Source organism: Nostoc sp., assembly GCF_036917615.1.
Classification (GTDB): domain Bacteria; phylum Cyanobacteriota; class Cyanobacteriia; order Cyanobacteriales; family Nostocaceae; genus Nostoc.
This window is the reverse complement of record NZ_JBALCZ010000084.1, coordinates 115,344-173,014: the sequence shown is the minus strand read 5'-3', so window position 1 is coordinate 173,014 and position 57,671 is coordinate 115,344. Positions and strand designations below refer to the sequence as shown.

The 57,671-nt window shown below is 42.2% G+C and carries 57 protein-coding genes and 3 pseudogenes (1 of these 60 only partly in view); 22 read left to right on the top strand and 38 right to left on the bottom strand.

Features of this window, described 5'->3' with window-relative positions; translation table 11 throughout:
- A protein-coding gene (locus V7K85_RS30975) for an rRNA large subunit pseudouridine synthase E (RefSeq protein ID WP_334819681.1) crosses the window boundary here: on the top strand, positions 1–147 show its 3' portion. The gene continues 474 nt to the left of window position 1, outside the view; the window shows 147 of its 621 coding nt (coding positions 475–621); its start codon lies off the left edge, out of view; its stop codon occupies positions 145–147.
- A gap of 212 nt (positions 148–359) precedes the next feature.
- On the opposite strand, the gene V7K85_RS30970 is transcribed toward V7K85_RS30975, so the two are convergent.
- The 5 genes from V7K85_RS30970 to V7K85_RS30950 form a co-directional block, all read right to left on the bottom strand.
- On the bottom strand, positions 360–1,523 hold the full coding sequence (locus tag V7K85_RS30970) for a hypothetical protein (RefSeq protein ID WP_334819679.1): 1,164 nt from the start codon (positions 1,521–1,523) through the stop codon (positions 360–362).
- Between the two features lie 307 nt (positions 1,524–1,830).
- On the bottom strand, positions 1,831–2,874 hold the full coding sequence (locus V7K85_RS30965; RefSeq protein WP_334819677.1) for a calcium-binding protein: 1,044 nt from the start codon (positions 2,872–2,874) through the stop codon (positions 1,831–1,833).
- A 597-nt stretch (positions 2,875–3,471) separates the two neighbouring features.
- Positions 3,472–4,836 (bottom strand): diaminopimelate decarboxylase family protein, encoded by a 1,365-nt coding sequence (locus V7K85_RS30960; RefSeq protein WP_334819675.1) that lies wholly within the window; start codon positions 4,834–4,836, stop codon positions 3,472–3,474.
- On the bottom strand, positions 4,824–6,809 hold the full coding sequence (locus V7K85_RS30955; protein WP_334819673.1) for an asparagine synthetase B family protein: 1,986 nt from the start codon (positions 6,807–6,809) through the stop codon (positions 4,824–4,826). Before V7K85_RS30955 ends, V7K85_RS30960 begins: the two co-directional genes overlap by 13 nt.
- Positions 6,810–6,814: 5 nt before the next feature.
- Positions 6,815–7,459, bottom strand: coding sequence for a DUF3859 domain-containing protein (locus tag V7K85_RS30950; RefSeq protein WP_334819671.1), 645 nt, complete (start codon positions 7,457–7,459; stop codon positions 6,815–6,817).
- Between the two features lie 254 nt (positions 7,460–7,713).
- On the opposite strand from V7K85_RS30950, the gene V7K85_RS30945 reads away from it, so the two are divergent.
- Both V7K85_RS30945 and V7K85_RS30940 read left to right on the top strand, forming a co-directional pair.
- On the top strand, positions 7,714–8,745 hold the full coding sequence (locus tag V7K85_RS30945) for a VOC family protein (protein WP_334819669.1): 1,032 nt from the start codon (positions 7,714–7,716) through the stop codon (positions 8,743–8,745).
- Positions 8,746–9,475: 730 nt separating this feature from the next.
- Positions 9,476–10,798 carry a calcium-binding protein gene (locus V7K85_RS30940; RefSeq protein ID WP_334819666.1) on the top strand — a complete coding sequence of 441 codons (1,323 nt, stop codon included), beginning with the start codon at positions 9,476–9,478 and terminating at the stop codon, positions 10,796–10,798.
- Between the two features lie 845 nt (positions 10,799–11,643).
- On the opposite strand, the gene V7K85_RS30935 is transcribed toward V7K85_RS30940, so the two are convergent.
- From V7K85_RS30935 to V7K85_RS30845, 19 genes are all read right to left on the bottom strand, one after another.
- Entirely contained in the window at positions 11,644–11,802 is a 159-nt protein-coding gene (locus V7K85_RS30935; RefSeq protein WP_334819664.1) for a hypothetical protein, read from the bottom strand.
- Positions 11,803–12,052: 250 nt separating this feature from the next.
- Entirely contained in the window at positions 12,053–12,307 is a 255-nt protein-coding gene (locus V7K85_RS30930) for a DUF7219 family protein (protein WP_334819663.1), read from the bottom strand.
- A gap of 251 nt (positions 12,308–12,558) precedes the next feature.
- Positions 12,559–14,379, bottom strand: coding sequence for an asparagine synthetase B family protein (locus tag V7K85_RS30925; RefSeq protein ID WP_334819661.1), 1,821 nt, complete (start codon positions 14,377–14,379; stop codon positions 12,559–12,561).
- 272 nt (positions 14,380–14,651) lie between these two features.
- Positions 14,652–15,719, bottom strand: coding sequence for an NADPH dehydrogenase NamA (gene namA, locus V7K85_RS30920; protein ID WP_334819659.1), 1,068 nt, complete (start codon positions 15,717–15,719; stop codon positions 14,652–14,654).
- Positions 15,720–15,789: 70 nt separating this feature from the next.
- A complete protein-coding gene (locus V7K85_RS30915; RefSeq protein ID WP_334819657.1) occupies positions 15,790–17,028 on the bottom strand; it encodes an MFS transporter in 1,239 nt (412 codons plus the stop codon).
- Positions 17,029–17,280: 252 nt separating this feature from the next.
- Positions 17,281–17,487: a hypothetical protein gene (locus V7K85_RS30910; RefSeq protein WP_334691968.1), complete on the bottom strand. Its 207-nt coding sequence runs from the start codon at positions 17,485–17,487 to the stop codon at positions 17,281–17,283.
- Between the two features lie 98 nt (positions 17,488–17,585).
- Entirely contained in the window at positions 17,586–18,119 is a 534-nt protein-coding gene (locus tag V7K85_RS30905; protein ID WP_334819655.1) for a MetQ/NlpA family ABC transporter substrate-binding protein, read from the bottom strand.
- Positions 18,116–18,469, bottom strand: coding sequence for a hypothetical protein (locus tag V7K85_RS30900; RefSeq protein ID WP_334819651.1), 354 nt, complete (start codon positions 18,467–18,469; stop codon positions 18,116–18,118). Before V7K85_RS30900 ends, V7K85_RS30905 begins: the two co-directional genes overlap by 4 nt.
- A complete protein-coding gene (locus tag V7K85_RS30895; RefSeq protein ID WP_334819650.1) occupies positions 18,469–18,678 on the bottom strand; it encodes a hypothetical protein in 210 nt (69 codons plus the stop codon). The genes V7K85_RS30900 and V7K85_RS30895 overlap by 1 nt, the downstream gene beginning before the upstream one ends.
- A 51-nt stretch (positions 18,679–18,729) precedes the next feature.
- A complete protein-coding gene (locus tag V7K85_RS30890) occupies positions 18,730–18,897 on the bottom strand; it encodes a hypothetical protein (protein ID WP_334819648.1) in 168 nt (55 codons plus the stop codon).
- Between the two features lie 163 nt (positions 18,898–19,060).
- Positions 19,061–19,258 carry an NIL domain-containing protein gene (locus V7K85_RS30885; protein WP_334819646.1) on the bottom strand — a complete coding sequence of 66 codons (198 nt, stop codon included), beginning with the start codon at positions 19,256–19,258 and terminating at the stop codon, positions 19,061–19,063.
- 589 nt (positions 19,259–19,847) lie between these two features.
- Positions 19,848–20,651 carry a hypothetical protein gene (locus V7K85_RS30880; RefSeq protein WP_334819644.1) on the bottom strand — a complete coding sequence of 268 codons (804 nt, stop codon included), beginning with the start codon at positions 20,649–20,651 and terminating at the stop codon, positions 19,848–19,850.
- Positions 20,652–20,747: 96 nt separating this feature from the next.
- A complete protein-coding gene (locus V7K85_RS30875) occupies positions 20,748–21,563 on the bottom strand; it encodes a hypothetical protein (RefSeq protein ID WP_334819642.1) in 816 nt (271 codons plus the stop codon).
- Positions 21,564–21,726: 163 nt separating this feature from the next.
- Complete coding sequence (locus V7K85_RS30870; RefSeq protein ID WP_334819640.1) at positions 21,727–22,092, bottom strand: 4Fe-4S binding protein; 366 nt, start codon at positions 22,090–22,092, stop codon at positions 21,727–21,729.
- Complete coding sequence (locus V7K85_RS30865; protein WP_334819638.1) at positions 22,089–23,726, bottom strand: FAD-binding protein; 1,638 nt, start codon at positions 23,724–23,726, stop codon at positions 22,089–22,091. The genes V7K85_RS30870 and V7K85_RS30865 overlap by 4 nt, the downstream gene beginning before the upstream one ends.
- On the bottom strand, positions 23,707–23,859 hold the full coding sequence (locus V7K85_RS30860) for a hypothetical protein (RefSeq protein WP_334819636.1): 153 nt from the start codon (positions 23,857–23,859) through the stop codon (positions 23,707–23,709). Before V7K85_RS30860 ends, V7K85_RS30865 begins: the two co-directional genes overlap by 20 nt.
- 80 nt (positions 23,860–23,939) lie before the next feature.
- Complete coding sequence (locus tag V7K85_RS30855) at positions 23,940–24,995, bottom strand: LLM class flavin-dependent oxidoreductase (protein ID WP_334819634.1); 1,056 nt, start codon at positions 24,993–24,995, stop codon at positions 23,940–23,942.
- Positions 24,996–25,329: 334 nt separating this feature from the next.
- Positions 25,330–26,047 (bottom strand): IS1 family transposase gene (locus V7K85_RS30850; protein WP_334819632.1). Its coding sequence is split into 2 segments (ribosomal slippage): positions 25,330–25,720 and positions 25,719–26,047, totalling 720 coding nucleotides; the frame shifts between segments, so codons are not numbered across the junction.
- A 37-nt stretch (positions 26,048–26,084) separates the two neighbouring features.
- Complete coding sequence (locus tag V7K85_RS30845; RefSeq protein WP_334819630.1) at positions 26,085–26,669, bottom strand: DUF2808 domain-containing protein; 585 nt, start codon at positions 26,667–26,669, stop codon at positions 26,085–26,087.
- 1,015 nt (positions 26,670–27,684) lie between these two features.
- Here V7K85_RS30845 and V7K85_RS30840 point away from each other — a divergent pair.
- Entirely contained in the window at positions 27,685–27,975 is a 291-nt protein-coding gene (locus tag V7K85_RS30840) for a hypothetical protein (protein WP_334819628.1), read from the top strand.
- A gap of 66 nt (positions 27,976–28,041) precedes the next feature.
- On the opposite strand, the gene V7K85_RS30835 is transcribed toward V7K85_RS30840, so the two are convergent.
- From V7K85_RS30835 to V7K85_RS30825, 3 genes are all read right to left on the bottom strand, one after another.
- Positions 28,042–28,506: a CYTH domain-containing protein gene (locus tag V7K85_RS30835; protein ID WP_334819626.1), complete on the bottom strand. Its 465-nt coding sequence runs from the start codon at positions 28,504–28,506 to the stop codon at positions 28,042–28,044.
- Between the two features lie 43 nt (positions 28,507–28,549).
- On the bottom strand, positions 28,550–28,723 hold the full coding sequence (locus V7K85_RS30830; protein ID WP_334819625.1) for a UTRA domain-containing protein: 174 nt from the start codon (positions 28,721–28,723) through the stop codon (positions 28,550–28,552).
- Between the two features lie 639 nt (positions 28,724–29,362).
- Complete coding sequence (locus V7K85_RS30825; protein WP_334819624.1) at positions 29,363–30,076, bottom strand: DUF6875 domain-containing protein; 714 nt, start codon at positions 30,074–30,076, stop codon at positions 29,363–29,365.
- 509 nt (positions 30,077–30,585) lie between these two features.
- Here V7K85_RS30825 and V7K85_RS30820 point away from each other — a divergent pair.
- The gene (locus V7K85_RS30820) at positions 30,586–30,945 is read left to right on the top strand and encodes a hypothetical protein (protein ID WP_334819623.1); all 360 of its coding nucleotides are present in this window, start codon (positions 30,586–30,588) and stop codon (positions 30,943–30,945) included.
- Between the two features lie 116 nt (positions 30,946–31,061).
- Here V7K85_RS30820 and V7K85_RS30815 read toward each other — a convergent pair whose 3' ends face one another.
- Positions 31,062–32,708 carry an alpha/beta hydrolase gene (locus V7K85_RS30815; RefSeq protein WP_334819622.1) on the bottom strand — a complete coding sequence of 549 codons (1,647 nt, stop codon included), beginning with the start codon at positions 32,706–32,708 and terminating at the stop codon, positions 31,062–31,064.
- Between the two features lie 544 nt (positions 32,709–33,252).
- Here V7K85_RS30815 and V7K85_RS30810 point away from each other — a divergent pair.
- The gene (locus tag V7K85_RS30810) at positions 33,253–33,705 is read left to right on the top strand and encodes a hypothetical protein (protein WP_334819621.1); all 453 of its coding nucleotides are present in this window, start codon (positions 33,253–33,255) and stop codon (positions 33,703–33,705) included.
- A 430-nt stretch (positions 33,706–34,135) separates the two neighbouring features.
- Here the strand turns inward: V7K85_RS30810 and V7K85_RS30805 are convergent, their stop codons facing one another.
- Together V7K85_RS30805 and V7K85_RS30800 are read right to left on the bottom strand one after the other, a co-directional pair.
- Positions 34,136–35,191 carry a M28 family peptidase gene (locus V7K85_RS30805; RefSeq protein WP_334819620.1) on the bottom strand — a complete coding sequence of 352 codons (1,056 nt, stop codon included), beginning with the start codon at positions 35,189–35,191 and terminating at the stop codon, positions 34,136–34,138.
- Positions 35,192–35,379: 188 nt separating this feature from the next.
- On the bottom strand, positions 35,380–35,532 hold the full coding sequence (locus tag V7K85_RS30800; RefSeq protein WP_334819755.1) for a type II toxin-antitoxin system death-on-curing family toxin: 153 nt from the start codon (positions 35,530–35,532) through the stop codon (positions 35,380–35,382).
- A 97-nt stretch (positions 35,533–35,629) separates the two neighbouring features.
- On the opposite strand from V7K85_RS30800, the pseudogene V7K85_RS30795 reads away from it, so the two are divergent.
- Positions 35,630–35,740: pseudogene (locus V7K85_RS30795) on the top strand (IS982 family transposase); the annotation flags it as partial.
- Between the two features lie 28 nt (positions 35,741–35,768).
- Here the strand turns inward: V7K85_RS30795 and V7K85_RS30790 are convergent.
- Entirely contained in the window at positions 35,769–36,281 is a 513-nt protein-coding gene (locus V7K85_RS30790; RefSeq protein WP_334819618.1) for a hypothetical protein, read from the bottom strand.
- A 434-nt stretch (positions 36,282–36,715) separates the two neighbouring features.
- Between V7K85_RS30790 and V7K85_RS30785 the strand changes: the two genes are divergently transcribed.
- Positions 36,716–37,987, top strand: a complete 1,272-nt coding sequence (locus tag V7K85_RS30785; RefSeq protein ID WP_334819616.1) for an urease accessory protein UreH domain-containing protein — start codon at positions 36,716–36,718, stop codon at positions 37,985–37,987.
- Positions 37,962–38,657, top strand: coding sequence for a hypothetical protein (locus V7K85_RS30780; protein WP_334819614.1), 696 nt, complete (start codon positions 37,962–37,964; stop codon positions 38,655–38,657). Before V7K85_RS30785 ends, V7K85_RS30780 begins: the two co-directional genes overlap by 26 nt.
- A gap of 135 nt (positions 38,658–38,792) precedes the next feature.
- Here the strand turns inward: V7K85_RS30780 and galE are convergent, their stop codons facing one another.
- Positions 38,793–39,791: a UDP-glucose 4-epimerase GalE gene (galE, locus tag V7K85_RS30775; RefSeq protein WP_334819612.1), complete on the bottom strand. Its 999-nt coding sequence runs from the start codon at positions 39,789–39,791 to the stop codon at positions 38,793–38,795.
- Positions 39,792–39,944: 153 nt separating this feature from the next.
- A complete protein-coding gene (locus V7K85_RS30770; RefSeq protein ID WP_334819610.1) occupies positions 39,945–40,187 on the bottom strand; it encodes a hypothetical protein in 243 nt (80 codons plus the stop codon).
- 27 nt (positions 40,188–40,214) lie between these two features.
- On the opposite strand from V7K85_RS30770, the gene V7K85_RS30765 reads away from it, so the two are divergent.
- The 13 genes from V7K85_RS30765 (at position 40,215) to V7K85_RS30705 (ending at position 51,791) form a co-directional block, all read left to right on the top strand.
- Positions 40,215–40,868, top strand: a complete 654-nt coding sequence (locus tag V7K85_RS30765; protein ID WP_334819608.1) for a hypothetical protein — start codon at positions 40,215–40,217, stop codon at positions 40,866–40,868.
- Between the two features lie 286 nt (positions 40,869–41,154).
- Positions 41,155–42,906: an ABC transporter ATP-binding protein gene (locus tag V7K85_RS30760; RefSeq protein WP_334819607.1), complete on the top strand. Its 1,752-nt coding sequence runs from the start codon at positions 41,155–41,157 to the stop codon at positions 42,904–42,906.
- A gap of 87 nt (positions 42,907–42,993) precedes the next feature.
- Positions 42,994–44,298 (top strand): sensor histidine kinase, encoded by a 1,305-nt coding sequence (locus tag V7K85_RS30755; RefSeq protein ID WP_334819606.1) that lies wholly within the window; start codon positions 42,994–42,996, stop codon positions 44,296–44,298.
- Between the two features lie 500 nt (positions 44,299–44,798).
- Complete coding sequence (locus tag V7K85_RS30750) at positions 44,799–44,975, top strand: hypothetical protein (protein ID WP_334819604.1); 177 nt, start codon at positions 44,799–44,801, stop codon at positions 44,973–44,975.
- Between the two features lie 24 nt (positions 44,976–44,999).
- Positions 45,000–46,013, top strand: a complete 1,014-nt coding sequence (locus V7K85_RS30745) for an Npun_R2821/Npun_R2822 family protein (RefSeq protein WP_334819602.1) — start codon at positions 45,000–45,002, stop codon at positions 46,011–46,013.
- Between the two features lie 487 nt (positions 46,014–46,500).
- On the top strand, positions 46,501–47,166 hold the full coding sequence (locus tag V7K85_RS30740; protein WP_334819600.1) for a HupE/UreJ family protein: 666 nt from the start codon (positions 46,501–46,503) through the stop codon (positions 47,164–47,166).
- 493 nt (positions 47,167–47,659) lie between these two features.
- The gene (locus V7K85_RS30735) at positions 47,660–47,809 is read left to right on the top strand and encodes a hypothetical protein (protein ID WP_334819598.1); all 150 of its coding nucleotides are present in this window, start codon (positions 47,660–47,662) and stop codon (positions 47,807–47,809) included.
- Positions 47,810–48,153: 344 nt separating this feature from the next.
- On the top strand, positions 48,154–48,336 hold the full coding sequence (locus V7K85_RS30730; RefSeq protein WP_334819596.1) for a hypothetical protein: 183 nt from the start codon (positions 48,154–48,156) through the stop codon (positions 48,334–48,336).
- Between the two features lie 223 nt (positions 48,337–48,559).
- Positions 48,560–48,985, top strand: a complete 426-nt coding sequence (locus tag V7K85_RS30725; RefSeq protein WP_334819594.1) for a reverse transcriptase N-terminal domain-containing protein — start codon at positions 48,560–48,562, stop codon at positions 48,983–48,985.
- Between the two features lie 250 nt (positions 48,986–49,235).
- Positions 49,236–49,472: an HNH endonuclease gene (locus V7K85_RS30720; protein WP_334819592.1), complete on the top strand. Its 237-nt coding sequence runs from the start codon at positions 49,236–49,238 to the stop codon at positions 49,470–49,472.
- Between the two features lie 308 nt (positions 49,473–49,780).
- Positions 49,781–50,344 carry a leucine zipper domain-containing protein gene (locus tag V7K85_RS30715; RefSeq protein ID WP_334819590.1) on the top strand — a complete coding sequence of 188 codons (564 nt, stop codon included), beginning with the start codon at positions 49,781–49,783 and terminating at the stop codon, positions 50,342–50,344.
- Between the two features lie 75 nt (positions 50,345–50,419).
- Positions 50,420–50,806, top strand: coding sequence for a DUF2358 domain-containing protein (locus V7K85_RS30710; RefSeq protein WP_334819588.1), 387 nt, complete (start codon positions 50,420–50,422; stop codon positions 50,804–50,806).
- 442 nt (positions 50,807–51,248) lie between these two features.
- Positions 51,249–51,791, top strand: a complete 543-nt coding sequence (locus V7K85_RS30705) for a hypothetical protein (RefSeq protein ID WP_334819586.1) — start codon at positions 51,249–51,251, stop codon at positions 51,789–51,791.
- Positions 51,792–51,858: 67 nt separating this feature from the next.
- Here the strand turns inward: V7K85_RS30705 and V7K85_RS30700 are convergent, their stop codons facing one another.
- The 5 genes and pseudogenes from V7K85_RS30700 to V7K85_RS30680 form a co-directional block, all read right to left on the bottom strand.
- A complete protein-coding gene (locus tag V7K85_RS30700) occupies positions 51,859–52,092 on the bottom strand; it encodes a hypothetical protein (protein ID WP_334819583.1) in 234 nt (77 codons plus the stop codon).
- 23 nt (positions 52,093–52,115) lie between these two features.
- Positions 52,116–53,387: a ribulose bisphosphate carboxylase small subunit gene (locus V7K85_RS30695; protein WP_334819753.1), complete on the bottom strand. Its 1,272-nt coding sequence runs from the start codon at positions 53,385–53,387 to the stop codon at positions 52,116–52,118.
- A gap of 779 nt (positions 53,388–54,166) precedes the next feature.
- On the bottom strand, positions 54,167–56,179 hold the full coding sequence (locus V7K85_RS30690) for a diflavin oxidoreductase (protein ID WP_334819581.1): 2,013 nt from the start codon (positions 56,177–56,179) through the stop codon (positions 54,167–54,169).
- A 9-nt stretch (positions 56,180–56,188) separates the two neighbouring features.
- A pseudogene (locus V7K85_RS30685) lies at positions 56,189–56,287 on the bottom strand (nitric oxide synthase oxygenase); the annotation flags it as partial.
- 79 nt (positions 56,288–56,366) lie between these two features.
- Positions 56,367–57,554, bottom strand: a pseudogene (locus tag V7K85_RS30680) (nitric oxide synthase oxygenase); the annotation flags it as partial.
- Positions 57,555–57,671: the final 117 nt, after the last annotated feature.

Here is a 57,671-nt window from a genome sequence, read left to right as displayed (position 1 = left end):
TTGCGACTGGTTAGGGTCAGCATAGCCCACCTAGTATTAGATGACCTACAATTGGGTCAATGGCGCGACCTCACCATATCTGAACTCCAATTTCTGGATAATTTCAGTAAATCGAAAACTTTTCCTCCAAAGGCGAATGCTTTCTAACAGGAATTTGACTTTCTGTTGTGTAGTGCCAGACTTCCAGTTTGAGGGGCATTTTGCACATTGGGTATGCAATGTCTAAGGGCGGGCTACGCCTACGCATTCTGGCTATATCAACCAAAACTTTGAACAATATACATATCATTACCCGTATCGCCTACTAAAAGCAAGCTACTGTCATCACTTTCTAAATTTTGACTACCAGCAATATCCTTTTACAGAACTTTAATTATTCTTTGGGGAGTGAAAGATTCCAATTCTACAAACTTTCCAGATTCTAACCATGCTAATTCTTCAGCAGATAAACTTTGACGAAGTTCTTTAGGCAATTGTTTAGCTGCTTGCGCGGACTCTGGAGAGGATTGAATGAACATTCCACGTTTAGTAGCGATAATTTGACGTGGCGTTAATCCGATATCAATAATCACAGCATTGCTGTTAAGAAACCAATTAGCGTTGGTTCTCAAATTATCAACTAAACCAATTCCTCGTGGATTGCAATCATGCACTGCATAAACTTTCAAATCAGGATTGCGGCGCAGCATTTGCATTGTCGTGTCAAAAATGCTTTGGGGATATCCAGTAATGCTGAGAATTGCACAGTTATTTTCAAAGTGAAAATTATTAGCAATTAATAGTTGAGCAAGGGCAGCACTATCACAAACGACTAATCTATCAAAACTGTAAGCAGTCACATCAGGATTAACCGTGGCTGGTGTATTTTCCTGGTTTGGAGAAGGAAGAATTTTAAGAATTGAACCATTTATTTGCTGCCATCGGTCTAGCCAATCTTTAACCTGAGATTGTGAAAATAACAATTCCTGTGTTACTAAGCTGATTCTACCTAACTGTCTAGTTCCTAAGTATATGTCTAGCATTCCTATAATGACGACGATGAAAAATATAGGAAATGAATTCACAGTGAGACTGAGTAAAATTCCTCCAACAAGAATGATTCCTTCTAAAAATTGTAAAGCCTTAGCATTTTTTTGGCGAACTTTGTTGTTGATCTTCTTAGATATGCTCTGAGTTAAAAATACTAAAGAAAGAAAAAAACTCATCGACAATGGCAATAAAAAAAAGCTTCTAATTGCTGAAATTAAATTAAATATTGTAAATGGAATCAACAAGATAATTACTGAAAATGACTTATTTCTGAGGCGATTATCTAACAAGTACAAAAGTTGCTTGGGTGTAAAAAATAAGGTGTTATTTGCAGAAATGTCAGCGATCGCCTTTGCAAAAAAAGGGTCAGTAATCTTAACGTTACTCATACTAGTCGGTTCAAAGGCAAAGGGATGATTGCATTTTATACACCGACCTTGATTAGCTGTCCGGTCTTTTAGTTTATTGTCAGTTCCGCAGTTAATACACTTCATAATGGTTATTTGATGTTAGTGATTAATTGTTAGTTATCACTGTATGCTTACCAATTTACAAGGATTGACACAGAGCAAACTTAGATGATGCTTACCTCTTTTTGCTATCAGGCAAAAAACTGAGTCAATAAAACTCTATGTGGTTTTTGTGGAAGGAATTTTTACTGTCCTGTCAGCCTGGGCGGGGGTTAAAGATTTTGCCTAACAATCAAGCACACGCTTGTATTGGAGTGTTTCGACAAAAGTTAGACCTACCTTGATTTTTGACAAAGGTATTAAGATGTTTTACATCTTAATACCTAAAAAACTAGGCAATCAGACTGAAATTGCTACTATTCAGAGTAATATCAGGATTCCCTAAACTAGCAAACTCAAACACTGTTCCTGTACCCAGAACATTGCTATCCTGGTTATAGAATAGGCTGCCACTACTTTGACTAAAGACAATATGTGCTTTATTAGCGTTGACGAATTTATCATCAGTGACAACTGCAAAGTCAGTTAAAGCCTGTCCCGCAGTATTAGTAACAGCATTGAAGGTGCTTTTACTCACCACAATCTGGTCTTGTCCCGCTTCAAACTCGGTGATGTAATCAACACCTAAGTTTGTGCTAAAAACTCCACTACTTTGGAACAGATATTTATCCTTCCCGGCTCCACCTGTGAGAATATCATCGCCCAGTCCTCCCCAAAGTAAGTCATCACCAGTTCCACCAGTGAGAATATCATTACCATTACCTCCCTGGAGGGTATCATTTCCTCCTAACCCTTGCAGTTGGTCATTTCCGTCACCACCAATCAGAGTGTTATTCAATGTATTACCAGTGAGACGCTGATTGTTTGTGCTGGTAATGTTAGCTAACTGTAGGGAATAGTTGGAGTTGACGTTGCTGGAGTCTTGTGAAATTCCAACATAGTAATTCCCTGCTGCTCCCAAGGTTGTAGTAATTTGACCGTTACCACCATTACTAGCATAAGTAGAGTAAAGTTTTTCTCCACTTTCAATCAATCCATCATTGTTGCTATCGTAATAGATAGCTGCATCAACATAGTTTTGAGTCACTCCACTCAAAAGCAAACTAATATTACTTGTACTGGTCAGGGAAAATTTATAGTAATCAACTGTGTCTACATTCCCGACAAATTCTTTGAAACTCTTAGTACCAGTCAGATTACCAATATTATAAGCAGTGCTGAGTGTGCTACCAGGATCTGAGGCAATGGAAGGAGGTGCAGATGTGGCTGATAACTGTAGTGAATAGTTGGAGTTGACGTTGCTGGAGTCTTGTGAAATTCCAACATAGTAATTCCCTGCTGCTCCCAAGGTTGCAGTAAATGGCTGCATCAACATAGTTTTGAGTCACTCCACTCAAAAGCAAATTAATATTACTTGTACTGGTCAGGGAAAATTTATAGTAATCAACTGGGTCTACATTCCCGATAGCATCATTGTAGTTAAAAGATGTGAGAACACCAATATTTTGAGCAGTACTTAATGTACTTCCGGGCATATTTTTCCTTTTGTGAAATTTGGACAAGTATTCTTAGAGATTGAATATCAGAATTCGGTTTGATTTTTGAAAAAGACTACGACAAAATACGGGGAGCAACTTCATTCGTCGAACCCATCAAAACTAGAGAGCGATCAGCTGATATTTAACTGATACTGCTACTACACTGCTAATATAGTAATCTTACTGATCAACTATATTAGTATACAGAGAATCGAGCTACAAAAGTTAATTGAAGTAATTATTTAGTACCTCATAATTTTAGGTAATTGACTAAAATTACTAGCTTATCACCATGATCGCACAGTTGCAGCGATGGTACGGTTATATTGTCTACTTTGTCTACAGTCCAGTGATATTAAATTTTGCTTTGCTAATGCCAATTAGCAGAAGCGAGTTGACCAAAAAAAGGGGCTTTTATTTCTGAAGACTACTCCTCAAAAACTATAAAAATCATGTCTGTTAATGTCCAAAGACGCACTTGAAACCTTTGTATTATTATCAAGCACCTGATTTATTAGCAGAACATTATAGTCTTCCCGTTGGCGAATCAGGCGATGTGTGAGATTTTCTAGCAAGACTTCCGCAGGTTTGGGGCGGTGTAAAAAGTGAGACGACATAGCATAACCATAAGCACCCACATCTAAAATCGCAACGATATCACCAATTTCTAGGGCTGGAAGTTGGCAATTTTTCCCCAGATAATCTCGTGAATAGGTAGTATTACCACAAATATCAGTTGTGAATCGGGAGTGATGAATTGAGGATTTGTCTGCTTTCCAAGTGACAATTTCTCGGTAGCCGCCGTGTACTGAGGGTACTGAAAGATTAGCAACGGTGGTATCAACTCCGACAATCTGTTTTTCTGCTTGCCATTTCACAGAAACAACTTCAGCAAGCAACGTGGCACATCCGGCGATCGCAGCTCGTCCTGGTTCAATCACTAAATCAATTTCCCGTCCTAAACGAGTAATTCTCTGGGTTAACTCAGCCCCAAACATTTCCCAATCAAAGGCTGCTTTGTTGTGATGATAAGGGTAGCCAAAGCCACCACCAAAATCTAAATATTCCCAATCTGGTAACTGTTGTGCTGTGGCGATTAGCGTATCAATCACCTGGGTGAAAGCGGCTGTGGCATTATTTCCCGTCCCTCGATAGAAGTGTAAACCACTTAGCTTTAGTCCAACCTCACCAGTTAAAGCGATCGCATTACAAAATTCCTCTGGACGCACACCAATTCGGCTATCTCCCGTAATTTCCGGCAAATTGAGGCGTAAACCCAGCCGAATAGATTTCTCTGTGCATTTGGCTGTCTGTGCGTGATCCAAAAAAACTTCGCAGCACAACTGCAATTGAGCCAAACTATCGAGATTAAGAGTTGTAACTCCCCAATTCAAGACTTGTAGCATCTCAGCCCGATTCAAATTACTGCCGCTATAAACAATCTGACTGGGGTTAAAACCAGCTTGCAATCCCAGGTAAATATCTCCTGGGGTATTGGCGTGAAGTCCCCACCCAAATGAGCGAAAAATTTTTAACAGCGCAATATTGCCATTGGTAACACTGGCAAAACAAAATTGCGTGCGCGGATAGCTGACTGCTTTGGTAATTCGCTCAATAGTTTCGCGTAAGCGATTGCCCTGATAAACATAAAGCGGAGAACCGTAGATAGTTAGTAACTCCTGGGCAAGTTCCCTGGAGAATAGAGTAGATGAGAGAGATGGGGGGATTAATTGCTCACTCCCAACTCTTAACTCCTCACTCCTAACTCCTAACTCCTCACTTTTATCTAACCTTGCCATCGTTTATAACTCCTCCATAGCCAACGAAGTAACCAAAACGGATGATCCCAGGACTGTTTGCTTAGTTCTTCATTTAAAACATGCGATCGCCAAAGTTGCCACATAATAAGTAACCAGAGTGTTTCACCAATTCGACGGCCTTGAATAGCTGCTCCTAGTTTGCCTTCAACAATTTGTGCCCCGATGTGAGGATAAAAGTGATTGTTGGCGCGGAGTATATCTGGATTCAGCCAGATGCCCAGCTGATGCCAAAAATCATTTAAACACCAAGAAGTTAAAGGAACTCCCATACCACGCTTTTGTCGCCAGACAATTTCCGCCGGGAGCCAATTTTCTACAGCCCGCTTGAGGATATATTTTTCACAGGCTCCTTGCAAACAGAGTTCTCCAGATAGGCGGAATGTCCACTCAGCTAAAGGTAAGTCACAAAAAGGCGATCGCACCCATAATCCATGAGCAAATCCCAATGCAGTCGCACGGGGATGGATATTCTGTGCCCCTTTGAGCATCAAACTGGCACGGCGGAGGCGATGCAGCAAAGATGGACACTCGTCTTTATCAAGAGCCGTTAACAGCCAATCTTCAGGATGCAAATTTTGGATCTCTGCATATACCTCTGGCTGATAAACTTGAGATTCATATCCCCCAAGACGGTGAAAGGTGCGGAGATATTGCTGGATAAAAGTTTCCTGTCCGGCAGGATTTTCTGCCTGATAAACACCTGCGGCAATTAAAGGTTTGTTCGTCCAACCGGCAAACAATTGATCTCCCCCTTCGCCATTAAAAATTACTTGAGTTTCCTGACTCGCCCTCTGAGATAAGAGATACAACGGAACACACACCCCATCTCCAAAGGGCAAATCTAATCCTCGTACAGTAGGAATTAGGGCATTCTTGATCGAATTTGGGGTTACTGCAACTTTAATCAGCGGAATTTTCAGAAACTGGGCAACTTGTTCAGCATAGGGATATTCTGGAATGCCTGCGTTACCAAAATCTAAAGTGTAGGCGCGGACTTTTACCCCTGCTTGCACGAGCAGCGCCGCCACCACTGAAGAATCAAGTCCGCCAGAGAGAAACACCCCAACAGGCTCATCCTTTAAATCGGCAATCTGTCGTCCAATCGAGTCTTTAAGGAGAGTTTGCAATTCGCTAATTGCTGTAGTTTCATCTGTTAATTGTTCTGAAGCTTCTCGCCACGAGTGGATGTTCTTAGATTCAGGCGTTTGCAGCTTACCTAATTGGTAATTACTCTGCCAAACTAGTTCAGTTCCCGCCGCAACTGCAAACACTTCCTTAACAGGGGTTAAAGGTGTGGGAACGTAGGAAAAACAGCTATAGCCGTATAACCCAGGTATGCTAACTTCTGACTGTTGCAAAATCGGTAAGAGTAGTTGCAGTTGAGATGCAAACCAGACCACCTGTCCTTGCACAGTCCAATACAAAGGAACCTTACCGAAAGGTTCTCTTCCCAAAATCAGGCAGTTGTTTTCCTGTAGACTTACCCAAGCATCGGGTGAACTGAATAGTCCTGATGCTGAGATGGCAGCAATTTGATTATTAGGACTTACGCAGAAGAGATCCCCCAACCCCATTAAAAAGGGGGCTTTCAAGGTTTCCTCTTTTTTAAGCGGGGTTAGGGGGGAGTGCGCTTCGCGCACGCTACGCGAACGAGGTTTCAGGTGTTCAGCGTCTAAGTCCTGATTTTGTTGCGGTGGGAAATTTCCATCAAGTCCTATATAAACAATATTCCAGACGGGATGCAGATAATTTTCCTGTGGAGAGAACTGACTTTTCAGACCTAACCCCCTAATCCCCTCCTCTGCAAGGGTTGGGGAAAAATTCAAAGCCTCTGTCTTCTTAGGAGAGAGGTTTGGAGAGAGGTTTTCCAGAACACTAGTTAACAGCGCTTCCAACTCCTGTTGAGCGCCGTAACCCCAATAGCCAAGAAAGTGATGCGGGATGTTGCCCATCTGGACTATTTAACTTCAAAGGTTTCATCGCTAATCTGCCGACCTTCCAAGAACATCTGCACCTTCCAATTACCAGCAGTTACAGCCGGATTAATAGTGTAGCGACACTGGGTATCCCAGACAGACGTATTAATCTCGCGGGTTTGATAGTTGTTTTGCTTGACAATTTGACCGCTTGGGTCAATCCAATTACAGGAGAGAGCCAGCTTTTTACCCAAGGGTGTATCCTTCAAGGTGACACGATACAACACTTCTGGATTGGTTTGACGGGAAATTGTCTTCAAGTCACCGCTACTATTTTGTACCAAGGTGATGCGGTCTTGTTGAGCAGAAACACCAGAGAGTGCAGAATTCTGCTGCTGCATAAAAAATATTGTAGATGCGTAGGCGAAGCCCGTCGCAGACATCGCAACCACTACAACTGCCACAACTCCCGAAGTAATCCATCGATTCCGGCGTTGTTGCACCTCTAGTGCTTGGCGGCGATTTAACTGAATCAGCGCTTCATCTAGTAACTCTGGCGGTAAATTCAACTCCTGTAAAATTTCTCTAATTTGCTGTTGGTCTAGTTCCGCTTCCCGACGCACTTGCAGACCTTCTACTTCCGTGACTATTTGTGATAATTGCTCTTGAGTCAGTCGCTGCGTCATAGCTTAACTCCTGTTAAAAAACTTGATGGCGATTCTTGATTACGTGCAATCAGAAGAACTTTATATTAGACATCTCACTTTTGTAGGTACATCATAAGCTACAAAATAAAGTTGTTGCTTTTCGGATTCTTTCTGAGATACTTTTGTAAACACTTTCTCTCGTTCCCATGCAGAGCATAAAAACGAGGAAAAATCCAAAAGCTTTATTTATTTTGACCCAATCTAAAATCTAAAATCTAAAATCCAAAATTGGTATGACTCAAGAACAACAAACCGCAATTGAAGGTATCTATGAAGTTTGTATCGGCATCCCAGAGCCAATTTCTGCAATTCAGTATTGGGAGCAATTTGGCTATCGCATTGGTCAAGTGGGTGAATTAACCGCAGATGTAGCCAATCAATTATATGGGGTGAATTCATCTTTACGCTCAATCCGCCTCTACCACCAAAATGCAGATCATGGGTTGATTCGGCTGATGGTTTGGCAAAACCCCACCCATGAAGGTTTGGGAACAGCGTCGATGAAAATTAAGGGAAACCGTTGGGCGGCAAGCTTAACAGCGGATGTGTTAAGTATCTTAAATCATATAGAGGATGCAAAAGCCGCAGGTTTGCCCATTAGGCACACTAACCCTTATTGGGAAGTCATCTACAACAAAGAGAGGAAAAGCCGTCCTTTTATTGAGCCAGCAGTTGGTGTACGAGAAATGCTGCTACTGCAACCCTTAGCTCGCCAGCTTCTATTTCAACGGTTTGGCTATACACTACCGGATTACGGACAAGTTAACCACAATGTTGCTCTCAAGGCTAGTCAGTTTACCCATATGGGGATCATCGTTCAGGATGACAGCAAAGAAACCCTGAAGTTTTATGAAGAAGTTTTGGGTTTGCTGCGTGTGCGTGATGGTGTCGAAACTAGCTATGAATCTTCGCCAGCCGGTCGAGAGATTTTTGACCTTAATCCTGGTGAAAAGTTTATTCTCACTACCTTTGATGATCCCCGTTCTTCTAAGTCTGACTTGATGGCTGTACGCAGTGGTAGGCTTTACATCATTCGATTCCCAGAAAATATTAATTTAGAATCGCGCTTTGAGGCAGCCCAACCAGGTAGCTTGGGTATGTCTTTATATACCTATCGGGTTAAGGGAATACAGGAGTATTGCGATCGCATCAAAGCAAGTAGTGCACAAAAAGTTACAGACATCATTAGTAATGAGTTTGGCGAGAGTAGTTTCTCCTTTGTTGCGCCAGATGGCTATTTCTGGACTTTGCTAGAAGGTAATTAACTAGTGCAAGAAGCGAGGAAGGGCAGAGGAGTAGAGGGGAAAGAGGTAATTATTCATTCTCCCTCTTGCCAATGCCCTATGCCCCATTAGCTCGTAGTCAAGGCTGAAGCCTTCAAAATAGGGCTGGAGCCGTTGACTACAAACCTTAGTTTTAAACAATAATTGATTAAAATTTACACACATATTTTAATATATTATTAATCGCATTTATTCATATTTTAAAGATTCAATAAAGAATATCTAAAGATTTGATAAATAAGTTTACTTAACTTTTTACTCATGATAATAAATAATTACAGATAGATTCAAAAAATAGAGGAAAATACGGTGTCCTTATAACAAGTCCCTAAATTTATTTATGGGGATTGTAATGCGTGAATTTTGAATTCGGAGCATACCCGTTCTCTTAAAGCTTGCTATGTAAAGCGTCTCGTAGAGAAGCAACGTGACCTAATTACTTGCCCTTTGGTTAATTATTTAAGGGATTTTTAACAAAGAAATTATCTAATTTTATAGAGTAGGCGTCTCACTTGCCCGTAACCAAAGGCGGGTTTTTCGGGTCAGATCACGATAAGTAGTTGGATATTTTTTCTTTAGAAGTTTCTAACCAAATAATTAGTGTTTCCTAATTTCAGATTGCACAAATGGCAAGTAATTTACATTTAACTGATGAATAGTTTTTTGACTGAGACTGAACTTACGTATTAATGAGAAATTCAGGAGAGATAATATGGCATTTATTTTTGGCACTACAGGTCCTGACAACAAAAATGGGACTTCGGGAAATGACACAATAGTTGGTTGGGCTAATGGTGGTAATGCCAATAGTCCGTCCGGTAACGATACCTTGAATGGTCTTGCTGGTAACGATTTACTTGCTGGTGGGACGGCAAACGACAGTTTAATCGGTGCAGCTGGAAATGACACACTTGATGGCGGCACAGGTATCGACATCTTGAATGGAGGAGCAGGCGACGACACTTACATTATTGACACCGCTAGTGACACTATTAGGGAAGCTACTAATTCAGGCACGGATAGCGTCCGGTCTACTGTGACCTACACACTGGGCGCCAATCTGGAAAACTTGAGGCTGCTCGGAACTAACGCCATCAACGGGACAGGTAACAGTCTTAACAACTTGCTTTTTGGTAATGGTGTTAACAACACTCTGAATGGAAGAGCAGGCAATGACACAATAGACGGTAATTTGGGCGATGATATCCTCAATGGTGAGGACGGCAACGATAGCCTACAAGGCGGGCCTGGTACTGACATACTTAATGGGGGGCTTGGAAACGATATCCTCATCGGTGTTTATCCTGGTAGCTTAGTCCCACCTGGATTAGGGGAGAATGATACCTTGACTGGGGGGGCTGGGGCAGATACATTTGTCCTGGGAGACGCTTTAAATATTTTCTACGACGATAACAGCAGTACGAGTCCTGGTTTTGGGGACTTTGCTACTATTACTGACTTCGACTCTAGCCAAGATCAAATTCAACTCAAAGGAACTCCACAGGACTACCGCCTGCAAGTTATTGGAAACAACACACGAATATTCTCACAGAAACCGGGAGAGACAGATGAGATCATAGGTGTTGTGCAAGGGAAAAACAATCTCAAACTTAGTAGTGATGACTTCCTTTACTATGAGCGGGAAAATGCTGGAGAAGGTACAAACAACTCACAGGGGAGCGCTGAAGGGTTAGGTACCTTATCATCAGGCTCAAAGGTTAATATTTCAGGCGAGTTAGCAGCAGTTCAACCGAGTAACAATCCCGATTTTGACTTTTTTAGATTTTATTTACCAAATTCCGGAACCATCACTATCAACGCAGTGACACCGGGAAATGTAATTCTCGGACTGTTTAACGATAATGGGAATTTACTGACCAGTCAAAATTCCTCATCAATCACCGGTTCCCTGAGTGCAGGTGGGTACTCCGTTTCAGTGAGTAAATATCCTTTCGCGCCTCAAAGTAATGGAAGTTTCTTTGGTAGCGACTCAACCCCTGATTTTTCTTATACATTAGGAGTCAGTTTTAAATAATAAGAACCTTGTCAACTTGAAGGAGTACTGACATTAAAAGGCAGATTGAAGGAGACTTTTTCTGCTGACTAGGGGGACACGTCACTGTGTCCCCTGTTACCCGACAAGAGACTTTTTACAAAGCATATCAATTCATAGTAACAATTGCCACTGTGACTTTTAGTGCATTTGATTTATCTATGAGTAGTACAACAGAGGAAGCAGGAGGAGAATAACTAATGCTCAATGCCCCATGACTAATAACTATTGAGCAATCCAATTTTTATCTTTAAACACTAAACAGGTAAATTGAGAAAGCAATATGCCTTTTTGCTTGCTGAATCTACCGAAATCAGAAAGCAATCGAGCATTTTGAGTAAGCAATATACCTTTTTGCTTGCTGAATCTACCGAAATCAGAAAGCAATCGAGCATTTTGAGTAAGCAATATACCTTTTTACTTGCTGAATCTACCGAAATCAGAAAGCAATCAAGCATTTTGAGAAAGCAATATGTCTTTTTGCTTGCTGAATACACCAAAATGAGTGCGTTATCTACTGAAATTGTCTTTATTAATTAAGGTTACTTGGCGTAATCACCAATTTGTTTGAGAAATTTAAACATTAGTAAACTAATTAGGACTAGCCCTTTCAAGGTGACTCATAAAATCTCTGCTTTCCTCTCTGCGTTCTCTGTGCCTCTGCGGTTTAAAAGTAATTTATTGAACCACAGAGGCGCAGAGAACACAGAGAAAAGAGGAATTATTGTCCAAAGATTTTACCCACCTTGAAAGGGCTAGTCCTACTAATTTCAGTTAACAATACTATTAATCAACACGATAATAGCCGCTATTAGCAGTAATATCCTTCAAAAGAAATGCTCGTAAGTAATACCATTTCTTTGTGAGGCTGCGCCAAATTTTCTTGGCTTCTTATTTCTTTCTTTGTGTCCTTCTCTACGAGACGCTACGCGAATGCGTGCTTTGCGGTAGCCTGCGGCAAGCCGCTCCGCGTCTACGTTCCTCATGTAGTTTGGCGCATCTTCATACAGGATTGGTATAAGTCGGCGCTAATATTTCAAGCTATGTTAATAAATTCAAATGTAGGGTGCGTTAGCTGCGAGAGTACGGCACCGTCAACAACTCTTGGTTAAATATGTTAATCTTGATACAAAATTTCTATCAAGAAGATATCAGCTGGGCTAATCTCCTTTTATGACTCTAGTGAGAGTAAAATCAGATAAAAGTTGCTAAGAATTCCCGCATCATGTTAAAAGCTTAAATTTCTTTATTTCCGCCAATAGCCAGTTCCTTTTTGCTATATTTCAACTGTTTACAAAGCGTCTTAATTTGCTGGTAAGCTTCTTCTGGAGACAGCTTTCCACCTGTTTCTAGGCAAGTAATGTAACTAATTCTTTGGGCAAATTCTTGGAGGTTGGCATTAAACGCCAAGGTTTCTGGCTGGAATTTCCCATAATATCGACTACGAGGGTAAAGAAAGCTGTTTTTGTCTTGCGAGTTAGGCTCTGTCATGAGTTTGCTCTCTGTAATTTTTTATTAGGAGTTCTAGACTTGATTTTTACCTAAGTGTAAATACACAGCATAAAATTCAAATTCCAGAAGAAGTTAACATTGTAGTTAAAAATATATTTTATGGCTAGTGCAGCACGGCAAAAATCCAGCCACCATCTCAATTAACCAGACTTAGGGCTTAAACCCCTTGTTAAAGGTAAGCAAACTGACGCCACAGTGTATTAGTCATCGCCTATCTTTTCTTGCTTTCACTACTGAACTTTTTGATTCACCTGTAACCAAATTTCTAAACTCACAAGCAACCACAGCTTCACCCCATAACGACTCCAAGTATCTCCTTGATAGTTTAACCAATTGCGAATTGGCAGCTGGTTCAAGTAAGGAGTAATAGCCGCATTCCGATTGAGCAATAAATCTCTAGCTTCTTGCTGCCAATATTTCCGAAATCCTAACTGCACCGGCACCATCATGCCACTTTTAGGACGATGAATAATTGCGTGTGGTAAAATATCTGCATTCGTCGTACCCTTACAGGGAAGCAAGCTACGCGCAGCGTCTCGTAGAGAAGACGTACCGTAGGTAATCGCCTGCTTTAAGACTGCTTTTTCTTCCACTCCAGAAAGCTTATACTCTGGAGGAATTTCCATGCTTAAGTCTACTACTCGTTGGTCAAACAGGGGAGAACGACCGTGCAAAAGGGCTGCTTGAGTCAAGTTACTGACTTTCGTCAGAATTTGGTCAGCGCCTTTAAATTTAATGTTCATTGCCATCAAACGATTTAGATAGCTGGCTTGGGAATATAAATCTTCTTCAAAAACCCAAGGTGCTGTTTGTACTGCTGTCCAAACTTCTGGTTTTAAAAGTTGCGGTAAGTCAACAGCGCACTTTTGGAAGGAAATTAAATAAGCATACAATGCATCCTGATTGGTGACAGAGGCATATAAACTATTGATTAGCATTGGCTGATTTTTTGGCCCACCAAAACAGGGGTCGCCACCTTCACCATTTAAAACTACTTCTACGTTTTCTCTCGCCAGTCGTCCCAGCAAAAGGTTGGGAACAGTCAGTGGGTCGCCAATAGGGTCATCTAAATAGGCCATTGTTTCCGGCAGGCGTGACCACATATCCTTAAAAGTAATTTCTAAAATGTGGTGCTGCGTCTGGCAATGGGATGCAACGAGACTGGAAAATTCTAACTCATTGGGACACTCAAAACCAAAATGAATCGAGAAGGTGTGAACTGGTGCTTGATGGAATTTTGCTACTAAAGCAGTGATATAGCTAGAGTCCAAACCACCAGAAAGAAAAATACCAACGGGTTCATTTGCTGGTGGTAAATATTCTTGAACAACTTGGTCTAGGAGTTCTAGCAAGCGATCGCCATGCCATGCTAAGGGTTGATCTATTGCTATAATCTGTTCTTGAAGCTGCCAATAAGCCTCAACTTTGTGGTCGGGAAATTCTAAAACGGTTCCAGGTCGCAGTTCCCGCACCTGTTCCCAAAGCGTTCGTTCTCCTGGAACAAAGGCGCAACAAAGATAATCTCGCAACGCTACCAAATCTAAATCGGATGAACGATGGGGTGATAAAGTTCTCAGTTGAGGCGCAATCCAACGAACCGAACCAGTGGTAGTGTAATAGAGGGTACGAACACCGATGCGATCGCGAACTAATCGCAACACCTGTTTTTCTCTATCCCAAACCACTAGCGCAAACATCCCCACAAGTTGGCTAAGACTTTCATTACCCCATCGTTCCCAAAGATTGGCAATCAGTTGCAGAGAACTTCCTTTAAAGCTATCTGGTTCAATTCCCAACTTTTGCAGCAACTGCACTCGGTTAGTTAACCAAACATCACCAACAACAACAAATCGTCCTCCAGAACTGATTGCTAATTTTTCCGTCAGAAATTCCGAAGCTATGCGTGGTATAATTACAGAAATTTTTTCATCTCGCCAAGCTATATCTTCATAATTTACATCAACTGTTCCCCACGCTACGCGCCAGGTTGGGTTAGTCTTGATGAATTCGATTTTAGGAGATTTACGATTTTTAAACGCATCAAATAGCATGGGAAATTTTCAACGCATAATCAGTAATTTTAGGACATTGCTTAATGCAGTACGCTTGGATTAAAGCTAAAAACCTTAACCTACGTAGGTTGGGGAACCACTGCGCCCTTGCGGTTTCCCGACTTGTCCTAAGCGCGTCTCCCTTAGGAGAAGCAAGTGGCGTTTGAGGGACGTAGACCCAACATTTTCGGGACTTTGTTGGGTAACACGAATATTCAACCCAAGCGTATTAGGGTTTAAGGTGGTTGATGCTCAATTAAGCACAAGTGACATCACAGCCAAGCTCGGTCGTATTGAACAGGCCAGAGTTTCTCGTGTCCCAACTGTTTGGCTGCCACATGGGGCCAGTAAGGATTGCGGAGTAGTTCACGTCCCAACAATACTATATCGGCTGCTTCTGTGCGAATAATTTGGTCAGCTTGCTCAGGGGATGTAATTAAGCCTACGGCTCCTGTATGGATATTGGCTTCGCGGCGGATGCGTTCGGCAAACTGAGTCTGATAACCAGGTTTAACTGGTATATTAATGCCCGGTATAATCCCGCCCGATGAACTATCGATCAGATCAACTCCTAGAGACTTAATTTTGTCACTTAAAGCGATACTTTGCTCGATGTCCCAGCCATTATCTACCCAATCGGTGGCGGAGATGCGTACCCAGAGGGGATTTGTCTGCGGCCAAACCTCTCGGACTGCTAGAACTACTTCTCTGAGGAGACGAGTCCGATTTTCAAAGCTGCCACCATAATCATCTTGGCGTTGGTTAGAAAGGGGTGAGAGAAACTGGTGCAGTAAGTAACCGTGGGCAGCATGAATTTCCACTACCTTAAAACCAGCTTGCAGAGAACGTTTGGCAGCTTGGACAAAGGCGTCAATAACTTGTTGAATTCCCTCAAGACTTAGGGCTTCTGGAACTGGGCTATCTCTGCTAAAAGCGATCGCACTACTCGAAACCAAGGGACGCCAGCCTTCCTGAGATTCATCGAGGACTTTTCCTCCTTTACTCGGTTTGGCAGTACTAGCTTTTCTACCTGCATGAGCAAGTTGAATACCTGCAACAGCGCCAAAGTTATGAATCAATGCCACAGTTTTGGCCAAAGTTTCTATATGTGCATCTGTCCAAATTCCCAAATCTTGCGGGCTAATGCGCCCATGCGGCTCTACAGCTGCTGCTTCTGTTAGCACTATACCTGCACCGCCAACTGCGCGAGAAGCTAGATGAATAACGTGCCAATCATTAGCATATCCATTTGTACTGGAATATTGACACATCGGTGAAACAGCGATGCGGTTGCGAAAGGTAACTTCACGAATCTTGAATGGTTCAAACAGATGTGCCATTGGAATTGATTCCTTCTCTTGCTAGGTAAAAAAATTAGGGACGGATTTGCAGCATGAACTCGAATTTGCATTAAACGGCTGGAGATTTTCTCTTACCTACACTGAAATGAGCGATAAACGCCACAACCAACAAAAAGAATCCCAAGGCACAAACGCCGTTCCATTGCCACAATCCCCAGGTATAAGTACCGAGAAAAGAGCCGAGTGCGCCGCCAGTGTAGTTAGTGACCATGTACACCGTATTCAAACGGCTCTCAGCATTTGGAACTAAGTTGTAGATGCGGATTTGGTTTGAAACGTAACCAGTGTGCATTCCCAAGTCAACAAGAAGCATCCCTAATATAAGACCCATCAAATGAGTTCCACCAGCTATCCAAAGGATGACAAAAGCTGATAGAGATAGAATAACAGCTATTCCAACTAACATTCTGGGACCGCGCTTATCTGCTACCCGTCCAACAATGGGGGTGGTAAAGACGCCAATTAAGCCAACTAAGCCAAATAGACCTGCAACTCGACTGTCGTAATTATACGCGGGAGATTCCAGCAGAAAAACTAGACTCACCCATGTAGCATTAAAGGCTGCAAATACTAGTGCAACGTTCAGCGCCGCTTCACGTAATACAGGCTGCTCACGAACGAGTTGTACAAGACTCTGCATCAGTTGCTGATACGACAGTGGAGACGAAGGCTTACTCTGAGGTATTCGCCCTTGAATGACCAAAGCTAAGACAAGCATCACACCTGCCGAGATGCCATATACGGCTCGCCAACCGAAATATTCCCCAATTATCCCACTGACTGAACGTGCAAGGAGGACGCTAAGGATCATACCACTGAGTAGCATTCCGATCGCTTTACCTCGCTCTGAGGGGTGTGTCAGATGGGCGACAAGTGGAATAACTAGATGTGCCACTATGCTACAGAAACCAACTACGAAACTCGACACAGATAACCAAACGAGATTGGGAGCTGTAGCCTCCACCACCAAGGCACAGGCCAGCAAACTTAGCATAATGATAATTAACCAGCAGCGTTCCATCATGTCGCCCAAAGGAACTAACAACAATAGCCCCACTGCATAGCCAGTTTGGGTGAGAGTGGGAATAAATCCTACCTGCTGGACAGAGATATTCAAGCTACGTCCCATATGAGCCAGTAACGGCTGATTGTAGTAGACATTGGCCACTGCTAAACCACAAGCGATGTCTGACGACAAGCCGCTTCGCGTCTGCGCTAAAGTTAAAACGGTACTTCGTTGCGTCAGCAAATTGCTATCAGTGGTCACAGTGTCCTCTTTAAAACTCATTATGATGCACCAAGGTATGGAATAGTAGCGTCAAGGAGGCAGGAGGCAGAAGGTAGAAATTTAGATGGTGTTGAAGCCCCATCTAATTTCAAGCCACCAAATCATTCGCGTAGCGTCTGGCAAAGAAGATTTTGGTAGGGGATTTAAACCGCAAGCTCGTTAGCGTAGTTTACCGCCGTAGGCATCGCAGCAGTTCTTGCTCAGGGTAGGAGGCAGGAGGAATACTGCCCTCAGCAAGAACTGCTTTTCTTGTTAAATACTTGTTGAATGACTAGAATCCTGATCAGGACTTGGATGAATAGGCTGCTCATCAGGCTTTTGGGTCTGCAATTCCCAGATATCGCGTTTTCCTAGTTCTTGATCCACTAATAACTGTAGATGATCTGGTAATTTATTGTTTTGCCAGATTGACCAAATTTCTCCACAAAATAATTCTTTTTCAACTTGTCCAAAAAGCATTGCTTTATTCTCCAGTAATGTCACAATTTAAGTTGAGTAACTCCTAATTTAGGAAAGACGAAGTAGTAAAATTTTCATCCTTCATTCTTTCACCACCTTTAAAATACAGGTACTATTCGCCCCTGATACTGGTTGTTAATAAAATCTCTAACTTGTGGATCGTTAAGCAGTTTGTTTAGCTTCTGAATTTTGGGTTCATTTTCTCGACCCTGTAATGTGACTAATGCCAGCGCATACTTTTTATCCTTAGCTGTCTCCTGTCCCATAGATTGCGGTGTTATTCCTCCTAGAGCAACAATTTGAGCCGAGGAAACAATGAAGTCTACATCATTAATAGCTCGAACTACTTGGACTCCTTCTACTTCCTTGATTCGCAAGTTTTTGGGATTCTCGGCTATGTCTCTTTGAGTTACAAATTCTTTAGTATTTTTCTTAAGTTTTATTAAGCCATTACTTGCCAGTAATCTCAGTCCTTGGTCATTATTAATCACATCATTGGCAATTGTGACAGTGGCATTTTGGGGAACCTCATTCACCGATTTGAGCCGTTTTGAGAAAAGTCCGAGTGTGCTTAAGGAAACTAGATTTAATGGGACTAAATTGATTTTGAGTTCCTTGACAGCATTATTCATGAAAGGTCTGTGTTGAAAAAAATGGCGATGCGGGCGAAAAACTGGATGGCGGCGAGAGTTAGGGGAACCAGCGCCGCTGTGCTACCAATGGAAGTACCGACGATCAATCGCGTCAATGGTGTCAAGACGACTAGCAAAATAATAAAGGGAAACGATCGCCCAGTATTGACGATCGCACCTAGCACTTTATGCACCTGTGGGAAATCTACCAGGTTCCCTGGCCCTGTCATCACCAAGATTAAGCCCAAAGGCAAACCTAAAAGTATCGCTACTACCGCTGATATACTCACCATGTAAAAAGTTTCACCAGTAGCCAGCCATAAACTTTGCAGCAATTCTTGCCCTTGCATCAATGCACCTCCACTTCAAACTCTGATTCGGGTAAATATTTCAAGGCTTGGGTTACTTTTAATCCTTCTAGTTCGATGTGAACTGACAAACGCCGCAATCTATGGGCTTTTCTAATTGATTTACACTCCGAATAAATGGGTACTTTTTCTGCACTGCTTTGTCCTAAAACACTAAAAATCTCACCTGGTTTAAAAAGCTGCTGTGCCACTATTACCTGTTATTGGGCAATTTATTTATATACTACGGCAAATCAATAGATTTAAAGTACTATTAACAATAAGATTTGCATAGATGAAGATAAAAACAAGGGACTATAGGCATGTGCATCGCTGGTGAAGCGGGAACGTCCAGTGATCGACTCGCGATCGGCATGGTCAATGATAGCCTGAGCATGGGCAAGAACAGGCCTTCCAGAACGGGTTGCCATAAAGCCTGTGACAACGGGCTATCGGGATAATTTGCTGGACTAGCGATCGCAGCACCTGGTTTAAGAAAAGTAGTGTCAATTGCAGTCATAGTTTGGTCTAATCTTTGACTTAAATTTGGTAATTGACTCTTTGCATCAACAAATAATTACGAATTACGAATTGTTAATGCACTTCCACTTCAAACTTTGATTCGTGTAAATATTTCAAGGCTTGAGTTACCTTTTCTCCCTCTAATTCGATATGAAACTGACCAACGCGGCGATCGCTAAACTCAAGCCCCAACCAATTACAAATAGTAGCGCCAACGAGCGGATACCAGGTTGCTGAAAAAGCTTTAACAACTTCCTTTGATTTATCCAAGCTAAAAACTGATTCACCAATCGAGTTAACATAGTTACTCCTTCGCTTTACAGAAAAATTTCATTGCATCAAAACAATGGAAGAATTTTTTATAAATCATTAAGAACCTCGATAATAAACTTTGAGAAAATCACTTTTTTAAAAATTTATCTAGGGAGATTTATTCCGAGAGACTGAATTAATAGTTCAAAAACAGTTTGGTTCTCATGATTTAGCTGAGTTATCATACAATTAATCACCCTAATGACGTAGTGTTCGTCATAACTAAATTTGATAATATCTAAACTATTTTTTCTAAATAATATTAAATTTTAAAACTTTTTGAATTATTGGCTAACAGCAAAATTCATAACTATTTTTAGAATAGTTATGCTTTAAAATAATAAAAATCGGACAATATAGCGCTTCTCGTTTGGATGCAATACACTCTGAACTCTCTCTAAACCTCTCTCCTAAAAGGAGAGAGGCTTTAAATCTTACTCCTCTTCCCTTGTAGGGAAGGGGCTGTTCTTGTTAGGTCTGTATTGGACTCAACTGCAAATTGCTCTAACAGAGGTTTTAATCCCTCTTAATTATTCCTTTGACTTACTTATTGACTCACAGAAGTGAGTTGAGGGTTGGGGATATCAAGTAGGTAAGAAAGTACTTTTTTGCGCCAAGCATCGTATACTGGCTCGATGCCTTTGGTATTAGCACCATTGAAATTTTCAGCATCTTGCCAACGCTGTTTAATATAAGGAGCGCGACGTTGCTGAATTTCTTCGTCGAGTTCTAATAACTGTGCGGCGATTTCCGATTTTTCACTAGGCGAGGCTTGCTCAAACTTTTTGCGCCACCAATTAGCGATCGTGATCCGATGAACCGCTTCATCATCATTGAAATGCTCCTTACTCTTCTGAGCTAATTCCTCGTCACCGATTGTAGATGTCAGTTTATTGAACCAAACTTGGGGTAGGATGTAGTGCTCATAGTGCAATTCCCAGGCAACGAATCCTAGCCAATTGCGATAGGGTACATCTTCTAAAAACTCCCAGTGGCGTTCAGCTTCCTTGCGTATATCGTCGATGGGATCACGTCCTGTCAGAGCAATAATCCGTTCACGAAAGGCGATCGCATGGGCCCCATCATCACCAATTTGTCTGCTCAAAATTAAATGCAAATCAGGATCAGGAATCAACAAAATTGCCTTACTAGCAGCTTGCACAATAGACAAGTCGTGACCACCTGTTGCAGCCCAGTACTGATAGAAATTTTCCTTTTCTTCTTCTGTTTCTGGGGGACGGCTGGCATGTTCACGAACAAGGGAAACATGAGGCGCGTGCTTACTAATGAGTTTATCTAGAGTTTCTTTTTCAAACTCTACATTCCAAGTCCGAGTTAGAGTTGCAGTCATAAAGTTTCCTTTTGGATATTGGGAATTGGGGAATTGGGGAATGGGGTATGGGACATTGGTTAAATCCGATCTCCCTCATTTCCCCAGTCCCCACTTTTAATCATTAACACTCACGAGTTTTGGCAATTTAGAGACGGGAATATCCAAAAAGTAAGAGAGTACTTCGCGCCGCCACGCATCATAAATGACTGGCAAATCATCAACTTCAATGCCAATAGCGCGGTGAGCCAGCTGCCAATGATCTTTAAGATAGGTACTGCGGCGGCGTTGACCTTCTTCATCCGCTTCTAGGACTTGTGCGACTAAATCCTTTTTCTCAGATGGCGAGGCCTTGTCAAATTTACGCTGCCACCAATCCACAACTCCTAGACGGTGAACTGCTTCATCTGGCAAGATTCTCTGGGTAGCAAACTTTGCTGATTCTGGGTCATTGATTTTGCTAATCCGGCTGTTGAGCAAGAGCAAAGCTACGATATGGAGTTCGTAGTGCAATTCAAAAGACAAGAAACCTTGCCAGTTACGAATGGGTAAGTCTCCTTGGTAGTCCCAATGCTTTTGCACCTGTTTTTGGATGTCTTCAATAGGGTCATATCCAGATATAGCTTGCGCTCTGAGACGAGTATTTTGGGCATGTGCGCCGTCATCTCCAAGTTGTCGGCTCAAAAACAGCTGTAATTCTGGGTCGGAAATTTGGTCTATTACTTTGGCACAAACTTGGACAATGAATAAGTCATGGGCTGCACCAGCAACACGATAATGGTAGAAATTCTCTTTTTCCTCTGGTGTTACAGGTGGTCTAGGGTCTTGCTGACGGCTTTTGGGAATATGAGGAGCGTGCTTATCAATCAGTTTGTCGAAAATTTCAACTTCTAATTCAGTTGTCCAAGCTGGACGTGTGAGGATTGCAGTCATAAAGTTTCCTTTTAGATATTGGGCATGGGGCATGGGAGACTTCTTACAAAAATCAATTTCATAAAATTAATTTTTGCAAAAAGTATTAATAGCTCAAGAGTCAGAATTTAAATTCTGAACTCCTGTTATTTACTTAGTTCGACTGGGAATTAGATTGGTCGCTCTAGGGAAGAATCCTACCTTGAGAATCGGTAGGCAAATTGTTGCGACCAAGAAACATTTTGGCAGACTGTTCTCTGACACCTGCCAGAGTGCCTCCGGGGTTCCAACCAAGGCTTTCCCGGTATCCGCCCAACAATCCTGCTTCTATGAGAGTTTCCTCATCAACTGCCACAGACTCATCTGCCTGTGGAGCAACGAACAGCGCGTCTGCTGGACAATACAGTTCGCACATAAAGCAGGTTTGGCAGTCGCTTTTACGAGCGATTCTTGGTGGCCCGTCTGGCACTTTGTCAAAGACGTTGGTGGGGCAAGCCGAAACGCAGATATTGCATTTAATACATCGAGATTCACTAACTAGTTCAATCACAGTGCTACTAACTCCCTCTGTTTAGCGCTAGTTTCTAGTTTTTGAGGTTTCACCCACACTTGATCTAAACCACCACTCAGCAAGCGATGGTATTGATTCGGATCTTGCTCAGGATAGTCTAAGTGTTTGTGCATACCCCGACTTTCTTTGCGTTCTAGGGCGCTGGAGTACATCCACCGAGCTGTTGCTACCATTGCAGTAGCTTCCCTAGCTTGGACAGCCTGATCGTCTGACACTGCTTGACTATTGCGGATTTCTTTCCAGAGGTGATTTAGGCGACTAAGGGATTGTGTCAATCCCTGTTCTGTACGGAACAGGTTGCGATCGTAGGGGAATACTTCTGCTTGGACTGCTCGAATCACTTCTGAAGGAGTAAAGCTGCTGCTAGCGCTATTGTTAGACATTCCAGCTTCTCCAAGTCCGCGCACGGTGCGTTGATTGGCTTGAGTTCCCAGTTGGCGGGCGTAGTTTGCTGCGGCTTCACCTGCCCAATATCCCGAAGAGGTTGCCCAGGCAGCGTTATGACTACCACCACCTGTAAAACCGCCACAAATCAATTCCCGTGTTGCGGCATCACCAGCAGCATAGAGTCCGGGTACAGTGCTAGCACAGGTATAATCGGTAATCCGAATGCCGCCTGTACCGCGCACGGTTCCCTCTAAACGCAGAGTCACAGGGAAGTGTTGGGTGAAGGGGTCAATGCCCATGCGTTCAAAGGGCAGTAAGAAGTTGTGTTGGACAGTCCGTAACATCGTCTGAATTTCGGGAGTTGCTTTGTCTAGGCAAGCATAAACTGGTTGGGTAAGCAGGGTACGGGCAATGATCGATCGCCCTTTTTGAGAACCTGCTCCTTCAATCTCTGTGCCATCTCCGTAATAGAAAGTTGCCCAGCGGTAATAAGCGCCTTTAGTAACGGAAGAAAAAGTCGGTGATAGGGCGTAAGCATTGGAAAATTCCATCCCTGACATTTGGGCACCTGCTTCAGCTGCCATCAAGTAACCATCCCCTGTGAGGACGTTACAGCCTAAAGCTTTACTGAGGAAGGCACAACCACCAGTAGCAATGACGACGGCTCCGGCTCGGACTGTCCAGCGCTCTCCAGTTTGGCGGCGAATGCCCCGCGCACCTGCTACTGAATTTTCTGTGTCTACCAGCAGTTCTAAAGCTGGACTGTGGTCAAGTATTTTCACGCCTGTTCTGGTAATCTTTTTACGCATTAGGCGCATATAATCATGAGCTTGCTGTAGCGATCGCCGATAGGGACGCCCTTGATCATCCACGGGAAAAGGATAGCCCCAGTCTGACAGTTTATTCAGGTTTGTATAAGTCTGATCTAATACACGTTCCATCCAAGAACGTTCTGAGAGGAAGCCTCCTAAAGCTTCCCGGCTGGCCATTGCCGCTTCCCGTTGTTGTGGATCAGGTGGGACATACCAAACACCAGTACCAGAGGGTGCTGTTGCTCCACTCGTACCACAGTAGCCTTTATCTACGAGTACCACTCTTACCCCTTGAGCAGCAGCATTCCAAGCCGCCCAAGTTGCTGATGGGCCACCGCCTATGACTAGAACATCAGTCTCTAAATTCAGTTGTGAAGTTGAACTATTGCCTGACTCAGATTGATATGCACTCACGATTCTTTACATCTCCTAACTTATTCAATTGGGCATTGGGGAGCCAGCGCTGTGGTGAGGCAGTCCGATCTTGGGGGTTTCCCCCAGGAGGAACTGCCGAAAGGGTTTCCCGACTTGAGGCGACTGGCGTCATTGGTTATTAATTCTTCTGCCTCACTCCCTCATCTCCCCCCACTCCTCTCATCCCTTTGCAGCCACAAGTTATAACGATGTCTAACGACAAGCCAGTTCGTGGCTACGCACTCGTGGCATTACCTCTTCAGAAAAACGCCTCATCTCAGTCGCGAACGGCTGAAATTGCAGCATGAAGGTGCCAATTCCCACCCTGGTAAAGTCGGCAATGCGACCAGCCACGGTGTCATAGCTACCAACTAAGCCAGCAGCTGTGCCACCGTTACTTCCTACACCAGGGTACTTGGCGAAATTCTTGAACATGACTACTTCGGAATCGACTCCTTTGAGCAGCTCTGAGCGATCGTCTTGTGCTATTACCATTGCCCTCAAGTTGTGATATTCCTCTTGAGCTTCTTCATCTGTGGGTCGAGCAATCACAAATGCGGACATCGCAAAGCCCAGAGGTTTGGAATGAGAGCACGGCTGTTTAGCAACCTGAGCAATGGTTTCTCGGATCACTTCTATAGGACGACCATTCAGAAAAAATACATCTGCCTCTTTTGCCGCCAAAGCCTGCGCTGGTTCTGATTCACCTCCTACATACACACGCGGATGAGGATTGGCCACGGGACGAGGATTGAAGCTTAGATCACTGATGTGAAAATAATCTCCTTGGAAGTTAACTCTTTCTCCACTCCACAGCGCCTTTACTACTCTTATCCACTCGTCTGAATAACGGTAACGCTCGTCGTGAGGAAGAAAAGATATGCCAGATTTCTCCATTTCTGGCTTAAACCAGGCACTTACCAAGTTGATCGCAAAACGCCCACTACTGATTGCATCAATGCCTAATGCCATCTTCGCTAAGATTGCTGGATGAAATAGTAAAGGCTTCACAGCAGCGATAATTTCGATTGAATTTGTGGCTTCGGCAAAGGCTGCTGCTGCCGTCCAAGTTTCCAGCTGATCTAATTGTTGATTTCTGGGATTAATAATGTGTTCTGCGATCAAAGTTGTTGTAAACCCGCACTGTTCAGCCAACTTGAGGAGATCCTTAGCTCGTGAGTAACTGGCATCACGAGGTTCAAGAGGGTGGTTCATTACGCCGCAGTTGCCGTAAACAGGAATCCAGATCCCGTAGCGTGGCTCAGACATAGCTTTCAAGAACCCTTGTAATAGACGCTAAAAGTTTACTTGGCACTAAATTTTGAGTTTATTGGCTAACCCACCTAATTTGCTGCTAAATCTACGGCAAGCCGAGTAATTTACCGTAGTATAAGTTATGAGAGTTACATAGATTGTGCTAAAAAACAAGAGGCTATTAAAATTTATTGATATTACTCAGACAGAGAGTTGAGTCTGTGGCGAAAACTTTCTCAAAAAAATAAAGGACAAGTATAATTCTTGTCCTTAATGCTTAAAATAACAGATTCTGCGTCGAATGCGTTAGATGAACTTAATTCTCGGCGTTGCAGAATAGAAATAGGAATTATGCGATCGCCTCAAGCTTGCGGGCGCATAGCGCCCGCAGCGCCACTGAGCCATACTCAAGATAATGTATTACCAAGCGAATTGAAGACCTCAGCATTTCTGCGGTTTTAGAGTAACAAAAAGTTTTGCGATGGAGTCGAGCGAGATAATGTCTTAAACGACTGTTTTCGCCTTCAACTCTTGTCATATATGTCTTACTAACGATGTGGTCTTCATTACTAATAAAAATTGGGTAAACAGGATACCCGTCTGTTATGTAGAAATAAGAATGCCAACATCTTATTATCAACCACAAATATTTAAAAGTTTTTGCACTTCTATCCCCCATAACCCAAGCTATAATTCCTGGAACACTATGGTTTACCGCTGTCCACAGCCAAATTTTGTTTTTTTTTACCAATAAAAGTTTCTAGCTCATCAACTTCTGTAACTTCGGGGATTTCGCTCCTAGTTGGTGTATCTGTTAAAGCACTACTAATCTCTCTTACCCAATTTATTCCTGTGGTATGATGTACTTTTTTGACTCTTTCTATCGCACGAAAACCCAAACCATTTACATACATTTCTAGACACTCACATTTAAAATCTTCGGAATATCCTTTCGGTTCATAGGCATCGATAAACTGACGACCACATGAAACACATATGTAGTTTTGTTTACCACGTTGCCGACCATTTTTACGGGTGTGAGTTGATGCACATCTTGGACATTGCATAGCGATCGCCCTAATTCATATTTCTATTCTGCAATGCCTAATTCTCTGTAGTCATGGGTGCGTAAAATTGCAAACGACCAATGCCGAGAAATTGACCAGCGGTTTGCTCACCAGAGGGAAAAGCCTTCACACCAAATAAATAGACGCCATCATAAAAAGGATTGCGGTAAGTTTGCAGACCAATAGTAACAGTCTTACCTGGTGGTATGGGAGTATCAAAGGTTACTTTGATAGTCTGCTGTTTGTTGTTACCTTTGACAGCTTTGAGTGCCAACTTTGAACCTTGGTGATTGCGTGTGCCTTCAAAGGCAAAAGTATCTTTCTGATTGAATTCAATATCTTCAGTCCCCTCAATCTGGTTAAAGGTAACCTGTTGCAACGGTTCTCCAGCCGTCACTGGCACTTCCAGAGTGAAATAGTAGGTCGTATTCGGAACACTTGTATTGCTGTATGGAGTGCTGGCACTAACTAAACGCGGTGGTTCGGCAAAGGCGATGCCTACGGCGGGCTGCGCCAACATGCCATTGCCTAAGGTAACTGCATCGGCCACTGAATGAGGTAGTAAATATAGTCCAGTGCTAACAACAAATAGAGTACTAAAAAAGCTAGTAACGTACTTCATAATTTATATTTCTACCTCAATAATTTTTATCTCAGACTCAATTATTTAAGTTGTGCTTCCAATCCCCCTATTTCAACCTGAAAAAAGGAATCACTACAGTCTATAAAATTAGCAACTGTAATCAAGTTTACCGACTATTTAATTAGACAGTTTTGCTGTAATTCTAGCACGCGATTTAAATTTGTCAGGAATAAAGAACAGATATTTGAATTTAAATTTAACTAGTAGTTTGCCCAAAATTTTTATTAGTAAATTCCCTTAAAAGTCGATGATTTTAGCGGGCTTTGACTAAACTTTAACACCCGTAAATCGATAATTTTACCGTAGTTTAAATGTTTGCATACATCTATAATACGATATGTTTACCGTAGTTTAAATAGTAAATTATCTGAAAAATCGATAATTTCACATGGCAGTAAATTTCTCAATTGAATTACATATCAATAATCTTACTGAACTTATAACTATATAATGATGCTAAAAGATGAAAATACACTGATTTATGATGATTTAATTCTTTCAAAATACACAAATTTAGCAGGTTTAGATTAGTGATTTTCCCTATAAATACAATAGGATAAATTTTTTCTAGTAAATTTACTTAAAAAGTAATTGCTTACAAGGGATAAGTAGGCAGGCAAAATTACAGGACTTACGCAAAAAGGCAGTGAAAGCCTTGATTTCCCGTAGGGGCAATTCATGTAGACGCATACTCCTACGGAGAAGCAAGCTACGCGGAGCGTCTCCAAGAGTTGCGGCTTAAGGCAGGGTATTGCCCCGACATTTCGTACTTGATGCGTAAGTCCTAAATTACAGCAAATTGCAACTTGGTGAGGTACAGATGATTTTAAGGGCACAGCAGTGCTGTGTCCCTACCTGTGTACTTCATTTACCTGCAATCATGCTGTCAAACGGTAAAGCGAAATTACAGTAATGGCTTCTTTACATCAGATTCAAATGGTGCGTCAATATTTCAATTGTACGATCGCTCTTAGAGATAGGGAAGTGATGTTTGATGATGCGATCGCCTTCACTTGATGATGACATGCTCAATGAACTTTATGGTACAGCGGCAGAAGAACTTGTTCTCAAAGGACATGAGGAGTTTATAGAAGAAAAAATTTTGCTAAGTCTTCAAGTTTTGCAGCATTACACCTACTCAATCAAACAACATCAATTTAAAAAATACTTAAATCGAGAGTCTGCCAATTTTGACCAAAATACGCAGTTCAAAGGGCGGTTAGAAACCGCAGCTACACACGCAAAATCCACCTGCGTGGGTTTCAGAGTCTGTATTTTTTATTAAGTGTAGCCACGAATTCTATTCGTTAGGTATTTTTGCCAAATTGGGATGTTCCCAATATTTCAGCAATTACCATTGTGAAAAAGGATGTTTTACTAAATTGCTGTTGAAATATCTGAAATCATCAGAAACTTCTTGTCCAATCCAGGTTGGTAGTTCAATTTGTTGGTTTTGATCACTGAGTTCAACTTCTGCTAAAATTAGTCCTTTATTAACACCATCAAACTCATCTATTTCCCAAATTAAACCATCCGACTCTATTTTATATCTGATTTTTTCTATAAAAGGACGTTCACACAATGTCTCAAGCATTTCTTGAGCATCTTCAACAGGAATAGGATACTCAAACTCTAATCTCGAATATTTGATATTAGGGCCTTTAATTGTCAAATAACTTTTTTCTCCTACTATACGTATACGTACAGTCGCTTTGTCTTGTGTGGCAATGTATCCTTGACGATATACACTACCTTCAGCTAATCCTCTCCAACTATCTCCTCTCACTAAATATTTCCGCTCTATTTCTTTTGCCATTTTACTTACCTGATTATTTGCTTTTGTCTATCAACAAGCTGAGTCATTTTGTCAAGTCATTTTCAAAAAATAATTCCATGCGATCGCCCCGGAGTCGAGTTACGCCATACTCAATCACATTACCAGTTTGATCAACATTCACCGACTCTGCTAGGAGGATGGATTGATTGGGTGGGAGTGCTAACCACTGTGCATCATGGCCATCTGGCTCAGGCAAGTCTACCTTGATGTGCTGTTTATAGGCTAAAAAGCCTGCTGCAATCTATTTTTATTATCGCTCAAAAAACTGGTAAGCCTGTTTATGAAGCTATCCAACTATTCACCTGTAATCCAGCGAAAGCTATTCACCTATTTTGCGATCGCGGCAGTCTGGAAGTAGTCCAAATGTCGATGGGAGATACCAATACCAAGACGGGGTTCCAAGTTCCCTAGTGACTGTTTTCAAACCCCAAATTAGACTTAAATGTAGGTTGGGGAGCCATTGCATTGGGCGGGTTTCCCGACTTGTACTCCTACGGAGAAGCAAGCTACGCGCAGCGTCTCCCCTTCTCCCATTCGTGAGAGGCTAGCGCCTGCCGTAGGATGCCCAAAAGGCTGTAGGGAGAAGCAAGGGGCGTTTGAGGAACGTAGCAAGATCCCGAAGGGTAACCCAACATTTGCGTTGCTTTGTTGGGTTGCGCTACGCTTAACCCAACCTACTTTTTGAGTTTGAAAACACGCCCTAGTCCTCAGTTTCCAATTCAAACATCTGATATCTACAGCAGTTTGCAATTTAATGAGGTACACCTTTTCAACTCAAGAGCCAAATCTAGAGCAAATTTTACTCCTAACTTCTGACTCCTGAATTTTTTATATGTTAATACACCAAATTTTCGTCTTTAAGTTGTTCTTTCGCTAAAGCCAATGCTTGATGAGCATTTTTATACCTTGTTTCATCTGTAAATTTATCACCAAAACACTTTAAATAAGCTTCCAGATACCGAATACGTAAGCGTGGATCAGCCGGATTCTGAAGAAATGGGAGGTCAGCTTCAACCATAAATCGGATAGCCAACAAAGGGATAGGGCTACGAAGTGGACGGAAGTTTGGGTTGTGCAGGCCAGGACTTTCATTACGTTTATGAAATTCTCCTATCATCAGTCCTGACTCAACAAACAAAGGTTTAAGTTTTTGTTGGACACTATCTATTAGTTTAGAAGCGTCTTCTATATGAATGTCAGGAAATATAAGTAAAAAAGCTTTGTTGATTGCTAATTCTTGCTCTTTAACTTCCATCTCAATAAAGATATCTCGGTAGCAACTAACAATCTCTTCTATTTGTTCTGGATACAAATCTTTTGTGCGAATCACTGCCAGACGAATGCTGTTTGATTTGAGAGCGTGAGGTACAAAAGGGCAAACTACACCGGGTCTTCCTAAGTTAGGATGAGGCCTTCCTAAAAAACTTTTTACCCACTCCATAATTTCAATTAAGCAAAGAATATCTTTGTATTGCTGTTCGATTTCAAGAGTTGTATAGAGTTCCATGAGCTTAAGTAAAATGGAATAATTGTTTAATTCAAAATCCAAAATTAGTTTTAGAAGATTAGCTGTTCAAAACTCATTGTTATCTAAATAAATAAATGAAAACAGCTTTGATATTTTTTATTTTGGGTTTATCTGTGGCTCGTAGCAGATAAAAATGCTCTAGCATTTTTGTTAATTTATTTAAAGTCACACCAATATACACACAAACATATTTTCGCAACAAGCGAGTTTTGTTCATTTATTTTTGGCATTTTAGCTAGAAGACGTATGTATTCTCTAGCAGATGCTCCTATTTTTTTTACACTTTTAAGTGTGTATGATTTTCAGGAAGAATATTGTGAAGTTTATGTTTAAATAGTTATTTTTACTGTAAAAATTTAGTATTGCTTTAACAGTAAGCAGGTAGGCACAATTAAATCAAACTATGTAAATTTATGTAAAGTACGAAAAAGGCTTTTAATATCAGCTTTTAATCAATTTACATTTTTTAATATAATTGTATTTTCTAACGCCCACTTATTTAAATATGGTTCAAATATTAAGCTACTATAATGCTGACGTTAACACCAGTCACCTACTTTTATGAAACCAACTTGGGTGCGCTGGTTCAGCAGTTGCTACAACGGATAGCGCAGCCTCTTCTTTACCTTGGGCTGCGCCAACGAGTCATTGAGTATCGGCAACCTCCCGTACTCCTAGACAGAAGCAAGCTAGCAAGGGCGTCTTTGTGCCTTGCGCGTCCCGTTGGCGCAGCCCAAGGTAGAGAAGGAAAGGAGAAGTTCTGTACCCTTATGCTGACAAAGATCAAGGCGAACGGGATAGCAAAGTTAGACGCTCTCTACGAGACGCTCTTGCTAGCTTGCCTCTTTGCAGGAAGGAGTACTCGGACTCGTTGGCTTAGCCCAAGGTAGAGAAGAGGCTGCGCTATCGGAGGAAACCTTTGCACCCTGCGGGATTTTGTATACAGACAACTCTGGGCAACGTACTGACTCCTTTACAAATTGGATATTTTTTAATTGCAAGTCCCTTATTTATCAACAAATTCTTTCACCACTGCCATAGCATCAGGAGGAATCTGCGTAATTAGGCGAAATGGAAATGCCGGAGTCGAAGCAAACTGGGCATAATCTGATGTCAGAAAGATAGCGTAGTTTTTAGCTTCTGGAGTCATCTGTGCAGCAAAGGACAAAGCTATAGCTTTAACGTACTTGCGAACATCTGCTGCTTGTTCCCCCACGACTTCACCGCCACTAATTGGTGTATTTGCTTGTCCTATTTGATCCAAAGTCTGACTGGGGTCTTTTACACTCAGATGAGTGCCCCCAACTATACCAACTAGCCATTTTGGAGATGGAATTTTGTCAAATCCCACAATTTGTTCAGTTAAAGCTGGGGTGGTTTTATCTGCGGAACTTGCTAACACTAAAGTAGGAACTTGCACCTTAGTTAACCCAGTTTCGCCAAAGATCAGAGAAGTTGTAGGATTGAGAGCGATCGCCTGTTTTATTCTGGTATCTCGTAGTTGATAGGTATTTTCTGGCAGTTCTTGAGCGATGCACTGCATAACTTCTCCCTCACTGAAGATAGCCAAGTTCTTTTTACAGCGTTGTTTGAGTCGTTCCAGTTGTAACTCGGCTCCAGCAACTTCTAAAGCTGTACCACCACCAAAAGAATGGCCAATGACCATCGCGTTCATGGTTGCAAGTTTCCCTTGCAACGGATGATTAGCCGTTTGGTTGAGCTTTTCTAATTCGTCGAGGACAAAACTAATATCTTGAGGACGATCCAAAAACTCCTGAGGCTTCATAACTCTGCTTTTGCCTTGTAATGCTGAGTTAGTATTTGCCTGGTTACTACCGGGATGTTCTAAAGTTGCTACTACATAACCGTGGGATGCTAAATGTTCTGCTAGGTAACGCAAGTCCGTGCGGACTGACGCGAAGCCGTGAGAAAAGACAATTACGGGTTTATTGGCAGTTGCAGCAGTTGACCAGTAAATATCAACTGGAATGTTACGGTTACGCTTTTGGTCATTCCAGTCTAATTTCAGTATTTGTACTTGAGCTATTCCTGGTTGGCTGGGATCAAAAGGGAAAGCAATCTGCGGTGTTTTGGGGCCGAGTTCAGGAGCGATGGTTAGCATAAATTGCTGGGTACGCCAAAAAGCTGTATTCAAACTCCTTGCAACTATAAAAGCCTGTGACAAATTAATTTCTAGGCGTTTACTAGGATAAGCAGCGATAAAACTCAATAGAGAAAGACCCTGCGGTGCAGTAGAACCTAATACCAATCCTGCTCTGAGTGCTTGTACCCCAGCTTTGTCTTTTCGGGCTAAGGCCGTAGCAAGGTCATTGAGAATAGTTGTGCCAATCTGAGTATTAACTAACCTATTAACGGTGACAACATTCATCGGTATATTCATACCCAGCGCCCCCAAGAGAAAGCGGCGTTGTTGTTCAGATAATCCTTTAGTGTAAGGCTTCAAACTCCCAGGCAATTCCCCAGTTTTTGCAGCCTTTTGCAACTCAGCAAGGGAGATTGATTCTGTAAATAAACCCAAACGCACAACAACTGTGTCAGCCGCAATGGCCGAAGTATTTGCCCCGAACTGTGTAAGTACAATTGCGCCAAAGAAACCCACAACTGTCTTAAAACTTCCCCAACTTCTTCCCATAAACTTTTATACCAATTCTTACTTACGGGAATATAACTAATATTTGTGTATTTGACTACTGCATTAATTGCCTAGAAATTAAAGCAGATTTTTTCTTAAACTTGATGGCGATATCTACGACGGACTACGCTTACGCCCTGATCTCCTCAAAGCATCTGCTGATGCGAACAGAGTTACATCAAAAGTATAACAAAAGCAACGAATTGTAGAATTCATCACAGATAAAAATTTGAGCATAAATCAGTGTTTACAGCCACAAAAGCCCGATTGTTTCTCAGCTAGGTTTAATACTGTAACAAAGCTCTAGAACAGGGTAAGCGATGCCTGCGGCGGTAAACTACGCATCTACAATCTACATTTTTTGTGGGCTAAATTCTTGAGTGCAATTTTTTTTACAGAAAAGTTTTACCGACCGTTTAATGTTTTGTCTTTGCCCTTTAGAACGTGTTGCAGAGATGTTGCAGGTAGATAGTCTTACTGCTGTAACTGCACTATCATCACTGATCAAATTCTACCCGCCGCCTCAACAATTTTTCTTGGCTTTATGCATCGCAGACTCCGCTATATTTTGATTTTGCTGCTCTCCTTAACTATTATTACACTGTGGTGGCCTGTGAATGATTCTGATTGCAATTTTGAGGCAAATCTTGCATCAAAAACTACAAAATTCCAAGTACATGCTACTAAGGTTATTGTTCAGCCGTGGCGTGGTCGTCACCATGTATATGGAATCTTCATGATTCCTGATGAATACAAACAAGCTCCATTTTTTGTATTCACAGTCCAAGGTGCTGGCAGTTACTGTTCAAAACAATTTGGTCATAGAAAAAACTTTAATGATATCTTTGCTGAACCAGGAACTTATCTGGTGAGGAAGTTTATTAGAACTCGAACAGCTCTGCGGCTCATTCTCCAAGGTTTGTACTTTCAGATCAATGATAAACAGAACTGGACGTTGACTTTCCCTGAATCAAAAGTTGGTCAGCATAATTCGTAATTATAGCCCCATGCCTATTCGTGCAGCGTGCCGTAGGCAAATAAGTAATGAATAAATTTATTTTTTCATTACAGCTGTTTTCAGGTAAATAGACCACGCCCTACGCGCACAGAAAAAGCTCATTGGCGTCAACTTAAGCTCAAACACGCAATTTTCCATCGTTTTAGATCCTCCAACCCACGCCACTTGCTCCACTTAAAAAGGGGGCTAAAATTCTAATTCCCCCCTTAAAAAGGGTGGTTAGGGGGGATCTAAAATCTAGGTGTACATCGAAAAATTTTCACTCTTGTGATCAGACTAAGCTTTCACATTAAGTTGACACGTATGAGCATTGCTGTGCCCCTATAACATATCTGGTTCAAAGAAATGAAAACTGCTGTAATAAATTAAGTAACTCTATCCCTGAATTGATTAATTACAAATTATTTACTCAGCTTGGCGGTTGAGTTTCCAAAACCTCGTTTTTCTCTAACAAGGTAGTAGTAGCATTGACCACAATCTGTGCTGCTCCTGTGAAAAACGATCGCTCGATAGTCGCTGGAACATCGCTAGGTTTATGATAGTGGGGAGTACGTAAATTTGCGGTATCTGTCACCAGCACAGCACCTACACCCTGATACCAAAACGGTGCATGGTCGCTGCGTAGGGTGTCTGGTGTCAGTAAACCTTTAAAAGGAATTGGTAGTGTTAGGACTGGTGGCAGATTTGATTTCTGTTTATTTAGGGCGGTTGAGCGGAGCATCTGTGAGCTTTGAAAGGCATTCAGCAAAGGCAAATGTTCTATATCACCGACTACTGCCAAAAAGTCGCCTTTGTCGCTAGGTGGGGTAACAGGCAATCCGGCAGGGTATTTTTGACACCCAGCAGTGTAACAAGCATAACCCACCATATCCATAACGATCGCTCCACCCAAGTTTTGCAAGCGTGGTGTCTTGCTAACGAAAGCCTGACTACCTAAAAGTCCTGCTTCCTCTTTGTCAAAAAAAGCTAACTGCAACGTCCGTGGCGTGGGACGGGAACCGAGCAACCGGGCTACTTCCAGCACTACGGCTACACCACTGGCATTATCATCAGCACCAGGGGATAAGGCAACAGTGTCGTAATGCGCTCCTACGAGAATTGCTTTAGCGGCTTTGTTAGTTCCTGGGCGTTCGGCAAAAATATTCACACCCTCAGAGAACTTTTCCAATTTCGGCTTCCAGCCTAATTTTCTCAGTTCAGTTGTGATATAAGTGCGAGTAAGCGATCGCTCTGTTGTTGTGTAGCGCTGAAAATTCAACTTTTGGATATGGGTTAACAGCTTGTCAGTAGACACTTGTAGGGTATTGTCAACTTCCTTTGACTCTGCCTGTGGTTGGCGTGTTTTCACTGGAATACTTTGAACAATTGCTGGTGACGGACGCTGTTCAAAAAACGTGCTACCTCTGCTACCCACCACCGCAACTGCCATCAGTGCTAACAGCATGAGCCAAATCCATTTTTTCATGTCATTTATCCTTGGCTTTCAGACTTAGGGTAGCGCGAATCCACAGGCATAACTTTCCAAGATTGCTAAAAAGGGTTTAATATTTTGGTTCCCTAAATTCTTAAATAAATCTGCATCACTTTGCAATAAGTTTAATTGTCTATTTTAATACAATTTTCTTTAATCCAATCTGCTATCGACTCTTGAGTCTATTGATCAGTTGAAAGTCTTTTTATCATTAATACAACTTCTTTTTCTGGCACTTCTAAAGAATAAGCGTTCAATATCAGAAAGGTAGCCATCGAAACGAAAGCTACCCTTTTATTGCCATCTATAAATGCATGGTTTTTTACAAATACAATCGCTTAAACCTTTAGCAATAAGCAAAGATTAATGAGATTATTTTAACTATATTGAGAATATACTACTCTTATTGACATGATGCGGTCGTCCTAGCATATGTGGCACTTATCCAGCAGAATCAATCACAAAATTTTAACTCATACCCTTTGCTTCTGGCTTAATCGCCATAATTGTGAGCCTCTTCAATTCGATGAACTTGTTACGTAAGATTAAGTCGCACATCGCGTTACATTTTCTAATTATATTCAATATACTGTTGAAATTTGATCGCATTCAGACAAGTAATAATATCATTTACATCGTCTGGATCAACATCAAAATTTTCTAATAAAGTCTCAGTAGTTTTTTGTTGTTCTGTGTCGGCTGCAATTGTTCCTTTACTTCCAGCAAGTCCGAAAAAATTTACTAATCCTTCAAAAGAAGCTGCAACCTTTTGCTTGCCAGAAGCAGTTTTTTTAACAGATTGAGTAGTTTGATAACCTGCTTGTTTCAGAATAGCAAGATGTATATCTGTTAATTTCCAATGATTAAGACATTTAATATTAATATATTCATCAGATTTAAGGCAACTCTTTTTTAAAGATGTTTTTCCCTGCTTGGAGCTACCATATATAACAATGTGTCTACTTTTGTCTAAACTTTCAATAAGTTTTTGATCAACTTCTTGCCTCTTTATATAGTTTAAAGGGAGGTCACGACTTATACCATAAACATCATTTTTCTTATATAATTTATTGTTAAACAACATATCTTTTCTACTTGTGTTTAGTTAAAAACTATCTAGTTAAGAGAGGTTTTTGAATACTATTAAGATACTAATCGAAACAATGGACAGGCATTTTTAAGTAGATGCTACTTCATCTATTAAAATTATACACGGATAAAAGTATATCACTATACGGTATATACTGATATAGATCAAGTTATTAGTTTAGGATTTACGCGCGTTCAGGGAGTTTTATGAGTGTTTACACTCAGACTTTCTTACTTTTTTCTTTCCTATGAATAAACATCAAGTTTGACAAATCGTCTTTTGACAGCGATCGCAACTTCACTTACACTGCCGCACTAGAGGAGTGCTGAGTACTGAGCAAAGAAGAAGAGAAAAGAATTTCTTCTTAATTCTTCAAAATCTTTATTTTGACACTCAGGACTCATGACTCAGAACTCAGGACTTTTTTTATGGTAGATTTATTGCTGATCTCAATCTTGGGTTTCCTGGGGAGTTTTGGACATTGCTTTGGGATGTGTGGCCCTCTAACAGTGGCGTTTTCCCTGTCTCATCAGCCGAAAATTCTACAAAAAGCTTCCTTGGGACGGATATCAACCTTAGAAAAGTCCGATACTTGGCAACAGCAATTAAAATTTCATCTTTTGCTAAACCTGGGGCGGATGTTGAGCTATGCTCTAGTCGGTGCTGGCATTGGGGCGCTAGGTTCGGTATTACTGCAAGGTGGACAACTAGCGGGTATTGGCAGCGACTTCCGGCGCTGGATGGCAATTATAACTGGTGTAATGCTGATTTGGTTTGGCTTAGGACAAGTAAAACCCGATTTACTGCCGCGCATTCCCGTGTTACACCCCTTATTACAAGGTAGTTTACACGATCGCCTCAGTGCGGGAATGGTTAAGCTTTCCTTCAAAACCAAATGGTGGACGCCAATGCTTTTGGGGATGACTTGGGGTTTAATGCCCTGTGGTTTCCTGTATGCTGCCCAAATTAAAGCTGCTCAAACTGGCAATTTATGGATGGGTGGGGCAACTATGTTGGCTTTTGGCTTGGGAACCCTGCCTACAATGCTAGGTGTAGGCGTCTCCACATCATTGGTAAGTAAAGACAGGCGCAGTCAGTTGTTTCGATTAGGCGGTTGGGTGACACTCACCATTGGCGTGATCACCTTGTTGCGGACTGGTGACACAATGGTAGATTACACCGGACACGCCGCTTTGTTTTGCTTAATCTTGGCGCTGATTGCGCGTCCCATTAGTGGGTTGTGGGCTTCACCACTGCGTTACCGCCGCGCTTTGGGGGTGGGAGCTTTTGTGCTTTCTGTGGTTCACACCGCCCACATGATAGAACACTCATTGCAATGGAATTTTGCCGCCTTTGATTTTATGCCGCCAGAATTTCAGTGGGGTATGGCTGCGGGTGCTGTAGCATTGGTATTAATGTCCCCCGCTGCTTTTACGAGTTGGGAATCCTTGCAGAAATCTTTGGGCAAGCGTTGGCGACAGATTCATCTATTGGGTGTGCCAGCCTTGCTCTTGAGTGCCATTCATGCTGTGTTGATTGGTTCCCATTACCTGGGTTCCTTGCAATCAACTTGGGGAAATAAATTAGCGGCAGTACTGATGGGAATTGTTACTCTTGGTGTCTTGCTAGTACGTTCGCGCTTTTTTTGGTCAAAGTTAGCCGTAGAAAAGTTTTATGTTCCCCCAACCAAATCGCGGTAAATCATCTTTGTTTTCTGGCTCCATCCCAACTAGTCAAAAACAGAGGCGTTACCCGCTCAAAGGCATTTCCTGGCATCAAGGAGCAATAAGGTATTTATTATTCCTGAGTTGCTTAGTCATCTCAATAACTAATCTTTACCCTGCTGCTGCTCATCAGGTGGAAGTAGCTGGAGATGTCGGTGGCACCCTTCACGTTGAACCAAATGATAACCCCCAGGCTGGAGAACCAAGCCAAGTCTGGTTTGCACTTACCCGCAGAGGTGGAAGGGTGATTCCCTTGTCACAGTGTAATTGTCAGTTGGCTGTTTATGCCGAACCTTATGCTGCCAAAGAGCCACCACTCCTAGAACCACAGTTAGAATCTGTGGCAGCTGAACGCTATAAAGGCATCCCAGGTGCGGAAGTTGTCTTTCCCAAGCCAGGGATTTATGAATTGCAACTAAATGGGAAACCAATCTCTGGGGGAAGATTCAAACCGTTTAAGTTCAAATTTGAAGTTACTGTGGCAGGCGGGTCTACACAGAATACACAAAACCAGCGAGATGTCAATGGCGATTTAGGAGAAGGTAGCTCTCAAAATTTACCACTTTGGGCGATCGCACTCCCAATCCTCGGATTTATCGGCATCTTAGTTGTCGTACTGCGAAGTATGAGAGGGAGTGGGGAGTAGTTAAGAGCTAAGAGTTATGAGTCAGGAGTTGAGAGTATGAATTCAAGACTTAACGATTTTAGATTTTGGATTGAAGGAAAAATCTAAAATCTAAAATCTGAAATTTACTAACTCCCAACTCCCAACTCCTAACTTCTACTTATGTCGCTTTTGATGCCATTGCCACGCATGAGCGACAATATCTTGGATGGATGGATACTGAGGTTGCCAGCCTAAAATTGTTCTAGCTTGCTCGCTGGTGCCAATGAGAATTGGGGGATCGCCAGGACGGCGTGAGCGTTCTTCGACTGGTATGGAAATTCCTGTCACCTGTTCGGCAGCTGCAATGACTTCTCTGACGGAGAAGCCGCTGCCATTGCCCAAATTAAAAACTTCGCTATCGCCACCTTTTAATAAATATTCCAATCCTAAAATATGGGCATCTGCTAAGTCGTTAACGTGAATATAATCTCGAATACAAGTACCATCGGGCGTAGGGTAATCGATGCCGAAAATTGAGATGGATTCTCGTTTGCCTAAAGCTGTCATCAGCACCAAGGGAATCAAATGGGTTTCTGGGTTATGATCCTCGCCGAGTAAGCTACTGGGATTAGCACCAGCAGCATTGAAATAGCGGAAACGCACTGATTGGAAACCGTAAGCAACATCAAAATCAGAGAGAATCCGCTCTACCATCAGCTTCGTAGCGCCATAGGGATTAATCGGATTTTGGGGATGGTTTTCTGGAATCGGTACAAATTCCGGCACCCCGTAGGTAGCACAAGTAGAAGAAAAGACAAATTTCTTCACAGATGCTGTCAGCATCGCTTCTAACAGGGTCAAAGTACCAACAACGTTATTGCGGTAATATTTAGCCGGGTCAGTCACCGATTCTCCTACGTAGGCATAGGCAGAAAAGTGCATCACAGCGGCAATATCATGGGTTTTAAATAGGTGATCTAGCAAGGCGCGATCGCCTGTATCCCCTACTATCAGTTCTACCTGTAAAACCCTTTCTACCAGGTCACGATGCCCATAGACCAGATTATCTAGGATGACAACGTTATAACCCGCTTGCTTCAAAGCAAGCACTGTATGAGAACCAATATATCCAGCTCCCCCCGTTACCAAAATGGTAGGCTTTTCAGGCGACATAGTTTTCCTTTTGAGTGGATTACTCAATTAATTTAGTTTACCGGTGCCACATTACTCTTCTGGAAAATTATAAATAATAGACGCAGTGTCAAAAAATTGCACTAAAATCACTACGACGGTAGTCTTTGGGTGTGAGGTTTGAGGTATTTTAAGTCAAACAGTGCGATTACAATTTGACAATAAAATAAATCCATTTCCCGAAACCTCTAGGTTGACCCTTACGGGTGACGCTCCTAGCGTCGCTATTGCTAAGAAGTCGCTAGTTGTTTTATACCGGGAAACCATACATAGCAGTTCCTTTTGGGGAGCCACTTCTTCAACTAGGGTTCCTCCGGTTGAAGAAGTGGCGTGGAAACCCCGTTCAAAGCGGACTGCCTCACCACCACACTGGCTCACCGCACCAGAAAATTTGAGAGTTAATCTATGTTTCTATTGCTAAGTCGGGTACTGCTGTGGCTGCTGATTGGCACTATCGTATATTCTCTGTTCCAGCGATTTTATCCCTCTGGAACTTTTGTCGGGCGATTGATCTTAGTCGTTATCTTGGTAATCATAGCCCTATCATTTGTTAACCCCAATGAACCAGCTGTAGCGTCGTTGTCGAGGCTGCTGTCTTTTCCACTCAAGCCTCTAGGAGCCTCTGTTTTACTGATGATTTTTGCAGCTCAGAGAATCAAAGGAGGCGGGATAGACAAACCAGGAGGATACTTGATCGGTTGGGCACTGACGATTTTGCTGTTGGCAAGTACACCAGCAGTCGCTTATTTCCTTTATCGGGCACCTCTAGCAATGGCAGGTGAAACCTATGTAGCAACTGCTGCACCAACATCTGGGACACTGGTGGCATTAGAGCAACCAACTACCGCAGCGAACATCTCAGATGTGACAGGCGATCGCATTCTTTCTTATAATTTAAGAGTGCCTCCCTACCTATTACAAGGAAGTCCTCAAGATATTCGCGCCCGTGGTTTACGTCTTGAAGACTTTGTACCGAATGCGGAAACGTTACAATTGACAACCAGAACTTGGGAAACTTATCTCTTTGAAATTTACAGGTTCTTGCGTGTTCAGCGGTAATAAAGTAAAAAAAGAAAAACTAAAAAGGTGACAAGACCACGCCCTAGTACCGCATTCCCCACAGGGTAACGGTACTAGTAGCTGGATTAATTGAGGCTGGGAAAGCCACCAGAACACCAAGAGTTTGAGTAGACGTTACCATTCGGCTTTGGGCAAAAGAGAACGGCAATAACTATCCAGTTAAAAGAGGTAACAAAAGCGTAAATTAAAAGCGATATTCCCTCTACATAGCTGCCCTCTTGGACTAGCAGTTAATCTAAGATGATAAAGTTGCAAAATTGCTTTAATGGCAAAATCTCGACGAATCGCTAAACTCACTGCTTACTTACGACCCCATTGGCGGGAAGTGTCCTTGGGGATTCTCGCTTTGTTGTCTGTCAATGCACTGGGCGTTTATATCCCTTGGTTGATTCGTGCTGGTGTTGACAAACTCTCGACAACCTTCAGCTGGAACCAAATACTACATTACGTAGTTATCATTGTCTTGCTCAGTTCGGCGATGTGGCTAATGCGGATGGCATCCCGCATTTGGCTATTTGGGGTGGGGCGTCAGGTGGAATTTGACCTGAAACAACGGATTTTTGAACACTTACTCAAGCTGGAGCCGGCTTATTTTGCCAGTAATACTGCTGGCGATTTGATTAATCGCGCTACCAGTGATGTGGACAATATCAAGCGGTTATTGGGTTTTGCAGTTTTGAGTTTGGCAAATACGGTGTTTGCCTACGCCCTGACACTGCCAGTAATGCTGGCGATTAGTGTGGATCTGACACTAGCCTCCCTGGCAGTGTACCCTTTTATGTTCTTGTTAGTGAGTCTGTTTAGCGATCGCTTACGCAAACAACAAGCAGCAGTCCAAGAGCAACTCTCTGACATCAGCGAACTCATCCAAGAGGATATCAGTGGCATTGCCTTAATTAAAATCTATGCCCAAGAAGCAAACGAGCGTCGAGCCTTTGCTAAGAAAAATCAGCAGCTATTGACTGCTAACTTGGAACTGGCAAAAGTCCGAAATACACTGTTTCCGCTAATTGGCGGGCTAGCTAATATCAGTTCGCTGGTAATCATCTGGCTAGGGACGGCGCGGATGTCTTCTGGGACTCTTGAAGTTGGCGACTTTTTAGCACTCTTACTCTATGTAGAGCGTCTAGTTTTCCCCACAGCCCTTTTAGGATTCACAATTACAGCTTACCAACGGGGCGAAGTTAGTATTGATCGGCTTGAATCTATTCTCTCTGTCACACCGAAAATTCAAGACACAGCCGATGCTATAAATTTACCAGTGGCTGAATTAAAAGGGCAACTGACAGCTAAAAATCTCACCTACAATTACCCTGGTTCCACTACTCCAGCTTTAGCAAATGTTAACTTTACTATTCATCCGGGAGAAACCGTGGCAATTGTTGGGGCGATTGGTTCGGGGAAATCTACTTTGGCGAATGCTTTGCCGCGCTTGTTGGATATTGAATCAGGACAATTGTTTTTAGATGGGCAAGATATTACTAAGATAGCTTTGGCTTCTTTACGAGGTGCGATCGCCTACGTTCCTCAAGATAGCTTTCTATTTAGCACTACAATCAAAAATAATATCCGCTACGGTGATCCACTTAGCGAACAAGAGCAGGTAGAATCTGTCGCTAAACTTGCCCAAATTAAATCAGAAATTAACAATTTTCCCCAGCAATACGAAACTATTGTTGGTGAACGCGGTATTACTCTTTCTGGCGGTCAACGACAACGTACTGCCTTGGCTAGGGCGATGCTGGTCAATGCTCCAGTGTTAATTTTGGATGATGCCCTCTCTAGTGTGGATAATCAAACAGCCACGCAAATTCTCAAAAATCTCTCTGGTGGTACAGAGCGCAAAACAGTAATTTTCATTACTCATCAATTATCGGCGGCGGCGGTTACCGACCGAATTTTTGTGATGGAAAAAGGAAAAATTGTTCAGATAGGTAATCACTTACAACTGGTGCAACAACAGGGTCTGTACAGAACTTTATGGAGCCAGAATCAAGTTGAAGAATTACTGCATTAGGACAACATTTAATATTAAGGACAATTTCTTATACAGCATGTATAATTTGTCATCTGATACCTGATAAATTACCTTCTTTGATAATAGATGCTGGAATTTTTCCAAAATTTTTTTACTGATAGCTTATTTATTCCACATGGACATTGTTACCTCTGGAAGCCGAGTTTAGTGTGGCTAAATATCATCTCAGATTCTCTGATTGCTTTGGTGTATTATTCTATTCCCATCGTCCTTATTTACTTTGTCCACAAGCGAAAGGATTTCCCTTTCAAATGGATACTTCTATTATTTGGAGCTTTTATCGTCTCTTGTGGTACAACCCATGTAATGGATGTATGGACGCTTTGGCATCCAACTTACTGGCTGTCCAGTTTCATCAAAGTTATTACGGCTATTATCTCACTCTATACAGCGATCGCACTGTTACCCATCATCCCCCAGGCTCTGGCTTTGCCAAGTCCGGCACAACTAGAAGCAGCTAACTGTCAACTAAAACTTACCTTAAAGGAACTTGAGAATACACAAAGTCAACTGATTCAAACTGAAAAAATGTCTTCATTAGGGCAATTAGTTGCGGGTATTGCTCATGAAATTAATAATCCTGTAAATTTTATTGACGGTAATATCGTTATTGTCAATTATTATATTAAAGATTTACTGAATTTGATTACGCTTTCTCAAAAATGTAATTGCCATTTACTATCAGAAATTCAAGCTTATATTGAAGAAATTGACCTTGATTTCATTAAAGAAGACTTACCGAAAATTTTATCTTCCATAAAAATGGGAGCCGAGCGCATTTCCAAGCTAGTCTTATCCTTGCGTAACTTCTCGCGGCTAGATGAAGCGGAAAAAAAAGAAGTTGATCTCCACGAAGGTCTTGATAGCACTCTCTTAATTTTGCAAAATCGCTTGGAAGCCAAAGGAAATCATCCAGATATTCAAGTTATAAAAGAATACGGCAATTTGCCTAAAGTCGAGTGCTATCCTGGACAACTCAATCAAGTATTTATGAATATTCTGAATAATTCTATTGATACTTTGAAAGAATCAATAATTGGTTGTCGTCTGTTAGTGGTCAATGCAAAAACAACTGGCAACCAACAACTGACAACTAACAATCCCCAGATTCGCATTTGCACTGAGGCTTTAGACACCAATCAAGTGATAATTCGGATTGCTGATAATGGCTGTGGGATGACAGAAGAAATAAAGCACAAAATATTTGATCCATTTTATACAACTAAACCTGTTGGTTCAGGTACAGGTTTAGGCATGTCGATTAGCTACCAAATTATCAACAAGCATGGTGGTCAACTCAAGTGTATTTCTGCACCACTTCAAGGCACAGAGTTCATCATCCAGATTCCGATTCGGATCAAGTCTGTTTGATAGTAATTTGCTTGAGTTTAGACTAGGCAGCAAGAAATAACCCAGCAGTACTGAGTTCATCAAACACAACGTTCAAGATGAAGATATTTGAGATTAAGCAGATTTTTGTTGCTCTTTGAGTGGTTTAAAAGCAGTTTTTTTAACAGTTGTATAACGGTTTTTACGGCTACGGCGTTTACCTGGTGTGCGCGGTTTGGGTGGAAGGGTTGGAGTACCTCTTCCCCGCTAAAACTGTAACCACTGACTATATATTGATGTGATGTTGAGCTTTTTCAAGGCGAACGCCTGACATAAATTTTAATCGGGAGCAACGCAATTTTGTGAGATTTGATTTTTATTATCAATAAACCAATTTTATTGATAATAAACTGGGCAAAATTACCGTTTTCCTAGTGTTCTTACTGGTGTTATCAGGTTTAAAAAGTGTTTAAAATGACATTATTTATTGGTTCTCACTTTTTTGCCTTGCTCCCATTTTAATCAATGCCCATCAAGTAATAATGATGAAATTAATTAGGAAATTGGGCGCTCTTAAGAAAATTTCCTCAGAAACGGAATTCATTGACTTGCCCAAAAGCGCTATTTATAAGGGTTCTGGCGAGGAGGGACTTCTCAACTTCCGGGCGTGGGCAGCGATCGCACGCACGATCGCGCCAGAAGCCTCACAAATAAACTAAATGTGAAAATCAGGATATTATCTTATGGAATCTTTCGGTATTTATACACTTGCAAATGATGTCGTTTATGATCAGTTAGTAGCACTTTTGAATAGTATTGAGGTTAATGTTAGCCCAGATATTCCTGTTTGTATTATTCCCTATGATGATAGATTAGACTTAGTTCAAAAAGAAGTAAAGTCTAGAAAAAACGTCAGCATTTTTGATAATTGCGAGGCAATACAGTGTTGGGAAGACTTTGCTCACCAAGTTTGGGCAGTTCATCCAGGTATTAGAACTTCCAAAATTTCACGTAATTGGTGGTCATCAGGTCACTTACAAAGAAAAATGTGTGTTTTTCACGGACATTTTGATAAATTTATATTTTGTGATGCTGACAGCCTTCTAATGAAGCCAGTTGATGATATTTTTGAAAAACTAAACGCATACGATTTTGTGTTTGATGACTGGATACATATTAAAGAACGCACAAAAGTCCCATTAAATATTCCCCTTTTAGAAAAGTCCAAGATTGTTTACGAAAAAGATATACGTCCTAGACTTCATTGCTCTGATTTTTTTGGTTCTAAATCAGGGTTATTTCCAGAAAAAGATTTAGATTTATATAAAAAATTATTAATTGAAGATAGAGAGGTTGAATGGCTGACTGCATGGTGGGATGATGCACATTTATTTAATTATTTGACATGGAAATCAAATCTTGCTTTATTTAATTTTACTCTCAGTCCTAATGGTAAAGACAGAACAGGTAACTGTGCTAACTCAGACCCCTTTGTAAATGTTGATAATGTCCTGTACAACCAAGATGAATTAAAACCAATTCATCGCATTCACTACATGAACTATTCTTTTACTGATTTCGCCCGTTTATGTCAAGGTGAAGACGTCAATATTTGTTACAGAGATGAGTTTTTATACTATCGTTTTCTTAAGGAACCGCAGAAAAGGCCGCAACAGCTAAAACAGCCTAGTATTGCGACCAAAAGTAATCGATTAATTCAAAAAGCAGTGAAGAAACTTCAAATAACTCTTACTTAAGTTTTGGACTTTGGACAAAAACTGAAGATTTCAAAAAATTCTGGTTAGTGCTGAACACGGCTGAAATGCCCAAATTGCGTATAGTACTTACAGCAGATTGCAACTTGGTGAGGTACAGATGATTTTAAGGGCACAGCAGTGCTGTGCCCCTACCTGTGTACTTCATTTACCTGCAATCTGCTGTATGTACGATGCGTAAGTCCTAGATAAAAGGAAATCACAACTACATTTTTAAACTACATTTGCGGTCAATTAGATACCGTCTTAAATGTCAAGTGTTGATCATTACTAGTAGCGATGTCTGCGACGGGCTTCTCTACCTTGGGCTACGCCAACGCCTACGCAGCCTGTTATCAGAAAACTTGTGCAATAACCGTGGCTTTAGATAACTTGATGAAGCTAGTGTAATCTGGCGTCATTACCACGTTAGTTTGTTTGGGTATGTGGGTAGTATAAATTACCGAAAAAACTAATTTGGCATATGGTAATGTTCAAAACTAAATTATCAGAATCCCGTGCTTGGGGGCAATTTTACACCTTGAAGTTAATGCATCGGCATCTTGGGGCGATCGCAGCTCTAATTTTAATTAGCTTACTGAGTTCATTGAGTGGAACACCAGATCGTCATACCATCTCTAACTACTGGGAAGGCTTTCTCTGGGGACTGGCAGATCCAGTCATTAGCTTGGATTGTTTAGTTGGTATTGTTGCTATTGGCTTACTCTCATCTGTGTTTATTCATGGCGCTGTGATAGCTGGATGTTTTGTCTTAGCAACAGTCTTGGGCATTATAATTCATTTATTCCAGCTAAATTTACCAGGCACAGAAATAGCCATCGCCATTTCTACCATCGTTTTTGGTACTATACTGATCATCCCAAATCAACCAAACTTTATGGTACTTGCTCTGGTGGGCGTCAGTGCTGGTTTATTTCAGGGTTACGCTGATGCTGAATCTATTATTGAGGCAGGAATGATCCCACTAGTTACCTATATACTAGGCATTACCTTAACTCTGTTTGCGGTTGCCATGAGTGCCAGAAAAATTGGTGGTGCGATGGGTATGGGAGAAATAAACCGAATTTTACCCTGGAAAATTAGCATTGCTGGCTTCGCTTTCTGTGCGATCGGGATTGTGTTTTTGAGCAATTAGGGGTAAGGTTTGAAGGCAACCGAAAAGCTCCCCAGAGATTCCAGGGGGCGGAGGTAAGTTATTAGGGACAGGTTACGGCTATTCGCCTGGCATCAGTGAGCGGTAAAGAAACTTTCGGCTAAGTTCATTCTGTCTACACATTTCCAGAAGGATTATATCGCCGTTTTTCAGAAGGACTCGAAAGTATTCAGCATCAAGGTAATCGTCGTTGCATTTGCCTTCATCCGCTACTTTTGATTCCTCTATTTCTTCATACTTTAGGTAATGTATATTGTCCTCTACGTCTATAACGTTAAATATTATCATAGTCATTGGCTCCTTTTAAGTTAATGGGTTACATCGTTGAGAATAAGTCGTACAGTAGCTCTCAGTCTGTACCAGTTGGCTCAAAAGGATCTAACAGTTAGCGTGGTAGTAAGCTAATCAGCATTCAAGTTGCTCCCATCAGGGCGGGCAAGATGCCCACCCCACAAGATATTGAGAAAATTTTAATATGCAAATTACATGTGTTTTAGCGAATCCAGGCGATAAAGTAAAGGCACGCGATCGCTGTTTTATTGCAGCTAGTAGAGAGTTTGAAGAATCCTGGCAAGATGCCAACAGTAACTACAGTGAGTTTTTTGCACAGCATTTTAGTGAATAAGCTGATGCACCTCTGCGCTAATCTAGAGGCTATATCTAACAAAGGTTAATTGAACGTGATAGAGATTTAAATACTTCGATTAAGTGCGATTCGTTCAGTCGAAACCGAGCAATCGGGGGATGACTGGCTTCTACAGGGTAATCCATTAGGATTGAGTTCGCACTTTAATCCCTTGTAGATGACAACTTCATAACCTTGCAGGTGAGCGCTATTATCCTAGAAAACGTCAAGCCCTGCCCTCTAGACGTAAGAGTGAAAACATATCCCCCACTGTAGAGACTAGCCATCAATCGGTGAAGCGGGGATAAAAGCGGAAAGAGCTATTAGCCTAAAAGTGGTGTCCCGTGAGTAAGTTCTTATGGATAGCAAATGCGAAGTCACTGATTGAATCACCGTTAAAGCGAACCAGCGAAATTAGGCTTTATGCGCTGGTAGTCCCAAAAAGGGCACAAGGAAAAGGGTGGTATGAGGATTTGAGTCGGCATACCTACGTTACCCAGAAACTCGGTGAAAAGGTGACATCTTAACAGAACAAAACAAAGGTTATGAGGAACGAAGTAACTCACTTGATTACTCTCAAAGAGGTCGAATACTTTGAGTAGTCAGCTAAGACGAAAACTCTGGAATAAAAACCAGGTAGCAAGTGAGAGAGATTGGGTCAGAAGCTAACGCCTTGCTGTAATGGTAAGGATATGCCCACGGACACACGGTAAAACGGAAAGTATAGCTACCAGTAGCAATGAATAAATCATGAACACGGCGTTAAAACCGATGTATGAATGGAAAAATATCGACTGGCGAAAGCTAGAGCGTAATGTTTTCAAGTTGCAAAAGCGGATATACCAAGCGTCTAGTCGTGGTGATGTCAAGTTAGCTCATAAACTTCAAAAGTTGTTGATAAGCTCACGGTCAGCAAGAGCATTATCGGTTCGTCGCGTAACTCAGGATAATCAAGGTAAGAAAACGGCTGGCGTGGACGGAGTTAAATCACTGACCCCAAAGCAACGTTTGACCTTGGTAAATGAAATAAAACTGGGTTCAAAGGTAAATCCTACGCGCCGAGTTTGGATACCCAAACCAGGAACAGTGGAAAAAAGACCTTTGGGAATACCGACAATGTTCGACCGAGCTTTGCAAGCACTTGTCAAACTGACATTAGAGCCAGAAAGTATTTGAAAGGTTATGGCATCTAGTTGTCTTTAAGCTTCTGAAATGGGGTCGTTACCGTCATAGAAATAAAGGTAGAGGGTGGATACGCCTTAAATACTTTAAAACAGTAGAAGGCAACAACTGGGTATTTGCAACTGGGGAAGGTAAAAATTCCCTGAAGTTAATACAACACAGTTCCACAGAAATCAAACGCTTTGTCAAAGTTAAAGGCAAAGCATCACCTTATGACGGTAACTGGATTTATTGGAGTTCAAGAATGGGCGTACATCCTGAAGTGTCTACCAGAGTTGCAATATTACTGAAAAGGCAAAAAGGGATATGCGTTCATTGCGGCAACTACTTTACAAATGGAGATTCGATTGAAGTTGACCACACCGTTCCTACATCTAAAGGTGGAAGGAACTCATACGATAATTGGCAACTACTCCATCGACATTGCCACGATAAAAAGACTGCCTTTGATGGTAGTCTCGGTATTAAATTAGCGCCATAACAAGTGCTAAACCTAAGCCACCAGTGGAACCCGTTAATAAAACAGGTAAAGCGATATGTTGGCAATGACGTACTGATGACAACAGCCGTTTTACTGAGGAGCGGAATGATGGGAAACTATCACGTTCCGTTTTGGAGAGCAGTGGAGGGGGCAACTCCTTCACTGACTTTAATTTTTGAGAAGGCGGCCAGATCGATCGTTTCAGCTTGCTGACTGGGTAGTGCCGACGCTTCCAGGTTGAAGCAAAAAAAAGTGTAAAGAATTGCTACACTTCGTGAGAGGAATTCTTAGTATTTTTGGAGTGGCTTATGACACCTGAAGAAATTGCGGTTACGCTAACAGAATTATTTGATACAGCAGTTATTAATGCTATCGCTCCTGGATCGTGGCAAGTAGACACTTCTACTTTTCGGCTGTTGGTGTTGCTTTCCGAAGATAATACTTGGCTGCGAGTTTTACTGCCTATTGTACCCGCACAGTCAGGGCAACCATTTTTAGGACAGTTCCTAGAAGCCAACTTTGATGACACTCAAGAAGTACGTTACGCTTTGTATGAAGGGGTAATTTGGGGGGTATTTCAACATAACAGTGACACTTTAGTGAGTGCAGATTTGTCCAATGCAATCAACCGACTTGTATCTCTTTATCAGGCTGGATTAGATAATGTCTTTAACCGAGTAGTTGAAAGCCGCATCCGGCAAATTATTCAGGCAGCAAAACAACAAGGACAATCTCTGCAAACTACTATGCAAAGCTTAGAACGTTTTTACGCAGAAGGATTAATGGGCGAAATAAATCAAACCTCAGAGGCGCGAGAAGAAGTTCTAGCTGTTTGGCGGCGTCAATTAGAACGCCTATGGAATGAGGGTTGATTTCAATTTTTAATCGGCATTTATCTTTGCGTCACGTTTCCATATTAAACCAATTTACAGATATATCTATTTATCATGGATATCATTGAAATCCTCAAAGAAGACTATCAAATATTCCCAGTAAATCAAACTTACAGCATTTACGCTCCAGATGTTTATTTTCAAGACCCGCTGAATAAGTTTCGTGGCGTTAAACGCTACAAACAGATGATTAATTTCATCAAGACTGTGTTTTTAGATCCCAAAATGGATTTACATAACATTCAACGTTTAGGAGACACAATAAAAACTGAGTGGACACTCAGTTGGAACACCCCTCTCCCCTGGAAGCCACGGATCTCTATTCCTGGTTGGAGTGAATTAGGTCTTAACTCTGATGGTTTGATTGTCTCCCATGTCGATTATTGGCATTGTTCACGCTTAGACGTGGTGAAACAGCATTTCTTTGCTACAAAAATGTAAACAATTAAGGCTTGCTCTAATTTCCTCCTTTTGTTCTCCCCTCTGTCTGCAAGGGTATGCTTAGAGCGGTCGCATATTGTCAATAAGAGTACTCTATTATCAATAGACTGAAAAATAATCTCAATAATCTTTAGTAAAAAATGCACTTTTCTGCATGCACTATTAAGTTTTTCTCCGATAAAATATTAAGATAAATATCAATATCTATCCTACAAACCAGTGATTGCGAGGGTAAGATTAAGTAGGAGTCAAAAATCTAAAACTTTTTGTATTATTTGCTGCATAATAATCTAAAAATAAAATTATTTAGTTACAGAATTCACACAAATATCTTGATTTAACACTTAGTTAACGAAGATATTTAAATATCAACTATCCTAATCTGTACTTACCTGATCAAAAGTATTTAATTAGCAATTTATAACGTGAGAGCAGAGAAATTATGGTTGAAGTTAATCTGAATAAATTAGCAAAGAACCAAATTCAATTAGAGTCTCAAAACTTAAAACCAAAAAAAATATTGGTTGTTGATGACCACCAAATGATTTTAACTGGAACCCTCGATGTATTGAAGCGACAATATCCAGACACGGAATTTCTTCAGGTGAAAACTGCACGAGATGCTTTGGAAGAAATAGCTCAGATTCAAGCAAAACAGGAAGATATAGAGCAGGAAAAAGCACTTTTAAATTTGATTGTGGTAGATTTATCTATTCCTGCTAGCCAGGGAATTACTGCGACTACTGATACTGGAATTGAACTGATCAAGCAGCTACTCAAACAATATCCAGAGCAGAATTTTTTGGTACAAAGCAGTTATGTTAAAGCTTTGGTGCGGATAAAACATGAAATCGACAACCATCAGGGGGAATTTGCGATCGCAGATAAAAATTTGCCCGAATCGGAAAGTTTCTTTGACGTGAAAGCTATGCTAGAAAAGCATTATACCGTGTTTTTATTTTCTTTTTTGTTTAAGTCCCGCTAGCTAGGATTTCAGGCAGATGATTCTGTGCATCTTTATACAGAATTGGTATTAGGATTCAGCTATCAAATTAAGCAAGCATAGTTTTTCCAGTTGTTTGAGAATCAGTAAAAGCGATCGCTCTTGGTATTTGTAGTGCGTAGACGCAAAGCGGTGAGGAGGTCGCAGTCTTGTTTACCTTGGGCTGCGCCAAGGCGATTCTTGCTGTTAGCGTAGCCTCTTCTCTACGAGAGGCTATGCCAACGAGTCCTCGATGTCTTGCGATAGCGCAACTCAAGGTAGAGAAGGGCTTGTCGGTAGACATCGCTCTTTTTCGTTTATCTACCCCTAATTTTTTCCATTCGGACGCTGAATAATCGTCTCCAAAACCCGTCGCTTCGCCTTTGGATCAATACCTACCAAGCGCACGTACTCACCACTATATTCTGCCAGAGTTGATTCCAAGTTTGAGATTGCATCAGACTCTGCATCGATGTGGCTATGAACACAACTTTGCCAAGAACCTGTGCCAAAACGCCGCTCATCTACGTGTTCAATACTAATTTTGTAACCTTGAGACAATAATTGCCGAATCTGTCCTTGTATCTCTAGGGTCAAATGTGGACTCGATAATTCCTGTTTCTGGAATCCATTAGTTTTTCTTTCTTGGGTTGCGCTATTGCTTAACGGCTGACTAATTGGTGTTACAGCAGGTGGTGCAGATTGAGAATTTCTACCTCGATTGAGTCGATTGTAATCATCAACCAAATGGGAATTTTCTACCCGTTTTTGTTCACCAACCAGGAAGTTACCAGACTCGATTAAGTGAGACAGGCTAAAATTTGGCTTTTTAAATTCTGGTGGGCCTTCAACGCTGTTAACTACACTCAAGGATACCTGCTCAAAACCTACTTGATGGATGTAGTTGCGGATTTGTTCGTCATAAATGCGCGATCGCAAAGCGCTAAAAAAGTCAATGGACTGATTGACAAAAGTATCAACTAGCTGTTCAACTTCCCGCTGTGACAGTCCATCCGATTCAAAAATCCCCTTGACAATCCCCACCTTGTCATCTCTGTCTGGTTCCCAATAAAATTTCTCCATCCGTCCATCCCGGATTAACGGTGCATAGAGGGTGGAAAAATCATTACCTGTGACGATAATCGGCACACGATGTAAAGGCGTGGAATCATAGCTTCCAGGCAACTGCACATCTGTGGGATTATCAGCAATATTCATCAGTGTGGCATTCACCAACTGCGTATTTACAGTATATTGAGTGCCTTCATCAAAGCGTCCAGCACCCGCATCTAAATCGTTAATCATCAGTACACACATTTTGCCACGTACTTTGATCAGTTCTGCTGTTTCCCGATAGCGCAGCCGAATCAACCGCGCTGGATCTCCTGCATCTGGACTTTCCAATTCGCCGCCAGATATGTTAGTCACTTCGATACCCATTTTCTCGAAGACTAATTGACATTGAAATGTTTTGCCCTCTCCTTTGCGTCCATGAATACCCAAAATCACGGGAACTCGCACGCCAGGAAGCTTTAGAAAGTTTTTGGTGATATGGACAGCCAGTTTGTCCAGAAAGCGGGGAGCGATGTAGTAACCCATAAAATTATCTTTGCCTAGCACTGCTTAAAGTAATGTTAAGTTTTTTTGGTGATGACTGTTTATTTATTTTTTGGTAGAAAAGGGGCGCTACTTACCATAAACGCTCAATTGGATATGCATCAAAAATTTTATCAGCACTTAGGTTGAGTTTACCAATGCTGTGCTTAATTGTCATTTCCCAAACACTATCAATACTCAGTAGATTCTGAGTATTTTCAATTTGCGATCGCTTTCAGTGGGCGCTTTGCGCCATCGCATACTAACGCTGATTCTTGGATCACCCATCACAAACCAAATAAAAATATGAGTGTCCAGTAGCTACCTCATTACATACAGCGTTTTTCAGGTAAAGGAGGTACACAGGTAGGAGCACAACATTGTTCATAGGTCAACTTAACGTAGAAGTTAGGTAAGAGAGAGCGTTATAGGGTTGCCCTCATCCCCTAACCCCTTCTCCCAATATGGGAGAAGGGGAACTGGAGAATTTACTCCCCTCTCCCAGCATGGGAGAGGGGCTGGGGGTGAGGGCAAAACTCATACACTCAGCAGATTCACCTTAAGTTGACACCAATGAACATTGTTGTGCCCTTACAATAATCTGTACCTCACTAAGTTGCAATCTGCTGTATATTCTTTAAAATCTTCTAGTGGTTCATCAAAGTCATCTAAATATAATTACACGTTTTGGCTTTAACGTGTATTGCCCGAGCTAACTAGACGTAAATGGGTTCTATCCAGGCGAGACTCGATTCGGGGAGTCGCTTGCGCGATCACGTACTTTAGATAGTTAGCAGTTGCAATTCCTCCGGAACGGCAGGTTGACTATCAGCAGATTCCTGCACACGCTCAAGCCATTTTTCAGCTTTCGAGTAGTTGTCATGCTGTACCTCTTTAATCGCTTCCTTGAAGTGCAGCACCACGCCCCAAACATCACTAAAAAAGCGTTTTTCTTGCTTCATTTTGTTGAAGAAACTAACAGCTTCAATATGCGATAATCCCCCTTCCGTTTTAGCGATCGCCATAAACACTTCAAACACATCGTCTGCCATCTTGGCATCACCACAGACATAGTAGTGGCATTGCGGATGGCTGAGTATTCGCCAGAGTTCTTCAGCTTTTTCTTCCATTAAGCCTTGTACATAGACTTTCTTGTCGGTCAAACGCGAGAAGGCAACTTCTAACCCTGACAGTACGCCTTGATTCTGCCAGCTTACAAGTTGCTCTCCATAGAGGAAGTCACTGCGATCGCGACAGCCGAAGTACAAGCAAGCATTACCTAATTGTGTCTCCTGCTGCAATAGGGCTTGCCGATACTGGAGGAAGGCAATCAGCGGCGATACCCCTGTACCCGGTCCAACCATCAGCATTGGCGCGAGTGGATCGCTGGGTGGACGGAAGCCGGAGGTGCGGACACTGATCCGAACCTTTGCCCCCGTTTCAAGTCCGGCAAGGTAGTTTGAGCAAAGTCCCTGACGGATTTTACCTGCATCCGTTTTAACTTGCAACACTCCAACTGTGATTTGGATGTGCTGAGGATGAAGCAGAGGACAGGAGGAAATGGAGTAGAGGCGTGGTTTTTGCTTCGGCAACAATTCTAGCAGGACTTCTAGTGTAATTTGGGCAGAAGGAAATTCATTGAACAGATCGACAACGCTGATGAAGTTGTCCGTGATCGTTTTCTTGAGCGTGATGCTGTCGGGATGGTCGTCTCCTTGCCGCAGAATTTCCAACCAGGTTTCCAGACGTTGTTTATCCTGGGGATTTTGTGCTACTGAGTATAGGTAGGTCAGCAGGTCGTTGAATGGTTCGCGCAAAGTCAAATCGAGGTCTTCTAAGAGAACCTGTCCGATGGTTGTGGGAACGCTAACAGGAGGTTTTTCTTCTAATTCTGTACCATCTGGCATTAGATAACGAGCTGTAAAATAGGTGTTGGGGGATACTGAAAGGCGATCGCACAACTGATTCACCAACTCCACCGGATTGCCAGGATAAACTGCAACATGATCACCTGTTTCATACTGCAAATCGGTACCAGAAATATCAAAGACAAGATAGCGAGTAGAACGGCTACCAGGAATCACTTCTTTGAGTAGTTCGCTATTGGCAACCAAAGGTACTCCAACTCCTCTGTCTCCACTCACTTCTACTGATGAAACATTTGCTGCTTCCGTCTCACTCAAGAACGTAACGTTCAGTTTAGGTGCAGCTTGAGCTGTCGCATCGGCGGAGGTCGTATCCTCACCCAGAATGCGGGAAACCAGTCCTAACCATTGTTTGAAGGTGTCGGCTTGTCCCTTGATTTCATCTCCTTTGTGGAGTGGCACAATACAGTTACCTCCCGCCTTGGCGAGTCCCTTATCTACCGAAATTCCGGCAGCGCAGAAGTTTTCGTAAACGGTACTACCAATGCCCATAACGGAGTAATTTAAACCGTCGAGAGAACGTGCAGGTTGTTTTTTCAACCACTGAAGGAACTTCTTGCCGTTTCCAGGTATTTCGCCATTGCCGAAGGTGGATGTGACGATGAGTAAGAGTTTCTCCGATGCCAGGATGTCGGTCTTGTATTCATCCAGCGCCATCACCTGGGGACGGAATCGCTGGAGTTGACGAGCGGCTTTGCGTGCCAAGGCTTCAGCAGTACCTGTTTCGGAAGCGTAGAGAATCAGGATGCGGTCTTGCTTGTTATCGTCCTCGTCGTTAGTGGTGATGAATTTTTCCAGGTCAATACCATCTTCAACTGCCCAGCGATCGGCAGCATGGTGATAGGCTGGCTCTAAGTAGAAGTCGCGCATCTGATGGTGCCAGACCGGACAGGCACTTCCCCCCGATGGGGGTACGACCCAACCCCAATCCCCTGGACACTCGCGTCCTGCTTTCTTCTCGCGTAAGTCGTGCGCCAGGAATTGACGAGAGGCAGATGTGATGGTCTACCATCGTCACCTTCGCTTTTTGGAAGGAGTAGAGGATGGCAACGTTAAGTTCCAATGCGACGCGATCGCGCCACAATGTCTGTTCAGAACTAGTATCGAGCTTGAGAACTTTGGCGATGTCCTCCATCTTGTTGTAGCGGTACTCGTCTAGGAAATCCCGCATGATTTCAGTCTCCATGTACCAGCCATTAAAAGGAATGCAGGCATAAGTGATGCCGCCAACGTGCATTGAGAAGTTGCTAATGGCAGGGACGGCGTACCAACGGAAGCCCAATGATTTGAATTCAGGAATCGCGGGATGCTCGATTTCCACTTCCAAAATCTCATCTCGATTCCAGTGGTACATCTTCGGTTCCATACCCGGAGCTTCAATCACTAAAGGCAAAATGTCGTACTCCGTGGGTAGTTCAGGGGGTTGCCAGCCCAATTTCATAATCGCTTTGGTGACGTCCAGGTTGGCAGGGTCGCCCAGAATGCTACCATCCGGTTGCTTGTATGCGGCATAACGAGCTAATTGTGGATTCCAAATGCGTGGCCCCCAGCGTTCCTTAGGATGTTTGGGACGAAAGACGGTCATGGTAATCTGGATGTTACCGCCGTTTGTAGCGGACTGTAGGTGTTCTTGGAGTTCACGGAACATCTCATCAGGGTCGGTAACGTGGCGGCGATCGCGGATCACCATATTATTCCACTGAATCCGCCCCACACACTTGGATGCATTGCGCCATGACACTTGTGCCCCATATGCCACTTCTTCATACGTGTGGGTATAGGTTCCGGTGGCGTGTACTTCCTGTTGAATTTCTGCCCAGCGTCGTGCCCTGTCCTCCAATTCCCATGCCTGCTCAGTGGCGATTAGCTCCAGGTACTGCTTGGCTTTTTTGAGCAATCGTTCCTCATTCAGCTTGGGCAGCTTGATTACATTCACAGCGCGATCAATTAACGTCTGCCATCCCTGCCGTAACTCTGGCGTGAAGTCGGGTAGGTGCCGCTCAAATAAGGTAAACATAGCATCCGTTATTGCCGGATAAGCACAAGATGGCACCCCTGCACTGATATGTACCTGCCCTAAGAAGCGCAACTCTCGGATCATCTCATTACTGCTGCCGCTTCTTAGGGATTGGACGAGAAATTCCAATGCCTGAAACAGGTGTAGAGACAGATAATCCATGTCTGCTCGTCCAAAAATCGGCAATACAAAAGGATATTTATCAAACAGGATTTGATAAAACTCCATCCCCATAACTTGCTTATTCTGGCTGAACACCTGCCAAGATCCGATCATCTTTTGCAGCATTTCTGGGGGCAATGCCCGATTGTAGCGGTGAATTGCCTCTACCATTGGCACAATCAC

Coding starts and splice junctions, on each gene's coding strand:
- V7K85_RS30905 (WP_334819655.1), bottom strand. CDS start 18,119: ATGAATAATGCTGTCAAGGAACTCAAAATCAATTTAGTCCCATTAAAT.
- V7K85_RS30965 (WP_334819677.1), bottom strand. CDS start 2,874: ATGTTGATGCAGCCATTTACTGCAACCTTGGGAGCAGCAGGGAATTAC.
- V7K85_RS30840 (WP_334819628.1), top strand. CDS start 27,685: ATGATGCGATCGCCTTCACTTGATGATGACATGCTCAATGAACTTTAT.
- V7K85_RS30740 (WP_334819600.1), top strand. CDS start 46,501: ATGTTCAAAACTAAATTATCAGAATCCCGTGCTTGGGGGCAATTTTAC.
- V7K85_RS30945 (WP_334819669.1), top strand. CDS start 7,714: ATGACTCAAGAACAACAAACCGCAATTGAAGGTATCTATGAAGTTTGT.
- V7K85_RS30860 (WP_334819636.1), bottom strand. CDS start 23,859: ATGACGCCAGTCGCCTCAAGTCGGGAAACCCTTTCGGCAGTTCCTCCT.
- V7K85_RS30910 (WP_334691968.1), bottom strand. CDS start 17,487: ATGCTTTTTGGACAAGTTGAAAAAGAATTATTTTGTGGAGAAATTTGG.
- V7K85_RS30695 (WP_334819753.1), bottom strand. CDS start 53,387: ATGGGTTACTACATCGCTCCCCGCTTTCTGGACAAACTGGCTGTCCAT.
- V7K85_RS30890 (WP_334819648.1), bottom strand. CDS start 18,897: ATGGCAACCCGTTCTGGAAGGCCTGTTCTTGCCCATGCTCAGGCTATC.
- V7K85_RS30715 (WP_334819590.1), top strand. CDS start 49,781: ATGACACCTGAAGAAATTGCGGTTACGCTAACAGAATTATTTGATACA.
- V7K85_RS30950 (WP_334819671.1), bottom strand. CDS start 7,459: ATGACGCAGCGACTGACTCAAGAGCAATTATCACAAATAGTCACGGAA.
- V7K85_RS30880 (WP_334819644.1), bottom strand. CDS start 20,651: ATGACTGCAACTCTAACTCGGACTTGGAATGTAGAGTTTGAAAAAGAA.
- V7K85_RS30780 (WP_334819614.1), top strand. CDS start 37,962: ATGTTCCCCCAACCAAATCGCGGTAAATCATCTTTGTTTTCTGGCTCC.
- V7K85_RS30725 (WP_334819594.1), top strand. CDS start 48,560: ATGAACACGGCGTTAAAACCGATGTATGAATGGAAAAATATCGACTGG.
- V7K85_RS30900 (WP_334819651.1), bottom strand. CDS start 18,469: ATGCAAGGGCAAGAATTGCTGCAAAGTTTATGGCTGGCTACTGGTGAA.
- V7K85_RS30760 (WP_334819607.1), top strand. CDS start 41,155: ATGGCAAAATCTCGACGAATCGCTAAACTCACTGCTTACTTACGACCC.
- V7K85_RS30915 (WP_334819657.1), bottom strand. CDS start 17,028: ATGAGTTTTAAAGAGGACACTGTGACCACTGATAGCAATTTGCTGACG.
- V7K85_RS30835 (WP_334819626.1), bottom strand. CDS start 28,506: ATGGCAAAAGAAATAGAGCGGAAATATTTAGTGAGAGGAGATAGTTGG.
- V7K85_RS30875 (WP_334819642.1), bottom strand. CDS start 21,563: ATGACTGCAATCCTCACACGTCCAGCTTGGACAACTGAATTAGAAGTT.
- V7K85_RS30820 (WP_334819623.1), top strand. CDS start 30,586: ATGCTGACGTTAACACCAGTCACCTACTTTTATGAAACCAACTTGGGT.
- V7K85_RS30690 (WP_334819581.1), bottom strand. CDS start 56,179: ATGCGCGACTTCTACTTAGAGCCAGCCTATCACCATGCTGCCGATCGC.
- V7K85_RS30805 (WP_334819620.1), bottom strand. CDS start 35,191: ATGAAAAAATGGATTTGGCTCATGCTGTTAGCACTGATGGCAGTTGCG.
- V7K85_RS30935 (WP_334819664.1), bottom strand. CDS start 11,802: ATGAGGAACGTAGACGCGGAGCGGCTTGCCGCAGGCTACCGCAAAGCA.
- V7K85_RS30855 (WP_334819634.1), bottom strand. CDS start 24,995: ATGTCTGAGCCACGCTACGGGATCTGGATTCCTGTTTACGGCAACTGC.
- V7K85_RS30790 (WP_334819618.1), bottom strand. CDS start 36,281: ATGTTGTTTAACAATAAATTATATAAGAAAAATGATGTTTATGGTATA.
- V7K85_RS30955 (WP_334819673.1), bottom strand. CDS start 6,809: ATGGGCAACATCCCGCATCACTTTCTTGGCTATTGGGGTTACGGCGCT.
- V7K85_RS30705 (WP_334819586.1), top strand. CDS start 51,249: ATGGTTGAAGTTAATCTGAATAAATTAGCAAAGAACCAAATTCAATTA.
- V7K85_RS30930 (WP_334819663.1), bottom strand. CDS start 12,307: ATGACAGAGCCTAACTCGCAAGACAAAAACAGCTTTCTTTACCCTCGT.
- V7K85_RS30815 (WP_334819622.1), bottom strand. CDS start 32,708: ATGGGAAGAAGTTGGGGAAGTTTTAAGACAGTTGTGGGTTTCTTTGGC.
- V7K85_RS30845 (WP_334819630.1), bottom strand. CDS start 26,669: ATGAAGTACGTTACTAGCTTTTTTAGTACTCTATTTGTTGTTAGCACT.
- V7K85_RS30925 (WP_334819661.1), bottom strand. CDS start 14,379: ATGCTATTTGATGCGTTTAAAAATCGTAAATCTCCTAAAATCGAATTC.
- V7K85_RS30735 (WP_334819598.1), top strand. CDS start 47,660: ATGCAAATTACATGTGTTTTAGCGAATCCAGGCGATAAAGTAAAGGCA.
- V7K85_RS30970 (WP_334819679.1), bottom strand. CDS start 1,523: ATGAAGTGTATTAACTGCGGAACTGACAATAAACTAAAAGACCGGACA.
- V7K85_RS30720 (WP_334819592.1), top strand. CDS start 49,236: ATGGGCGTACATCCTGAAGTGTCTACCAGAGTTGCAATATTACTGAAA.
- V7K85_RS30960 (WP_334819675.1), bottom strand. CDS start 4,836: ATGGCAAGGTTAGATAAAAGTGAGGAGTTAGGAGTTAGGAGTGAGGAG.
- V7K85_RS30755 (WP_334819606.1), top strand. CDS start 42,994: ATGCTGGAATTTTTCCAAAATTTTTTTACTGATAGCTTATTTATTCCA.
- namA (WP_334819659.1), bottom strand. CDS start 15,719: ATGGCACATCTGTTTGAACCATTCAAGATTCGTGAAGTTACCTTTCGC.
- V7K85_RS30750 (WP_334819604.1), top strand. CDS start 44,799: ATGATGAAATTAATTAGGAAATTGGGCGCTCTTAAGAAAATTTCCTCA.
- V7K85_RS30765 (WP_334819608.1), top strand. CDS start 40,215: ATGTTTCTATTGCTAAGTCGGGTACTGCTGTGGCTGCTGATTGGCACT.
- V7K85_RS30785 (WP_334819616.1), top strand. CDS start 36,716: ATGGTAGATTTATTGCTGATCTCAATCTTGGGTTTCCTGGGGAGTTTT.
- galE (WP_334819612.1), bottom strand. CDS start 39,791: ATGTCGCCTGAAAAGCCTACCATTTTGGTAACGGGGGGAGCTGGATAT.
- V7K85_RS30810 (WP_334819621.1), top strand. CDS start 33,253: ATGCATCGCAGACTCCGCTATATTTTGATTTTGCTGCTCTCCTTAACT.
- V7K85_RS30710 (WP_334819588.1), top strand. CDS start 50,420: ATGGATATCATTGAAATCCTCAAAGAAGACTATCAAATATTCCCAGTA.
- V7K85_RS30745 (WP_334819602.1), top strand. CDS start 45,000: ATGGAATCTTTCGGTATTTATACACTTGCAAATGATGTCGTTTATGAT.
- V7K85_RS30700 (WP_334819583.1), bottom strand. CDS start 52,092: ATGTCTACCGACAAGCCCTTCTCTACCTTGAGTTGCGCTATCGCAAGA.
- V7K85_RS30940 (WP_334819666.1), top strand. CDS start 9,476: ATGGCATTTATTTTTGGCACTACAGGTCCTGACAACAAAAATGGGACT.